Annotated in this window: 48 protein-coding genes and 1 other RNA gene (1 of these 49 only partly in view); 19 read left to right on the top strand and 30 right to left on the bottom strand. The window is 72.6% G+C overall.

Annotation, left to right across the window (positions count from 1 at the left end):
• A protein-coding gene (locus WME85_RS36075; protein ID WP_437827626.1) for an MBL fold metallo-hydrolase crosses the window boundary here: on the bottom strand, nucleotides 1-822 show its 5' portion. It extends 57 nt beyond the left edge of the window; only the first 822 of its 879 coding nucleotides appear in the window; the start codon lies at nucleotides 820-822; its stop codon lies beyond the left edge, outside the window.
• A 366-nt stretch (nucleotides 823-1188) separates the two neighbouring features.
• On the opposite strand from WME85_RS36075, the gene WME85_RS36070 reads away from it, so the two are divergent.
• The 5 genes from WME85_RS36070 (at nucleotide 1189) to WME85_RS36050 (ending at nucleotide 5179) form a co-directional block, all read left to right on the top strand.
• Nucleotides 1189-2037: a DUF3025 domain-containing protein gene (locus tag WME85_RS36070; protein WP_437827625.1), complete on the top strand. Its 849-nt coding sequence runs from the start codon at nucleotides 1189-1191 to the stop codon at nucleotides 2035-2037.
• Nucleotides 2038-2359: 322 nt separating this feature from the next.
• Nucleotides 2360-3340 carry a LysR family transcriptional regulator gene (locus WME85_RS36065; protein WP_437827624.1) on the top strand — a complete coding sequence of 327 codons (981 nt, stop codon included), beginning with the start codon at nucleotides 2360-2362 and terminating at the stop codon, nucleotides 3338-3340.
• Nucleotides 3337-4059: a glutathione S-transferase family protein gene (locus tag WME85_RS36060; RefSeq protein WP_437827623.1), complete on the top strand. Its 723-nt coding sequence runs from the start codon at nucleotides 3337-3339 to the stop codon at nucleotides 4057-4059. The genes WME85_RS36065 and WME85_RS36060 overlap by 4 nt, the downstream gene beginning before the upstream one ends.
• Nucleotides 4060-4112: 53 nt before the next feature.
• Nucleotides 4113-4817, top strand: a complete 705-nt coding sequence (locus tag WME85_RS36055) for a glutathione S-transferase family protein (RefSeq protein WP_437827622.1) — start codon at nucleotides 4113-4115, stop codon at nucleotides 4815-4817.
• The gene (locus tag WME85_RS36050; RefSeq protein WP_437827621.1) at nucleotides 4814-5179 is read left to right on the top strand and encodes a hypothetical protein; all 366 of its coding nucleotides are present in this window, start codon (nucleotides 4814-4816) and stop codon (nucleotides 5177-5179) included. Before WME85_RS36055 ends, WME85_RS36050 begins: the two co-directional genes overlap by 4 nt.
• 23 nt (nucleotides 5180-5202) lie before the next feature.
• Here WME85_RS36050 and WME85_RS36045 read toward each other — a convergent pair whose 3' ends face one another.
• The 12 genes from WME85_RS36045 to metH all read right to left on the bottom strand — a co-directional run bounded on the left by WME85_RS36045 (nucleotide 5203) and on the right by metH (nucleotide 19414).
• Entirely contained in the window at nucleotides 5203-5664 is a 462-nt protein-coding gene (locus tag WME85_RS36045; protein ID WP_437827620.1) for a hypothetical protein, read from the bottom strand.
• A gap of 101 nt (nucleotides 5665-5765) precedes the next feature.
• Nucleotides 5766-6575: a PAAR domain-containing protein gene (locus WME85_RS36040; protein ID WP_437827619.1), complete on the bottom strand. Its 810-nt coding sequence runs from the start codon at nucleotides 6573-6575 to the stop codon at nucleotides 5766-5768.
• 404 nt (nucleotides 6576-6979) lie between these two features.
• The gene (locus tag WME85_RS36035; RefSeq protein ID WP_437827618.1) at nucleotides 6980-7969 is read right to left on the bottom strand and encodes an ATP-dependent nuclease; all 990 of its coding nucleotides are present in this window, start codon (nucleotides 7967-7969) and stop codon (nucleotides 6980-6982) included.
• A 4-nt stretch (nucleotides 7970-7973) separates the two neighbouring features.
• Nucleotides 7974-9938 (bottom strand): type VI secretion system Vgr family protein, encoded by a 1965-nt coding sequence (locus WME85_RS36030; RefSeq protein WP_437827617.1) that lies wholly within the window; start codon nucleotides 9936-9938, stop codon nucleotides 7974-7976.
• Between the two features lie 47 nt (nucleotides 9939-9985).
• Nucleotides 9986-10426 carry a hypothetical protein gene (locus WME85_RS36025; RefSeq protein ID WP_437827616.1) on the bottom strand — a complete coding sequence of 147 codons (441 nt, stop codon included), beginning with the start codon at nucleotides 10424-10426 and terminating at the stop codon, nucleotides 9986-9988.
• Nucleotides 10427-10481: 55 nt separating this feature from the next.
• The gene (locus WME85_RS36020; RefSeq protein ID WP_437827615.1) at nucleotides 10482-10949 is read right to left on the bottom strand and encodes a hypothetical protein; all 468 of its coding nucleotides are present in this window, start codon (nucleotides 10947-10949) and stop codon (nucleotides 10482-10484) included.
• A gap of 29 nt (nucleotides 10950-10978) precedes the next feature.
• The gene (locus tag WME85_RS36015) at nucleotides 10979-11962 is read right to left on the bottom strand and encodes a hypothetical protein (protein ID WP_437827614.1); all 984 of its coding nucleotides are present in this window, start codon (nucleotides 11960-11962) and stop codon (nucleotides 10979-10981) included.
• Between the two features lie 117 nt (nucleotides 11963-12079).
• Nucleotides 12080-12886, bottom strand: a complete 807-nt coding sequence (locus WME85_RS36010) for a class I SAM-dependent methyltransferase (protein WP_437827613.1) — start codon at nucleotides 12884-12886, stop codon at nucleotides 12080-12082.
• A gap of 113 nt (nucleotides 12887-12999) precedes the next feature.
• Entirely contained in the window at nucleotides 13000-13632 is a 633-nt protein-coding gene (locus tag WME85_RS36005; protein ID WP_437842429.1) for a DUF2306 domain-containing protein, read from the bottom strand.
• 228 nt (nucleotides 13633-13860) lie between these two features.
• Nucleotides 13861-14517 carry a response regulator gene (locus tag WME85_RS36000; protein ID WP_437827612.1) on the bottom strand — a complete coding sequence of 219 codons (657 nt, stop codon included), beginning with the start codon at nucleotides 14515-14517 and terminating at the stop codon, nucleotides 13861-13863.
• Nucleotides 14514-15671 carry a sensor histidine kinase gene (locus WME85_RS35995; protein ID WP_437827611.1) on the bottom strand — a complete coding sequence of 386 codons (1158 nt, stop codon included), beginning with the start codon at nucleotides 15669-15671 and terminating at the stop codon, nucleotides 14514-14516. The genes WME85_RS36000 and WME85_RS35995 overlap by 4 nt, the downstream gene beginning before the upstream one ends.
• Nucleotides 15668-19414: a methionine synthase gene (gene metH / locus WME85_RS35990; RefSeq protein ID WP_437827610.1), complete on the bottom strand. Its 3747-nt coding sequence runs from the start codon at nucleotides 19412-19414 to the stop codon at nucleotides 15668-15670. Before metH ends, WME85_RS35995 begins: the two co-directional genes overlap by 4 nt.
• A 418-nt stretch (nucleotides 19415-19832) precedes the next feature.
• Here metH and erpA point away from each other — a divergent pair, with 418 nt between their 5' ends.
• Together erpA and WME85_RS35980 are read left to right on the top strand one after the other, a co-directional pair.
• Nucleotides 19833-20156 carry an iron-sulfur cluster insertion protein ErpA gene (erpA, locus tag WME85_RS35985; RefSeq protein WP_272094801.1) on the top strand — a complete coding sequence of 108 codons (324 nt, stop codon included), beginning with the start codon at nucleotides 19833-19835 and terminating at the stop codon, nucleotides 20154-20156.
• 446 nt (nucleotides 20157-20602) lie between these two features.
• The gene (locus WME85_RS35980) at nucleotides 20603-21454 is read left to right on the top strand and encodes a sigma-70 family RNA polymerase sigma factor (protein WP_061609350.1); all 852 of its coding nucleotides are present in this window, start codon (nucleotides 20603-20605) and stop codon (nucleotides 21452-21454) included.
• Between the two features lie 239 nt (nucleotides 21455-21693).
• Here WME85_RS35980 and rnpB read toward each other — a convergent pair.
• The 3 genes from rnpB to proC all read right to left on the bottom strand — a co-directional run bounded on the left by rnpB (nucleotide 21694) and on the right by proC (nucleotide 25085).
• An RNA gene (gene rnpB, locus WME85_RS35975) (RNase P RNA component class A) lies at nucleotides 21694-22158 on the bottom strand.
• A 546-nt stretch (nucleotides 22159-22704) separates the two neighbouring features.
• Complete coding sequence (locus WME85_RS35970; RefSeq protein WP_437827609.1) at nucleotides 22705-23367, bottom strand: hypothetical protein; 663 nt, start codon at nucleotides 23365-23367, stop codon at nucleotides 22705-22707.
• A gap of 860 nt (nucleotides 23368-24227) precedes the next feature.
• Nucleotides 24228-25085, bottom strand: coding sequence for a pyrroline-5-carboxylate reductase (gene proC / locus WME85_RS35965; protein WP_437827608.1), 858 nt, complete (start codon nucleotides 25083-25085; stop codon nucleotides 24228-24230).
• Nucleotides 25086-25388: 303 nt separating this feature from the next.
• Here proC and WME85_RS35960 point away from each other — a divergent pair, with 303 nt between their 5' ends.
• On the top strand, nucleotides 25389-26870 hold the full coding sequence (locus WME85_RS35960) for a Do family serine endopeptidase (RefSeq protein WP_437827607.1): 1482 nt from the start codon (nucleotides 25389-25391) through the stop codon (nucleotides 26868-26870).
• A gap of 60 nt (nucleotides 26871-26930) precedes the next feature.
• On the opposite strand, the gene WME85_RS35955 is transcribed toward WME85_RS35960, so the two are convergent.
• Entirely contained in the window at nucleotides 26931-28172 is a 1242-nt protein-coding gene (locus tag WME85_RS35955; protein WP_437827606.1) for a lysylphosphatidylglycerol synthase transmembrane domain-containing protein, read from the bottom strand.
• A 335-nt stretch (nucleotides 28173-28507) separates the two neighbouring features.
• Between WME85_RS35955 and WME85_RS35950 the strand changes: the two genes are divergently transcribed.
• Together WME85_RS35950 and WME85_RS35945 are read left to right on the top strand one after the other, a co-directional pair.
• Nucleotides 28508-29632 carry a 6-phosphofructokinase gene (locus WME85_RS35950; RefSeq protein ID WP_437827605.1) on the top strand — a complete coding sequence of 375 codons (1125 nt, stop codon included), beginning with the start codon at nucleotides 28508-28510 and terminating at the stop codon, nucleotides 29630-29632.
• Nucleotides 29633-29837: 205 nt separating this feature from the next.
• The gene (locus WME85_RS35945; RefSeq protein WP_437827604.1) at nucleotides 29838-33203 is read left to right on the top strand and encodes a response regulator; all 3366 of its coding nucleotides are present in this window, start codon (nucleotides 29838-29840) and stop codon (nucleotides 33201-33203) included.
• A 24-nt stretch (nucleotides 33204-33227) separates the two neighbouring features.
• On the opposite strand, the gene WME85_RS35940 is transcribed toward WME85_RS35945, so the two are convergent.
• Complete coding sequence (locus tag WME85_RS35940; protein WP_437827603.1) at nucleotides 33228-33689, bottom strand: cytidine deaminase; 462 nt, start codon at nucleotides 33687-33689, stop codon at nucleotides 33228-33230.
• On the bottom strand, nucleotides 33686-34537 hold the full coding sequence (locus WME85_RS35935) for a purine-nucleoside phosphorylase (protein ID WP_437660329.1): 852 nt from the start codon (nucleotides 34535-34537) through the stop codon (nucleotides 33686-33688). The genes WME85_RS35940 and WME85_RS35935 overlap by 4 nt, the downstream gene beginning before the upstream one ends.
• A 101-nt stretch (nucleotides 34538-34638) precedes the next feature.
• Between WME85_RS35935 and WME85_RS35930 the strand changes: the two genes are divergently transcribed.
• The 3 genes from WME85_RS35930 (at nucleotide 34639) to WME85_RS35920 (ending at nucleotide 37668) form a co-directional block, all read left to right on the top strand.
• Nucleotides 34639-35025 (top strand): hypothetical protein, encoded by a 387-nt coding sequence (locus WME85_RS35930; protein ID WP_437827602.1) that lies wholly within the window; start codon nucleotides 34639-34641, stop codon nucleotides 35023-35025.
• A gap of 367 nt (nucleotides 35026-35392) precedes the next feature.
• Nucleotides 35393-36334, top strand: a complete 942-nt coding sequence (locus tag WME85_RS35925) for an RNA polymerase sigma factor (RefSeq protein WP_437827601.1) — start codon at nucleotides 35393-35395, stop codon at nucleotides 36332-36334.
• Nucleotides 36331-37668, top strand: a complete 1338-nt coding sequence (locus WME85_RS35920) for a FecR family protein (RefSeq protein WP_437827600.1) — start codon at nucleotides 36331-36333, stop codon at nucleotides 37666-37668. Before WME85_RS35925 ends, WME85_RS35920 begins: the two co-directional genes overlap by 4 nt.
• A 64-nt stretch (nucleotides 37669-37732) precedes the next feature.
• On the opposite strand, the gene WME85_RS35915 is transcribed toward WME85_RS35920, so the two are convergent.
• On the bottom strand, nucleotides 37733-38038 hold the full coding sequence (locus WME85_RS35915; protein ID WP_437752839.1) for a PilZ domain-containing protein: 306 nt from the start codon (nucleotides 38036-38038) through the stop codon (nucleotides 37733-37735).
• Between the two features lie 301 nt (nucleotides 38039-38339).
• Between WME85_RS35915 and WME85_RS35910 the strand changes: the two genes are divergently transcribed.
• A complete protein-coding gene (locus WME85_RS35910; protein ID WP_437827599.1) occupies nucleotides 38340-39317 on the top strand; it encodes a hypothetical protein in 978 nt (325 codons plus the stop codon).
• Nucleotides 39318-39354: 37 nt separating this feature from the next.
• Here WME85_RS35910 and WME85_RS35905 read toward each other — a convergent pair whose 3' ends face one another.
• The 3 genes from WME85_RS35905 to WME85_RS35895 form a co-directional block, all read right to left on the bottom strand.
• Entirely contained in the window at nucleotides 39355-39918 is a 564-nt protein-coding gene (locus WME85_RS35905; RefSeq protein WP_437303571.1) for a hemerythrin domain-containing protein, read from the bottom strand.
• A gap of 134 nt (nucleotides 39919-40052) precedes the next feature.
• On the bottom strand, nucleotides 40053-42296 hold the full coding sequence (locus tag WME85_RS35900) for a hypothetical protein (RefSeq protein WP_437827598.1): 2244 nt from the start codon (nucleotides 42294-42296) through the stop codon (nucleotides 40053-40055).
• A 59-nt stretch (nucleotides 42297-42355) separates the two neighbouring features.
• A complete protein-coding gene (locus WME85_RS35895; RefSeq protein WP_437827597.1) occupies nucleotides 42356-42760 on the bottom strand; it encodes a PilZ domain-containing protein in 405 nt (134 codons plus the stop codon).
• Nucleotides 42761-42807: 47 nt separating this feature from the next.
• On the opposite strand from WME85_RS35895, the gene WME85_RS35890 reads away from it, so the two are divergent.
• The 3 genes from WME85_RS35890 to WME85_RS35880 all read left to right on the top strand — a co-directional run bounded on the left by WME85_RS35890 (nucleotide 42808) and on the right by WME85_RS35880 (nucleotide 46649).
• Nucleotides 42808-44547: a class I adenylate-forming enzyme family protein gene (locus WME85_RS35890; protein ID WP_437827596.1), complete on the top strand. Its 1740-nt coding sequence runs from the start codon at nucleotides 42808-42810 to the stop codon at nucleotides 44545-44547.
• A 54-nt stretch (nucleotides 44548-44601) separates the two neighbouring features.
• On the top strand, nucleotides 44602-45702 hold the full coding sequence (gene dnaJ / locus WME85_RS35885) for a molecular chaperone DnaJ (protein WP_437752834.1): 1101 nt from the start codon (nucleotides 44602-44604) through the stop codon (nucleotides 45700-45702).
• Between the two features lie 101 nt (nucleotides 45703-45803).
• A complete protein-coding gene (locus tag WME85_RS35880; protein ID WP_437303567.1) occupies nucleotides 45804-46649 on the top strand; it encodes a pyruvate, water dikinase regulatory protein in 846 nt (281 codons plus the stop codon).
• A 37-nt stretch (nucleotides 46650-46686) separates the two neighbouring features.
• Here WME85_RS35880 and WME85_RS35875 read toward each other — a convergent pair whose 3' ends face one another.
• Entirely contained in the window at nucleotides 46687-47619 is a 933-nt protein-coding gene (locus WME85_RS35875) for an MBL fold metallo-hydrolase (RefSeq protein WP_437827595.1), read from the bottom strand.
• A gap of 33 nt (nucleotides 47620-47652) precedes the next feature.
• Nucleotides 47653-48513, bottom strand: coding sequence for an ATP-dependent sacrificial sulfur transferase LarE (gene larE / locus WME85_RS35870; protein WP_437827594.1), 861 nt, complete (start codon nucleotides 48511-48513; stop codon nucleotides 47653-47655).
• 179 nt (nucleotides 48514-48692) lie between these two features.
• On the opposite strand from larE, the gene WME85_RS35865 reads away from it, so the two are divergent.
• Nucleotides 48693-49511: an OmpA family protein gene (locus WME85_RS35865; protein WP_437827593.1), complete on the top strand. Its 819-nt coding sequence runs from the start codon at nucleotides 48693-48695 to the stop codon at nucleotides 49509-49511.
• Between the two features lie 47 nt (nucleotides 49512-49558).
• On the opposite strand, the gene WME85_RS35860 is transcribed toward WME85_RS35865, so the two are convergent.
• From WME85_RS35860 to WME85_RS35850, 3 genes are all read right to left on the bottom strand, one after another.
• Nucleotides 49559-52012: a fused MFS/spermidine synthase gene (locus WME85_RS35860; protein ID WP_437827592.1), complete on the bottom strand. Its 2454-nt coding sequence runs from the start codon at nucleotides 52010-52012 to the stop codon at nucleotides 49559-49561.
• Between the two features lie 271 nt (nucleotides 52013-52283).
• On the bottom strand, nucleotides 52284-52880 hold the full coding sequence (locus WME85_RS35855) for a Uma2 family endonuclease (RefSeq protein ID WP_437827591.1): 597 nt from the start codon (nucleotides 52878-52880) through the stop codon (nucleotides 52284-52286).
• A 69-nt stretch (nucleotides 52881-52949) separates the two neighbouring features.
• Nucleotides 52950-53480, bottom strand: coding sequence for a hypothetical protein (locus WME85_RS35850; protein WP_437827590.1), 531 nt, complete (start codon nucleotides 53478-53480; stop codon nucleotides 52950-52952).
• A gap of 132 nt (nucleotides 53481-53612) precedes the next feature.
• On the opposite strand from WME85_RS35850, the gene WME85_RS35845 reads away from it, so the two are divergent.
• Complete coding sequence (locus WME85_RS35845; protein WP_437827589.1) at nucleotides 53613-54818, top strand: M14 family metallopeptidase; 1206 nt, start codon at nucleotides 53613-53615, stop codon at nucleotides 54816-54818.
• Between the two features lie 9 nt (nucleotides 54819-54827).
• On the opposite strand, the gene WME85_RS35840 is transcribed toward WME85_RS35845, so the two are convergent.
• A complete protein-coding gene (locus WME85_RS35840; RefSeq protein ID WP_437827588.1) occupies nucleotides 54828-56030 on the bottom strand; it encodes an MFS transporter in 1203 nt (400 codons plus the stop codon).
• 198 nt (nucleotides 56031-56228) lie between these two features.
• Nucleotides 56229-56831, bottom strand: coding sequence for an N-acetyltransferase family protein (locus WME85_RS35835; protein WP_437827587.1), 603 nt, complete (start codon nucleotides 56829-56831; stop codon nucleotides 56229-56231).
• Between the last annotated feature and the right edge of the window lie 23 nt (nucleotides 56832-56854).

Below are 56854 nucleotides of genomic sequence, written 5' to 3'. Positions count from 1 at the left end.
GGAGGCGGCGCTGTAGCGGCGGCCGTGCCCGGGGAGCACCCACGTGAACCGGTGCTCGAGGAGGCGCTCCATCGAGCGGACCTGCTCCGCCCACGAATACCAGCAGACGTCGCGCCCCGCGTGGAGGCGGCCGAGCTCGCCGGAGAACCAGAGGTGATCGCCGCTGAAGAGGTATCGGTCGCGCAGGAGGAGCGCGACGCTGCCGCGCGTGTGGCCGGGCACGGGGATCAACGTGAGGTCCGGGGCGAGGGCGATGGGGTCGCGCCCCCGGACCTTCACCTCGACGAGCGATGTTCCGCCGTCGACGTCGGCCTCGTGGATGACGCGATCGCAGCCGAACGTATCGCGGAAGATCTGGTGATCGGCCACGTCGTCACGGTGGGTGAGCACCATCGTCCGGACGCCGCCGAGCTCGCGGATGCGCTTGAGGAGCGGGCGCGCGGCGCGGGGCGAGTCGACGAGCACGTTGCCCTCGGGCCGCTGGATGAGGTAGCTCGCCGCGCCGTAGGAGGACGACGAGGTGTAGCCGCAGTAGTGAACGCCCTGGTCGAGCGGCTGGGGGAAGGCGGTGACGGCGGCGGTCATGCCCTCGCGGGCGGCGGTGCCGATGGAGGCGGTGGGGCACGAGACGAGCGCCATCGCCGCGCGCAGGTGCTCGTCCGGCGTGGCCGGCTGGCGGGCGACGATGGTCTGGTCCAGGGCGGCCGCGCGCTCGAACACGGAGGGGGCGATCTGGCGGCAGACATCGCAGTCGATACACGTCCTGTCGACGAAGTAATCGCCAGGGGCGTTCTCGGGCAGGCGGTCCTCGGGTCGAGCCATGTCGCTCCCTCAGGATGACACGCGGGCGGCGGGCGTGGGGGCTGATCCAGAGCGGGAGCGCCGCCGCGCTCCGCCGCTTCCCTGACGGCGGCAATCCTCCAGAGCCAGGAGAGCCGGAGTCCTCCGGACAGCGAACCTGTTGACTACGGAGTCTCGGGACACCGCTGCAGCGCCCTGCCGAGCGTCGGTGTCGCTCCGGGCGCGCGGTCGAACCTGCGCCGGTCCTCCGGTGCCCGGAGCTCGGGCGCGGGCGTCCCGCGGCGTCCGGCGGGCCTGCTGGGCGCGCCGGGCCCTGCTGGGCCAGGTCCGGGCGCCGTCCTGCGCGCGCTGCTTGAGCTCTCGCCGCCCAGCTCCTACCCTGCGCGCATGAGCGCCTCTGGCCCAGCTGCGCCGCGCCAGGGCGGCGCTCGGGCGAGCGGCGCGAGCGGCCCCGTCCCCTGGGACCCGCTCTTCCACGAGAAGAGCCGGCTTTACTGGCCCATCCGTCCCCGGGCCGAGGCGTTCGCGCGGAGCGCCGGCTGGCCGCCGGTCGAGGACTACAACCGTGCGCTCGGCGAGGGCTTCCCCGTGCGCTTCGCGGAGCAGGCGCCGAGGCCGCGGCGGCGCCGGCGGCGCGGGCCCCTCGATCCTGCGGCGCTCTACGACGCGCGCATCCACGTCGAGGGGCGCGTGCCCACGCGGCCGAGCAACTGGCACGACTTCCTCAACATGCTCGTATGGGCCGCCTTCCCGCGCGCGAAGGCGGAGCTCCACGCGCGCCAGCACCGGGCGATCGCCGCGCGCCTCGATCCGGGCGCGGCGTCGCTCCCTCCGGCGCGCACGCGCGAGCTGGACGGGCTCGCGCTCCTCGACGAGGGCGGGCTCCTGCTGCTCTACGACGAGCACGCGCACGCGCACGCGCGCCGCGCGCCCCTGCCGGGCGACGCCTCCGATCTGCGGCGCTGCGCCGACGAGGTGCGCGAGGCCGTGCAGCGGGGCGAGGCGGCGGCGCTCGTGTTCGGCCATGCGCTCTACGAGAGCCTCCTCCAGCGCGGTCCGACGGTCCACGCGATGGTGCAGCCCCTCCCGTGCGAGGGCCCGCTGCCCGCGGCGCCGGACGCGCTCGTCTCGCTGGCCGACGCGCGCCTCTGCGACGCGCTCCGAGCGCCGGGCAGCTTCACCGAGCCGGAGCGCAGCGCGCGTCTGCCCCTCGACGAGCGCGTCCTTCTGAGATGAAGAGGAACCGCCAAAAACGCCAAGAGCGCCAGGAGAAGAGATGAAGAGGAACCGCCAGGGACGCCAGAGGTGAAGAGCCGTCCTCCAGGAGCCACCAGATAAAAGACTCCGAGTCTCTCCTGGCGTCCTTGGCGTCCTTCGCGGTTTGTCTCCCTCCCTCTCCGCGTGAACGTGCGGCAGGCAGGGATAGGGCAGGCAGGTAGCGCGCCCGTGCGCAGCAGGCCTGTGCATTTTTGCACAACCTGCGCGCGCATTTGCCGGCTCCCCGGTACGCTGCGGGCAGCGCATGCTCGCGCGGCGTGGCCGGGAGAATCGCATCGTGATGAGCTGGGATGACCTGCGGTACCTCCTCGCCCTCTCCCGGGCGGGCTCTCTCGCCGGCGCTGGCCGCGCGCTCGGCGTGGACCACACCACGGTGGGCCGCCGGGTCGAGGCGCTCGAGGCGTCGCTCGGGGTCCGGCTGTTCGTGCGGTCTCCCTCGGGCTACGCGCTCACCAGCGAGGGGCTGACCCTGATCCCCGACGTGGCGCGCGTCGAGGAGGCGATCCTCGCCATCGAGCGCGGCAGCCTCGGGCGCGACAAGCGCCTCACGGGCTCCGTGCGCGTGACGGTCGCCGAGGCGTTCGGCAGCCGGTTCCTCGCGCCCCGGCTCGGCGCGCTCCACGCGGCGCACCCGGGGATCTCCGTCGAGCTCGTGACCGCGATCCGCGCGCTCGACCTCTCCCGGAGGGAAGCGGACATCGCGGTCCGGTTCTTCCGCTCCACCGAGGGCGGGCTCGTGGTCCGGAAGGCAGGCGTCGTCGGCTGGGCGGTCTACGGCGCGCGCAGCTACATCGAGCGCCGCGGCGCGCCCACCGCGGCCGACCTCCCGGCGCACGCGCGCATCGGCATCGAGGCGCCCGGCGCCATGCCGCCGGAGCACGTCTGGTTCGAGCGCATGGCGGCCGGCGGCCCCTGCGTCTTCCGCAGCAACAGCACGGCGTGCATGCTCGGCGCGGCGCGCGCCGGCCTCGGCGTCGCGCTCCTGCCGTGCTTCATCGGCGACCTCGAGCCGGACCTCGCGCGCATTCCCCTGCCGGACGAGCCCCGCCGCGCCATCTGGCTGACCGTGCACGGCGACCTCCAGCACACCCCCCGCGTCCGCGCGGTGCTCGACGCGATCGCGCGCATGCTGGACGAGGAGAGCGCCGTCCTCTGCGGCGACGCCCGCCCCCCGCCGCCGCCCCCGGAGGGCCCGGGCGAGGGCGCGAGCGCCGCCGCGGCGCCCCGCAAGATCCGACGACACAAGGAGACGAAACGATGACCACCACCGCCCCGCTTCACCTGTACATCGGCAGCAAGAACCTCTCGTCCTGGTCGCTCCGCCCGTGGCTCGCGATGTCCCACGGCGGCGTCCCGTTCGAGGAGCACGTGATCCCTTACGAGCTCCCGGACTGGGTCGACCGGGTGGCCCAGCACTCGCCGACGCGCAAGGTGCCTGTCCTGCGCCACGGCGGTGTCGTCGTGTGGGAGTCGCTCGCCATCTGCGAGTATGTGGCCGAGGCCTTCCCCGGAGCGCGCCTGTGGCCCGAGGGGCGGGAGGCCCGCGCCGTCGCGCGCGCGGTCAGCAGCGAGATGCACTCGGGCTTCGCCGACCTGCGCCGGGAGCTGCCGATGGACATCGCGCGGCGGCACCCGCGGCGCCAGGTCTCGGACGGCGCTGCCCGCGACATCGCCCGCGTCCTCGGGATCTTCCGCGACTGCCGCGCCCGGTTCGGTCAGGGCGGAGCGTTCCTGTTCGGCGCCTTCTCGATCGCGGATGCGATGTTCGCGCCCGTGGTGACGCGCTTGCTCTCGTACGACGTCGAGATCGATGAGGTCGCGCGCGCCTATGCGGGCGTCATCACGTCGCTCCCCGCGATGGCGCGCTGGTCCGCGGCGGCCGCGGAGGAGGTCGCCAGGAATCCGCACATCACGGCGCCGGCTGGCAGCTCGTACACGAAGGCGGGCGGCGGGGCGGCGGGGAGCGCGGCGGCGCCCTGAGCGTGCGCGAGGCTTGCGGCGGCGGGCGGGTTGCCTGGAACATGGCCGCCGCCATGACCCCTATCCGACTCTACGATCTCCAGGTGCGCGACGACCGCCGGCCGAGCCCCTTCTGCTGGCGTATCAAGTACGCGCTGGCCCACAAGGGCCTGCCGTTCGACGCCGTGCCCGTCGCGCTCACGGACATCCCCTCGATCGGGGGCGGCGCGCACAAGACCGTGCCGATCATCGAGGATGGCAGCAAGACCGTCGGCGACTCGTGGGCGATCGCGGAGTACCTCGACGAGGCCTATCCGGACCGGCCGCGCCTCTTCGGCTCGCCGGCCGAGCGCGAGCTCTGTCGCTTCGTCGAGCTCAGCCTGTTCTTGAGCGCCGGTAGGCCGCTCCTCATGGGGTACGTGAAGGACATCCACGACCACGCCCACGAGAGGGATCGCGCCTATTTCCGGCAGAGCCGCGAGAAGCTGTTCGGCTGCACGCTGGAGGAGCTCGCCAGCGGGCGCGCGGAGCGGATCGAGGCGGCGCGCGCCGGCTTCGACTCGGTCCGGTTGACGCTCAAGGGGGGCGCGCCGTTCCTCTCCGGGGCGCACCCCGGCTACGCGGACTACATCGTCGCGGGCTTCCTGCTCTGGATCGCGTCGGTCGCCACCGCCCCGCTCCTCCAGGGCGACGACCCGCTGCTCGAGTGGCTCGGCCGTGTCCAGGACCTCCACGGCGGCCTCGGGCGGAAGAGCCCGCTGAACGCGATCGCCGCATGAGCGGCCACCCCGCGTACGACGCGGCCGCTCCGTGCACCATACGGCCGCTCGCGCGGCAGCAGGATCCCCGGGCCGAGGTCAAGCGCGACGCGCCGGCCGACGAGGGAGCCCATGTCGAGCCCGGTGTAGGTCGACTGGACCAGGAGATCGATATCGGGCGTTCGACAATCCGCGCCGAGCTTCTGCGCTGCACGTTTGCGATCGATGTCCTCGAGTGCCCAGCCGAAAAAGCCAGGATGGAGCTCTTCGCCATGCTCACAGAGCCAAGGAGCATCGCCCGCTTCCTCTCCGCGCTCGGCGAGCCGACCGACGTTCCAGCGCGCTCACGCCGCGACCGCCGTAATGGAAGCGCACCGTGCTGACGACACGGTGCGCGTCGAGCCCCTCACCGCGCAAGCACGCCCTCCAGCGTATTCGATACGACGAGCCCCCTCCATGCCTTCACCCCGAACCGGCTTCCGTCATCGTCGTTCATATACACCGCGCGCACGCGGTAGCGCTGCCCCGCCTCGAACCCGAAATACCGTGCTAGATCGATGTCCTCTTCATGGCTCTGCCCTGCCTCGAACCGCTGGAAGTCCTCCGCCACGAGCGGCCGGCGCTTGATGTCGACCATGAATGGGAGCGCCTTGCCGTCCGTGCCCGTGATCACGAACGCGAGCTCATTGAGCTGACCCGCGCGCGGCGATGTCGGGAGCTGCCCGATCACCGGCGTCTCGTCGACCGCGTTCCTCACGTTCAACACGACCACGGCGGCGCTCGTGTTGGTGAGCTTGACCGTCAGCACTGCTCCACCCTTGGGCGACGCTTCGAGGTGGATGTCAACGGGTACCGTCGGGTTTCTCATGGGATCCTTCTGCGCTTCTGGACGCTGCGATTGGCAGTGGGCGATGGCCAAGAGCGCGAGCGAGGCCCCAAGCGGGCGAGCTCGAAGGAGGCCGCGCGCGATCATGGGCCGACCAAGCGGTCCTGCTCGGCTTGATACTTCGCCTGCTCTCCGGGCGAGAGGTTGCCGAAATGCGTTTTGGCATAGTCCCTGTTGTTATGTTGCATGTCGGTCCCCGTGCCGAAGTCGTTCTCGTGGCGGATCTCCTCGTGGTAGGCTTCTAGCTCGCGCGCGTCGCGGCCTTTGGCCTCGGCGGCGGCTGGATCCGACCACTGCTCGGCGTGCTTGCGCTCGTGGGCGACGGTGGTGACGAGCGTGGAAGCGTCCTTGAAGGCGGATTCGCCGACCGTAATGGTTGGATTCTTCTTGCGCGGCGTGCTGCCGTAGTTCTTGTCGCTAGGGTCGTACTTGAGGTCTCCGACGACACTCATGTTGAAGCCGGCGTCCTCGAGAACCTGAGCGGTCTTGTCGAGCGCCTCTTGCTTCTTGCCCGCGTCGATGAGCGCTTGGATGGCGGCGACGTCCGCGGCGGAGATCAGCTTGGTCGCCGGGCCGCCCACTAGGATGTCGGGGCTCCCGGTGAGGAGCTGGCCGAGGCCGCCACAGTGGCGAGAGAAGTCGCCGATACGGAAGGCGGGCTTGCCGTTGATGTACACCATGGCGGCGCCCGTGGCGGCCTTCCAGGTGTTGGGACCGCAGCATGCCAGGTGGACGCCGTCATCGTCGAGGCGTAGCGCCGGGAGGCTGTCGGCGAGGACGTCCGAGGAGCCGTGAACTGCGGGTCCGATCACCTCGGGGTGCGGGCACTTGGGGCACGCGTGGGAGTCCGCCGGGCACTGCGACAGGTCTCCCACTCGACCGAGCGACGGCATGATCCTCCCGAAGGGGCGTTCAATTCTCGTGTCTTAGAAGCGCGGCAACGCCCGGGAGCTAGGAAATCCAAATGCGATCCGAAAGTCAAGCTCCTCGTAGCGGCCGTCCCATCGTACAGTCACGCTGCATGCGCTGGTTGACATAGAAAACCTTCGCTCAGGCTCGACCCGCCGCAACTCCGCGAGCGCTTCCACGCCTCCCGGATGACGGGAGGGTCCTTGTCTCTGACAAGCGCCGCACCAGCGGCGCGAGCCCTCGGTCGCCCCGGCGCGCGGGCCCCTCCAGGGCAGCCCACCGAACATTGCTGTCGCCATGCTCGGCATGCGCGACGAGCATCTCTTCGCAGCCGAGGTCGTCTTTGCGGCTGTGGCGATCGAGGCGCTCGGCGTATGTCCTCTCGTGCTCAGCCGTGCTGCGATCTGCAGAGGAGCGTCTGATGTCGAGGCACGCTCCCGAGCAATTCATTCGACGCTGTCGCAGCGAGAATCTGGTTGCCTTCCCCGAGATTTGTGAGCGCATTGAGAAACCGGATCTGTTCGTTTGGATGGATGTGCGCCTCTGGCTCGTCGATGAGGACCAGCGCGTGGCGTAGCCCGAAGAGCACGTGAACCAGGGCGAACAGGATGGCCTGCTGCTCGCCGTGGGAGAGGCTGTACAGCTCGACTCGCGCGCCGTTGTCCCGCTCGAACCACACCGCCGTTACACCGCCCCGCGCCTCGACGCTTGATAGGCGCAGCCACGGGCACACCGTCTCCACGGCGGCCTTGTAAGGAGCGAGCGAGTCGCGTTGGTCCCCGCGGAGCAGGATCCCGCTCTCCTTGACTTGCGCCATGGCCTGGAGGCCGTCCTCCACGGCGAGCCGCGCCAGGGCCTGCTCCAGGCCGGCATATTTGTCCGGCCGGCGGGTGAGCCGCAGGCGCCCGCTGTCCTCGTCGCCCGGCGGCGCGAGCCCCACCCGTGGCTCCAGCCGGCGATCACACGGGAAGTATTCGGCCTTCCACGCCGCGGGATCACGGCTGTATCCACTGAACAGAGCCTCGATCGCTGGCTCCGGCGCGCGCACCGCGCCGCCGTCGAGCGCGACCGTCGCCGTAAAGGTGGGCTCTGCCAGTCCCGCCCTCGCCATCTCCTCGGGGCTGAGCAACCATCTTCCCCGGATGTTCCCGGACCGCCTCCCGGACCGAAGCAGGCGCGCTGGTTCAGGGAGAACATCGTAGCTCCCTACGCTCTCCTTTAGCACGATGATCGCTTCGAGGAGCGATGTTTTTCCGGAAGCGGCCCCCCCTCCGATGAGCACGAGCGGCAGCGGCGCGCCGGTCGTCGGATGGGTGAACACATACCGGCCGTCGGGAACACCCCGAAAATTCTCGGTCTCCAGATCCAGTAGTTTCATAGGCTCAGGAGTTCAGCTTGATCGGTTTGCCCTTGACGTCCACGACGTTGCCGTTGATCTCGATGGTGCCGCTGCTCGTGATCTTGATCCCGCCGTTCGAGATGCTGATCTTGGATCCGCCCGCTTCCAACGTGATGTCGCCGCCCTTGAGCGTAGCTTTGGCGCCGCCCGAGTCGAGCACGATATCCTCGGAGAACACCACGAACCGCGGCGTACTCAGCTGCATGACGGACTTGGCGTCGATCCAGAAGCCGCTGGTATCGACGAAATGGTTGAGGCTGCTGTCCCGCCGGATGTTGGCAGCGGCGGTCTCGATGTTCGTCTGCGATTTCTCGTCGATGGACCTCGCCGTTAACCTGTAAGGCCCGGTGGAGATGCTGGTGCTGCCCGCGCCGATCGACTGCGCGCCGCTGATCGTCGTCGACGAGTTGCCGCTGATCCGGCTCGTCTGGTTGCTCCCGACGAGCGTGACCGCGTTCCGTCCTGTCTCCGACTTGAAATCGAGCTGTGCATGGAACTCCAGCCGCTCGGCCCCAGCCTTGTCGTCCAGCAGGATCTGGTTGTACCCGCCACCGCCCGGCGACGATTTCGAGCGCCACACCGAGATGGTCCGTTCCGCCGCGGAGCGGAACGGCCTGACGTTCACCGCGTTGTGGACCCGGCCGATAATGATCGGCTGATCCGGGTCACCGTCGAGGAACTCGACGACGACCTCGTCGCCCACGCGCGGCAGGCAAATGAAACCGTAGTCCATCCCGGCCCACGCCTGCGAGACGCGGACGTAGCGCGATGTGTTCGCGCGCAGGTTCCGCCGGTCCCATCGGAACTGGATCTTGACCTGGCCGAGCTCATCGGCGTCGATCTCGTCATCGGGGTGGGTCGGCACGACGAACGCCGTTTGCGTCCCGATGATGCGCGGCCGGGGCAGCTTTCGCGGGCGGAAGGGCACGGAGGCGTCGATGCACTCCATGTGGTAGCTCGCGCCGAGCTCCTGCCCGACGACGATCGTGCGGACCACCAGCAGCGCGGCGTTCGCGTCGGCGCGCGCATGTCCCGCGAGGCGCACCCGGGTGCCAGGCCCGATGGCCACGTTGGCCGTCACCTCGAGTCGGCGCCCTGCCGCCCGCGCCGCCTCGAGCATCCGCTTTGCGCGGGCCTTCGTCTGATCCTCGTCGCGCGCTTCGCTGACCTCGAACGTGTACGCCTCGAGCTCGTTCTCCTCGACGAAGAGCTCGGCGCCCTCGGCCGTGGAGCGCGCCTGGAGGGTGAATGAAGGGTTCAGATGATCGTAACCCCGCACGGCGACCGCCGAGGTCTTGATCTTGGCCGTCACCACGACCGCGCTCACGGACGGCACAGGCGGCTCGTTGCCGAGCGAGGGCTCGACATAGGGGATGGGGGTCTCGTGCTTGGGCGTGAGACTATCCGTCTGATCGACGAGCTCCCAGGTGCTGCCGGCGGTGTGATCGAAGCGGGTTGCGATCCCCTCGTCGGCCAGGAGACGAAAAATGAAGTCGTGGTCGGTCTCTCCATACTGCGCGCAGTACGAGCGTTTGTGGTAGATCCCCCCTAGCTGCTTGAGCGGGGCCTCGATCCGGCCGCCGTAGTCGGCGAGCACGTCGTCCACGATCTCCACCGTGGTGCGGTCCTGGAAGATGCGGTGATTGGTGCGGCGCGTGGTCAGCCACAGCGGAGGAACGACGTAGAGGATATAGCGAGAGACGCCGGTCGTCTCGGTGGACACCACCTTGACCTCGCGCAGGAGCCCCGTCACGCGCCGGAGCAGGTTCCCGGGGCCGAGATCGAGCGCGACCCGGCGCCCCACGAGGGAGGCCATCTCGATTCCCGCGTCGGTCGCCTGGACCAGGAGATCCAGGCTGAACAGCTGGCTCATGTCGTCGCGGAGCTCGTACGACAGGAGATGGAAGCCGGGATCCGGCGCATCCAGGAAGGACAGGGTGACAGCCATATGCCTCGTTGAGGTTTGTCGAACGACCCGGGAAGCGCTCGATTAGGTCACGGGACCGGCTCGAGAGCGATGGGGGGCGTGACCGTGAGGTTGCCGCTGAATAACCCCCTGTCCGCGACGAGGATCGGCGCCGGACCCAGAGAGCCCACGCCATCCCCGGCGCCTATCTTGCCATCCCCATCGGTATCGTACCAGCCTGTCAAGTTGACGTAAACGCTCCTCTCGCGGAACTTCAGCTCTACGTCGAAGCCGGAACCAACCGGCGTGACATCCACCTCGGCCAGGAGCTTCTGCTCCGGCGGCTCGAGCCCGGGGGGCGGAGCGGCGAGCGGTCCCGCCGCGGCCTGCGCTGCGAAGGTGACGTGCAGCTTCTGGCGCTCGGGGCTGCGGACCGACGCCGGCAACTCCAGGTGCGAGCGTAGGCGCGAGAGGGGCGAGCAGGAGGCGAGGGCCGAGCAGAGGAGCGCGACGCCGACCGCCGCAGCCATGGCGTCTCTCCTCCGGCATGCTGGATCGGTGCGTATCCCCATCACGCCACCCTCGTCAGAAGAACCAGAGCAGGCTGCGGATATCGTCCCGTATATAGCGATAGAGAGGGTCGTCTGTGCGCTCCCCCTGCTTGAACCAGTCCTCGACGATGCTCGCCTGCTGCTCGACGTTGTAGCTCGACCAGCTATGCCCGGGCTCATAGCGATAAGGATCGGTGCTCGTGAGCCAGCCGATGGCCTGGTGAGTGATAGACTCCCACATGTACTGAGAGGCGATGAACCGATGCGCGCCTTGCCAGACGTGCGTGAGCTCGTGGATGAGCGTTGCCGGTGCGACCGTGTCCATGCCATGACGGAACCCGTTCCAGCCTATGTTGACCGTGTAAGCGATGGGGAGGATGTACAGGTCGAGGAGCGGAGGGACGGTCGACGTGAAAGGCCGGGACTGTAACCCGATAATGGGGGTGATGAAGATCTTGTGATACGGCAACGTGGCCTTGAAGACACGAGTCGCGATGGCCATCTCCCCTGGAAGCATCGGTCGGCCGACCATCAGCGCTTCTTCTCCTCGTCACCGTCCGGTGGCACGTCGACCCAGACCGGGAACGGCAGCGGGTTGCCCGTCTGCGGATCGAAGCGCATCAGGCGCTTGCGCGGGGGCACGCTCGCGCTCAGCAGGGGGACGGTGGCGTCCACGTGCTCCGGAGCGGCGACCTGCGGCGGGATCGAGCGCTCCGCCTCCCCCGGGCTGCTGGGCTGGAATGGGAGCCCCGCGAGAGAGGAGCGCGCTGGAGGCGCCGGGCTCGTCCGGGACGCTAACCCCGTGAAAAAGGGCAGGGCCGGCCTGCCGGGCTCGGACGAGGAGACGGGGAGGGTCCCCGTCTCCCATGCCTCGCTCGTGCTGCTCGGAGTCATCATCGTTGCGGTCTCCCATGGCTCGTCGTTGCTGCTCGGAGCGATCTCCTCGACATCCGGCACCAACGGCGGCACCTCGGCGAGCGGTGCCTGAGCCGGCAGCGGCGCGGCCCGTGGCGCCACCCAACCTGGCGTCGCAGGCCACGCGTTGGCAACGACCAGATTGGGACCGCCGGACTGTCCCCAGTTCGCGATGGCCGCGGGGTTGTCGCGCGTCGCGGCCGCTCCGGCGACCGGAGCGGCCTGCGCTGACCCCGCAGCGCCACCCAGCTGCGATGACGTGCTGTTGGGGAGGAGCGCGACCTGCGCCGCTTCAGCGCGCCACGGCTGGGCGTCGCGGTTCAGGAACCGCGCGTCCTCCTGGCGCACCGCGTCCTCTTTTCCGGCGCGCGCCCGGCGCGCCGTCGACGCCTTTCGGTAGGCCATGGCAAAGCGCCTGCCGAGATCGCTGTCAGTCTCGCACTCGCGCGCGAGCCGCGCGCGCCACGCGGCGGTGAGCGCCACATACGACGGCTCGTCGAGCCCTGCACGCGCAAGGGACGCCGCCGCGTCTGCAAAAGGGTCGTCCAGCAACGCGCGCAGCGCCGCGAAATCCTCCACTGACGTGCGAAAATCAGGCATGCACCCCCCGCAACAGCGCCGCCGTCGTTCCGGGCGTGCCACGCAAGCATCCCTGCAGGCCCACCCGCAGGAAAGCTAGCATGGATGCGGTGAGGCTTACAAGCTGGCCAGCCCCGCTCAGGCCCGCCGCCGCGCCGCGAGCGCGTACACGAGCGGGATGCGGCGCCCGAACTTCTTCATGCGGAACTGCCCAGCTGGCCCTTCCTCCATGTCCGGGAAGATGTCGTAGGGCGACCAGTCGAGCTCGCGGAGCCGCTCCAGCGTGAGCCCCGCGTCGAGCAGCGCTGTCACCACCGTCCCGATCCCATGGTTGAAGCCGACCTCCTGGAGCTTCACGGGCGCGCCCCGATCGGCGTACGTGCCCGTCTGCTCGGTCATGATCGGCTCCCCCCGCCCGTCGTACGCATAGGCGATGTGCTCGAACGCGTCGTCGAAGGTCCACACGACGGGGTGGAACTCGACGAGGTGCAGGACGCCCCCGGGCTTCAGGCATGCGGCCGCCGCGCGCGCCCAGCGCCCCATGTCCGGGAGCCATCCGAGCACGCCATACGAGGTGAAGACGATGTCGAAGGTCTCGCCGCCGAGGGCCGCGGGCGCGTCGTACGTGTTCGCCTCGACGAACCGCGCGTCGAGCGACAGCTCCTCGGCGAGCGTGCGCGCGGCCTTGATGGCCTCGTCGGAGAGGTCGAGCCCGGTGACGCGCGCCCCCTGCCGCGCCCAGGACAGCGTGTCCTGTCCGAAGTGGCATTGCAGGTGGAGGAGCGTCTTGCCGCGCACGTCGCCGACCTGCTCGAGCTCTATCGGCTTGAGGGAGCTCGCGCCGGCCCGGAACGACGCCAGATCGTAGAACTTGGACGCCACGTGCACTCGGGTGCGCTCGTTCCAGGCAGCGCGGTTCATGTCAAACCATTCGGCCTCGGTCATGGGCGCCTGTCTATCACGGCGCCTGCCGCGCCGCATCGCGCCGCGGCCGCCCGCGGAGGACGCCGCGATCGCGCGTGCGCCAGGTCGCCCGACGTCGCCGGTCGGGCGCACCTTCATGATGGAGTTCCGAGCGCGCGGGACCGCGCCGGAAGGGCGGGTCGCTTGCGGAGGATCCATTCGGCCACGGCGAGGTTGATCGCCCAGCCAGCCCCCATCGCGAGCGCCCTGCTAAGCTCGTCCCGGATGCCTCCGAACAGCAGCCAGGGCACGTGGGTCAGCACCTGCGTGCCGGCCCCGAGGCCGAGCGCATAGCCACGCACCATCCAGGCGCGGTGCCCGGCGATGTCGCGGCGGCGGACGGCGACGACCCCGAGGCTGATGAACAGGACCATCGCCGAGCCCACCACCAGCCGGATGGCATGGAGGAGCGGGCCGTCGTGGTCGACAGGGGGGTAGGTCCAGGTCAGCCACAGACCCGAGAGCGCGGCGGCGAGCCCGAGAGGCACCAGCACCCGTCCAGCAGCGCGGTGCCAGCCGGGGTTCCGGCGGCGCAGGCCGGATGAGAACTGGAAAGCACCCAGGACGCACCACACGCTGACGCTGACGATGTGCAGCGCCGCGGGCAGGGGGGCCGCGAAGAACCGGGCGTTTTCCGGCGTGATCTCGGCGCCGCCGGCCAGCCCGACCACGCGAACGACGCCGGCGATGACCGGGACCGCGCTGAGCGCGATCAGCAGCGCGGGCACTCGCCCCACCCCCTTCTCCGAGGGGATCGTCGTGCTCGACCGCTCTTGTCGTCGGCCCTCGAGGCGCCGGCCGCTCAGCGGCGACACGGAGGGCGAAGGACAGGACACCGCAGCGCTCTCATCCATCATGCGCTCGAGCGTAATGATGGCTCCTGTCGCGGGACATTGGCAGAGCGGCCAGATCCGAGCCGGCCGAGAGTTCGACCGTGGGATCGTACTTTCGGCCGATCAGCTCCGGACGCGGTGGGTCTCGTACGCCCAGATGGCGATCTCGACCCGGTTGCGCGCGCCGAGCTTGGTCATGAGGCTGGCGATGTGGCTCTTGACGGTGCTGAGGCTGATGTGGAGCTCGTCGGCGATCTCGGCGTTGGTTCGCCCGCGGGCCACGGTGAGGAGGACCTCTTCCTCGCGGTCGGTGAGGGCCTCCCTCGGCTGCGCTCGCGGCAGCTCGCGCCGGGAGTCGGCGAACGCGGCGAGCAGCCGTGCGGTGATGCTCGGAGCGATCAGGGCGTCGCCGCTCGCGGCGGCGCGGATGGCCTGGGCGAGCAGGTCAGGGCCGGCGTCCTTCAGCAGGAAGCCGCGGGCGCCGGCCTTGAGGGCGCCATACACGTAGTCGTCGTGGTCGAAGGTGGTGATCACGACGACCGCGACGGGCCGGTCGACATCCGGGCCGGCGAGCCGCTGTGTGGCCTCGATGCCGTCGATGCCGGGCATGCGGATGTCGAACAGGCACACGTCGGGACGAAGGTCGAGCGCCAGCCGCACGGCCTGGAGTCCGTCGGCGGCGACGCCCACGACCTCGATGTCGGGCTGGGCGTTGAGGATCATCGTGAGCCCGGTGCGGACGATCTCCTGATCGTCGGCGATGATGACTCGAATGCTCATGGGGTCGGTCCTCTTCGTGGCAGCACGGCGGCCACCGTCCAGCCGCGCTCCGGGTTGGGCCCCGCGTGGCACGTGCCGCCGAGCAGCTCCGCTCGCTCCATCATACCGAGGAGCCCGTAGCCCGCCGATGCGGGCTGGCGAGCGTGCGTGGGGTCGCCGTCGTCGCTGACACGCAGGTGCACCGAGGCGTCGTCGACGGTGACTCCGACGTCGATCCGCGTCGCGTGCCGCGCGTGTCGACGAGCGTTGGTGATCGACTCCTGCGCGAGGCGGTAGATGGCGGCGGAAACCGACGGGGAGAGGTCGTCGAGGTCCCCGGAGATATGGACATGGATCTCGGGGCCCTCGGCGGGCCGCTGGATCAGGCGCTCGAGGTCCGCGATGCGCGGGCTGGGGGCGAGATCGGCGGACTCGTCTCGCCGCAGGAGCCGGACCATCGCGCGCATCTCGGCGAGGGTGCGCGACGCCTCGGTCGCGATGACGCGGAGCGCGTCGATCGCGGCCTCCGGGTTCGTGGGCGCCGTGGCCAGGCCGGCCTGCGCGCGGATGGCGATGGCCGACACGTGGTGGGCGACCGTGTCGTGGAGGTCGCGGGCGAGCTGCTCGCGCTCACGCATCTTCACCTGCTCGATCTCGTGAGAGCGCGCGCGAGCCCGATAGCGGGCCGCCGCGCCGAGCGCCATGGCGGAGAGCAGGACGGCGAAGCCCCCGATGACGTCGCTCACCTTCGCCTGTCTCGAGAGGAGACCCAGCGACGCCGAGGCCAGCATGAGGGTCGATCCCATGATGATCTCGCGCCCTGCACCCCACCGGAACAGGGAGTAGGGGAGCAACAACACGAAGACGCCCGTGTTCAGCGTGGGGAGGTCGCCGCCGGTCCAGAGCCGGGCCAGCGCGATGGCTGCGGTCGCGCCGAACGCGATCGAGATCATCAAGAGCGGCCGCGAACGCCGCCACACTACCGTGGGCAGGAGCGCGACGCCGACCGCCAGAGAAGCGGACGTCCACGACCGCTCCAGCCTCGCGGCGACCTCGAGCAGCCCGATCGCGACGAGCACGCCGAGCAGCACCCAGTCTCGCTTGCCCGGACCCGGCGGATCCGGCGCGATCGGCTCGAATCCCGCGAGGCGAGGAAGACCGCGCGCCTGCCTCATGCGCTCACAGCCGCCTTCGGGTCGTACCCGAGGCTCGGCGACAGCCACCTCTCGGCCGCCTCGACCGCGATCCCCTTGCGCTTCGCGTAGTCCGCGACCTGGTCCCTGCCGAGGCGCCCCGCCATGAAATACCGAGCCTCGGGGTGCGCCAGGTAGATGCCGCTGACGCTCGCCGCCGGCGTCATCGCGAAGGTCTCGGTCAGCTCGATGCCGATCGCGGGCGCGTCGAGCAGCGCGAACAGCTTGCTCTTCTCGGTGTGATCCGGGCACGCCGGGTACCCGAACGCCGGCCGGATCCCGCGGTACTTCTCCTCGATCAGCTCCTCGTTGGTCAGCGCCTCCCCCGCGCCGTACCCCCAGTCCCTCCGCGCCCGCGCGTGGAGCAGCTCCGCGAACGCCTCCGCGAGCCGGTCGGCGAGCGCCTTCGCGATGATCGCGCTGTAGTCGTCCTTGTCCTTCTCGTACGCGCGCACGACCTCATCGAGCCCGAGCCCCGCCGTCACCGCGAAAGCGCCCACGTGATCGGCGAGCCCGCTCGCCCGCGGCGCCACGAAGTCGGCGAGCGACAGGTACGGCCGCTCTCCCCCCACGGCCTTCTCGCCCTCCTCGTCGGCGGCGCCCCCGCCCGCGGCCTTCACCTGCTGCTGGCGGAGCATGTTGAGCCGGACGAGCTCGCGCGCGCGCGCCTCGTCCTCGTACAGCACGATGTCCCGCTGCTCCCCGCTCGCCGGCCAGAACCCGTAGACGCCCCGCGCCGTGAGCAGCGCGCCGTCGATGATCCGCCGCAGCACCTTCTGCGCGTGCTCGAACAGCTCGCGCGCCGCCTCGCCGTACTGCGGGTGCTCCAGGATCTGCGGGAACGGCCCCCTGAGCTCCCAGGCGGTGAAGAAGAACGTCCAGTCGATGTACTTCGCGATCTCGGAGAGCGACACGTCGTCCACCACGCGCCGCCCCGTGAACGACGGCCTCGCGATGTCCTCGGGCCGCCACGCGATCTTGAGCCGCCCCTCGTCCGCCGCGGCGAGCGTCACGAGCGGCTTCGCCCGCTTCCTCGCGAAGAGCTCGCGCAGCTTGGCCTGCTCCTCCCGGTTCTGCGCGTCGAACGCCGGCCGGTTCGCCTGGTCCAGCAGGCTCGACACGACGCCGACCGCCCGCGACGCGTCGAGCACGTGCACCACGGTCCCGCTGAACTCGGGCGCGATCTTCACCGCCGTGTGCTGCCGGCTCGTCGTCGCCCCGCCGATGAGCAGCGGCAGCCGGAGGCCCCGCCGCTCCATCTCGCGCGCCACGCTGACCATCTCGTCGAGCGAGGGCGTGATCAGGCCGCTCAGCCCGATCATGTCGGCCTTCTCGTTCAGCGCGGCCTCCAGGATCCTGTCCTGGTGCACCATCACGCCGAGGTCGACGACCTCGTAGTTGTTGCACCCGAGCACCACGCCCACGATGTTCTTGCCGATGTCGTGGACGTCGCCCTTCACGGTCGCCATCACGACCTTCCCCTGCGACGACGAGGCGCCCGCCGCCTTCTCGGCCTCCATGAACGGCATGAGGTAGGCGACGGCGCGCTTCATCACGCGGGCGCTCTTCACCACCTGCGGGAGGAACATCTTCCCGGCGCCGAACAGCTCGCCGACGATCTTCATCCCGTCCATCAACGGCCCCTCGATGATGGAGAGCGGCTTCTCGTACCTGTTCCGCGCCTCCTCGACGTCCGCCTCGATGAAGTCGACGAGCCCCTTCACGAGCGCGTGCGACAGCCGCTCCTCGACCGGGCCCTCGCGCCAGGCGAGGTCGAACTCCTTCTTCTTCCCCTTGCCCTTCACCTGCTCGGCGAACTCGACGAGCCGCTCGGTCGCGTCCGGGCGCCGGTTGAAGATGACGTCCTCCACCCGCTCGAGCAGGTCCTTCGGGATGTCCTCGTAGACCGCGAGCTGCCCCGCGTTCACGATGCCCATGTCCATGCCGGCCCGGATCGCGTGGTACAGGAAGGCCGAGTGCATCGCCTCGCGGACCACGTTGTTCCCGCGGAACGAGAACGACAGGTTCGACACGCCGCCGCTGACGCGCGCCCCCGGGCAGGTCGCCTTGATGATCCGCGTCGCCTCGATGAAGTTCCTGGCGAACTCGCTGTGCTCCTCGATGCCGGTCGCGATCGCGAGGATGTTCGGATCGAAGAGGATGTCCTGCGGATCGAAGCCGACCTCCTCGGTGAGGAGCTCGTAGGCGCGCTGGCAGATCGCGACCTTCCGCTCCACCGTCTCGGCCTGGCCCACCTCGTCGAACGCCATCACCACGACGCCCGCCCCGTAGCGTCGGACGGTGCGCGCCTTCCTGAGGAAGTCCTCCGGCCCCTCCTTGAGGCTGATCGAGTTGACGATCCCCTTGCCCTGGATGCACTTGAGCCCCGCCTCGATGACCGACCACTTCGAGCTGTCGATCATGACCGGGATGCGGGCGATCTCGGGCTCGGTGGCGATGAGGTTGAGGAACGTCGTCATCGCCTGCTCGGAGTCGAGCATGCCCTCGTCCATGTTGACGTCGAGGATGTTCGCCCCGCCGCGCACCTGATCGAGCGCCACCTCCAGCGCGGTCGTGAAGTCGCCCTTCTTGATGAGCTCCATGAACCGGGCGGAGCCCGTCACGTTGGTCCGCTCGCCGATCATCAGGAAGTTCGTGTCGGGCCGGATGACGAGCGTCTCCAGGCCGCTGAAGCGCCCGAAGCCGTCGCGCTCCGCGGGCGCCGGCCGCGGCCTGAGCTTCGCCGTCGCCTGGGCGATCGCGCGGATGTGGTCGGGCGTCGTCCCGCAGCAGCCGCCGACGATGTTCACGAGCCCGCTGTCCGCGAGCTCCGCGAGCAGCCGCGACGTCGTCTCCGGGAGCTCGTCGTACTCGCCGAACGCGTTCGGCAGGCCCGCGTTCGGGTAGCAGCTCACCCGCGCCCGCGCGAGCTTCGCGAGGTCCACGAGGTAGGGCCGCATGTCGGCCGCGCCGAGGGCGCAGTTGAGGCCGACGCTGAGCGGTCTCGCGTGCTCGACGCTCGTCCAGAACGCGTCGATCGTCTGGCCGGCGAGCGTCCTGCCGCTCCGGTCGGTGATCGTCACGCTGAGCATGATCGGGAGGCGCCGCCCCTTGTCCGCGAAGACCTCCTCCATCGCGACGAGGCACGCCTTCATGTTCAGCGTGTCGAGGAACGTCTCCGCGAGGAGCGCGTCGGCCCCCCCGTCGACGAGCCCGCGCACCTGCTCGGCGAACGACCGCCGCAGCTCGTCGAAGGTGACCGCGCGGAACGACGGGTCGTTCACGCTCGGCGAGATCGACAGCGTCTTCGGCGTCGGCCCCATGGAGCCCGCGACGAAGCGCGGCTTGTCGGGCGTGCGCGCCGTCCACGCGTCGGCCGCCTTCCGCGCGATGCGGGCCGCGGTCAGGTTGATCTCGTACGCGAGCGACTCCAGCCGGTAGTCGGCCTGGGCGATCGAGGTCCCCGTGAAGGTGTTCGTCTCGATGATGTCGGCGCCGGCCTCGAGGTAGGCGCCGTGGATCTCCGCGATGACATCCGGCCGCGTCAGAACGAGGAGGTCGCTGTTGCCCTTGAGATCGATCGCGTGGTCGCGGAAGCGCTCGCCCCGGTAGTCGGCCTCGCCCAGGCGGTAGCGCTGGATCATCGTGCCCATCGCCCCGTCGAGGCACAGGATCTGGGTATCGAGGATCTCTTCGAGGCGCGCGGAGCGTTCGCTTCCGTTCATGGCTCTGCTCTTCTCCTGGGTATTATCCACCAATCCGGATTAACAGATTGCAGCCTGGCGGCCTCGCCCGCTGACGTCAAGCGGCAGCTCGAGGCCGGGCGCCGGCTGCCGTCATGGGAGGCGAGCGGGCGCGGCCCAGCGGCGCTCTCGGCGCCTGCCTTACGGCTGGCCTCGCCGCGCCGGATGGGGAAGCGTCGACCACGCCGGACGGGCGATCCGGGCCCTGCCGTATCCCGCTGCGGCTGAGGCACTGGCGGATATCCCTGGAGGTGCGTATCTTTGGCTAGCCCTGAGCACCCCACCCCAGGGCACGGCCGGCCGGGCTCGTGCTGGGTTGCCCTTACCACCGGCAGGGCGAGCACCCCCGGGAAACACCCACCGCCCCCCGCCGGAGAAAGTACGCAGAGGAGATTCCAGGATGATCACGATCACGCAGAAGGCAGCCGAGAAGGTGATGGAGATCGCGACCGCGGAGGAACTGCTGGGGCAGGGACTGCGCCTGCGCGTCGTGGGCGGCGGATGCGCGGGCTTCTCCTACGACCTCTACTTCGAGGACAAGCCCACGGAGTTCGACGAGGAGTTCGAGGACCGTGGCGTCAAGCTCTACATCGACCCGCTGAGCTTCCAGTATCTCGACGGCACCGAGATCGATTACGTGGAAGGCCTCCACGGCTCGGGGTTCAAGTTCAGCAACCCGTCGGTGAAGAGCACCTGCGGTTGCGGCTCCTCGTTCTCGGTCTGATCCGGCGTTCGGTTCTCTCCCGACCGGACCTCCCCCCCGCTGGATCCCGCTTCCGTCCTGGCTCGCTCCGCCCGTCGCTGGAGCGGCCGACGTGAGATGCACACGGGCAGCGTGAGCGCGTCTGCCCGGAGCATCCGGCGCTTCCCGGCTTTCTAGCGCATCCTTTTTGCCTGGCTGCTCACGCAGGCGCGCCTGAGCCGTCGTGCGCCATGGGGTCGCGCGATGGTGCACAACCTGCCCGCCCGGGGCGGCATGCCAACTGCATCGCAGTCTTGGTGGGCTGCTCCCTTCGGAATCTCGAACCAACCACTTCGGCGGCAAGTGCCGGCGAAGCGATCAACGCGATCGGGGTCCGGCGCATGCCGGCCTCGACAGCAGGAGCCGAGGTCCGGCGCAGGCCGGCCTCATCAACCGAACCGGGGTCTTCGGACCTCGAAGGAAACCCTGTGCAAACGTCCCGAGATCAGGCCAGCGCAGTTTCGCGCTACATCACGCATGTTCGGCAGATCCCGGAGCTGTCGCGCGAGGAAGAGGTCGAGCTCGCTCGACGGTGGCGGGACCACGGCGACGAGCAGGCCGCGGCCGCGCTCGCGCTCGCGAACCTGAGGCATGTTGTCTCGATTGCGATCAGCTACCGGCGTTACGGAATCCCTCTGTCCGACCTCATCGCCGAGGGGAACTTCGGGATCGTCCATGCGATCCGCAAGTACGACCCCGATCGCGGAAATCGCTTCGTGACCTACGCAGCCTACTGGATCCGGGCGTACATCCTGAACCACGTCATCCACTCCTGGAGCCTGGTCGGCGTGGGCTCGGGCCCGCTGCGCTCCAAGATGTTCTTCCGGCTGCGGCGGGAGCGGGCGCGCATCGCGGGCCTCGTGGGCGAGGGGGAGGAGGGCGACCGGCTGCTGGCCGAGAAGTTCGGCGCGCCCGCGGAGAAGGTGCTGGAGATGGCCCACCGGCTGGAGGCCCGGGACGTCTCGCTCGACACCAAGGTGTTCGAGGACGGCGCCCGCTCGCTGGTCGACACGCTGCCGGCCGACGACCAGGACCAGGAGGAGCGCTTCTCGCGCGCGGAGGAGGGGGCGCTGCTCCGCGAGCGGCTCACGCAGGCGGTGGAGAACCTGGATCCGCGCGAGCGGTACATCGTCGAGACGCGGATGATGGCGGATCCCGAGGAGGAGCTGTCGCTCGCCGAGATCGGGCGTCGCCTGGGGGTGTCGCGCGAGCGGGCTCGGCAGCTCGAGGCGCGGGCCAAGAAGAAGCTGCGCGACCGCCTCCAGCCGCTGGCGGCGTAGCGCCGCGTGGCGCCGCGCCTGCCGCGTGGCGCCGCGCCCGCCGCGTGGCGCTGCGCCTGCCGCGCCTGCCGCGTGGCGCCGCGCCTGCCGCGTGGCGCCGCGCCTGCCGCGTGGCGCCGCGCCTGCCGCGTGGCGCCGCGCCTGCCACGTGGCGCCGCGCCTGCCGCGTGGCGCCTTGCCACACGTGGGCGGTGGTCGATCACAAAAGCGCGAGGCCCCGCCGGGGGGCGAGGCCTCGTGGTCACAGGGGACGTAAGCCGAGTTCTGTTGCGCGGGGGGTCGCCCCCCTCGCGCTGGCGATCATTCCTCTAGGACGCGCGTCGCCGCGCGTCTCAAGCAGCCAACCCGGAGGCCTGGGGCGGGCAGCCCTTGCCGTGACGGCTTTCGCCGCCGCGGACGCCTCCCTACGCGGCCTTGCTCCAGGTGGGGTTTGCCGTGCCGCCCTTGTTGCCAAGGGCGCGGTGGGCTCTTACCCCGCCGTTTCACCCTTGCCGCGCGGCGAGCCAGCGGAGGCTCGGAGCGCTGCCCGTCCGGGCAGGAGGCTCCTCGCCCTTGCGAGGCGCGCGGCGCGGCGGTCTGTTCTCTGTGGCACTTTCCTCGAGATCGCTCTCACCGGGCGTTACCCGGCACCCTGCCCTGCGGAGCTCGGACTTTCCTCCCGCGCCCGGGTTTCCCCGGCCGCCGGCGATCGCCTGTCCCGCTGCGACGCGGCGAACATAGTCAAGAGACGGCCGGTCGCCAACACCTCCGCGCGGCGCTGCGCGGCGCGGGCGCGCTGCGGGCACGGCGCGCGGCGCGACCCACGCGCCGCTTCCCGGGACGGGCGCGTGGCCTCGGCTTCACGAGCGCGCCGGCCGGGCGCGTGGCCTCGGCTTCACGAGCGCGCCGGCCGGGCGCGTGGCCTCGGCTTCACGAGCGCGCCGGTCGGGCGCGTGGCCTCGGCTTCACGAGCGCGCCGGCCGGGCGCGTGGCCTCGGCTTCACGAGCCGCGGCTGCCGTCCCCATTGGGACGTCGGCACCGGAGGCGACGCGTGGTGGCCCGCGGCCATTCCGTCCGGCGGCGTCATCGTTCAAGATGGCTTTACCGCGCTGGGTCGGTATCTCGCGTGGCGAAGTGTGACAGCTGTGGCAATTCGCCCGTCGGCGCGTCGCGCGCCAGGGAGCTTGGAGAGGCCGGAGCACAGGCCGTCTTCGCCGCCGGCGATACAGCGGGGAGGCGCGGCACGGGAGCCGCGCCTCCCCGGGCGCGATCAAGGGGCGGCGCAAACAGGGGAGTCGGCCCCGATGTGCGGACAGTGCGTCGTCGGATCGACCGTGGCCTCCGTGAGGTGGTACAGGCGGCAGGCGAGCGTGTCGCCCATGCTGTCAGGGCCCGTGTAGGGCTCTTCTGCATCGAAGTCGGCGGCCGCGGTGTCGCAAGCAGCCGTGTCTGCGAAGACGTCGGGGCACGCCGCGGGCGCGACCGAGCAGAACGCCTCGACCGCCGTGCCGCAGCCCCCGGCGCCCGCCGGGCCCGCGTGGACGCAGTGCGTGTCTGGGTCCGTCGCGGCCGCGGTGGCGTGGTAGGCGCGGCACGCGAGCGAATTGCCCGAGGTATCCCCTGCGGCTCCTTCGGGGAGATCGGCGCAGAAGGCTTCACAGGAAGCCTCGTTCTTGTACTGCGCAGCATCGCCGGTACAGTTCGCCATGAGCGCCGCGCAGTAGGTGGTACAGCTGACGTCCGGCGCGCTGCCGCCGCCACCGTCGCCGCCCCCTTGACCGCTGCCTCCTTCGCCGGTGCCACCGTCACCGCCGGTGCCACCGCCCGCGCCGCCGGTGCCAGAGGCCGTGGTGGTCGCGGTGGTGCCGTTCCCTCCACTACCGTCGTCGTCGCCACAGCCAGGGAGCGCGACGAGGGCGCCAACAACCGTCAATATGCCTGTAAAGAGGAATCGTGATGTATGCATGCGATGGAGTGTCATGCGTTCTGCTCTCGAGGTCAAGCTTCGTGGTGACGAACCAGGTTGGGATGTCCCGAGCAACATTCGACAAACCCGGACGCGCATGGAATGACGAAGTCTCCCCTCCACGAGCGCGACAGCGGTGTTCGGCGTGAACCCACTGGACGAGCAAGATCAGTCTCCCAAGTCCGCCTGCCGCGATCGCCGCGCCGCCGGAACCATGCGCTCGAGCTCCGCCGTGCGTGGCCAATGCTGCACGCGACGCGCTTGAACGGAAGTGAGGATGATCCAGAGAGCAAAATCTCGACGCTCGGGCCGGCGAGCTCATGGAGGCTATCGAGCCAGGTGACTTCAACCGTGCTTCGACATCTCGGCTCGTGTGCTCGATGGCGCCGCGGATTCGTACGAAGCACTCTCGGTGGCTCGTGCGCGCTCCGCATGCCATGTCGTCACACCTCTCCTTGTAGGCGGTGCGACAGAGCGCCATCGCTCGTTACATCTGCCCTGCTCCCCAGGAACACCCTTGCTCCTGTTGACTCCGCCTGCGTACGCGCGAGCGACGCCTGATGGAAGGCGCGGGCGGAAGCGCGTTCCGTCCTCCGCGTCAGGCGCTTGCCGAGCCGGAGCGGGACAGCGGCGGTGCTCCGGGAGATCTCCATGAGATCGGAGGGAGACTCCGCCTTACCGCTTCAGAGCTCAGAGGCGATGTCGTGGCACACGCTTGATGGTGCATGCCACCTGGCGGGCGTGTCGACTGCCGACTGCCGACTGCCGCGCTAACTCCGCCGGCGCGGCGCCCGATGCGCCGCCGGCCTCCTGCGGCTTGCTTCGCGTCAGCTGCGGCGGAGCTTCTTCGCCATCTGGGCGCCCAGCTCGGCAGAGCGGTTGGACGCGGCCTCGACCGCGTCGATCAACGTGCGCCGGAGGCCGCCTGCCTCCAGCGTGTGGAGGCCGGCGATGGCGGTGCCGCCGGGGCTCGTCACCATGTCCTTCAGCCGCCCGGGGTGCTCGCCTGTCTCGAGCTGGAGCTTGGCGGCGCCATACACCGTCTGCGCGGCGAGCAGCAGCGCCGCGTCCCGGCCGAGGCCGACCTTGACGCCGCCGTCGGCGAGCGCCTCGATCATCAGCATGACGTAGGCGGGGCCGCTGCCGGACAGGCCGGTCACCGCGTCGAGCAGCGACTCGTCGAGCACGACCACGCGACCGACCGCCTGGAACAGGGTCCGCGCGATCTCGACATCGTCGCTCGTCGCGTGGCTGCCGGCGGAGATCGCCGTGGCGCCGGCGAGCGCGATCGCGGCGGTGTTCGGCATGCTGCGGATGACGCGCGCGCCCTCCGGCAGGCGGGCCTCGATGGCGTCGATGGGCACGCCGGCCGCGACCGAGATCACCACGTCGGTGCCGCCGAGCCCCGCCGAGATCGGGGCGAGGACGCGATCGACGATCTGCGGCTTGACGGCGATGACCAGGACGTCAGCCCACCGGCAGAGCGCGTCGTTGTCCTCGGTGGTCTCGATGCCGTAGCGCTCGCGCAGGAACTTGAGGCGCTCGCCCTTCAGATCGCTCGCCCGGACCTGCGCCGCGCCCACGGCGCCTCCCTGGAGCAGGCCTCGGATGAGCGCCTCTGCCATGTTCCCGCCGCCAAGAAACCCGATCTTGCGCCCTCGCAGTAGGCCCTCGTCGCTCTGCATCGCTCGCCTCCAGGAGCGCGCACCCTAGCAGCCCTGCCGAGCTCGCGGCTCAAATCTCGACATGCCCCGCCGCCGGCGCGGCGGACGCGCGGCGCCGCCATGGACGGCGGACCGGCCGGCGGCCAGCGCGCTCCGCTGACAAGGGCGAGCGCCGATGCCCTGAGCGCGCGCCGCGCGCCGGTGCCCCGGCGCCCGCCCTTGTCAGCGGAGCGCGGGGCGTTATTTCTGCGCCGGAATGAACGCAGTGCGTCCCCTGTTCGCCGATCGCAGGACGGGACCCCTCGACTGCCCGACGGAGATTCCATGATTCAAGCGGTTTCCCATCGCTCCCGCGCTTCGGTCCTCGCGCTGCTCTCGCTGGCGGCGCTCTCGCTGGGCGGGTGCGGTCAACAGGCTCACGCCACGCCCCCTTCCACCCAGGCCGCGGCCGTCGCGCCGGCGGACGCAGCGCCGCCCGTGTCGACGGTGACGCTCCCGCCCGCGCCGGTGCCGGCCACCTTCGACGTCGCCGCGCTGTCCGACCGGGTGCGGCCGATGGTCGTCAACATCACGACGACCCATGAATCCGTGGGTCGCGAGGGGCTCGATCCCTTCGACTTCTTCTTCGGCCCCCAGGGCGGCGGCCGCGGCGCCCCGCGCGGCCCGCGGCCCACGCAGACGGCGCTCGGCACCGGCTTCATCATCGACCCGAGCGGCTACGTGGTGACGAACGAGCACGTCATCCACGACGCGTCCGGCGTCCGCGTCCGGCTCGCCGACGAGCGGGAGTTCGAGGCCGAGGTCGTCGGCCGCGATCCCAAGCTCGACCTCGCGCTCCTGCACCTGAAGGGCGCGAACGGCTTGCCCGTGGCGCCGCTCGGGTCGAGCGAGCAGCTGCGGGTCGGAGAGCACGTGCTCGCGGTCGGCAACCCGTTCGGCCTCGGCCACACGGTCACGCTCGGCATCGTGAGCGCGAAGGCGCGCGCGATCGGCGCGGGGCCCTACGACGACTTCATCCAGACCGACGCCTCCATCAACCCGGGCAACAGCGGCGGGCCGCTGTTCAACTGGCGGGGCGAGGTCGTGGGCATCAACACCGCCATCCGGGCGGGCGCCAACGGCATCGGCTTCGCGATCCCGATCGACGCGCTGAAGGACGTGCTCCCGCAGCTCCGCGAGAAGGGGTTCGTCGAGCGCGGCAAGCTCGGCCTCCTGTTCCAGCCCGTCACGCGCGATCTCGCCGCGGCGCTCAAGCTGGACGGGCCGAAGGGCGCGCTCGTCGCCGAGGTCGAGCCGGGCGGCGCCGCCGCGCGCGCCGGCATCAAGCCGGGCGACGTCATCGTGGACGTCAACGGCGTCCCGATCCTCCACGCCGAGGAGCTGCGGCGCAACGTGGCGCGCAACGCCCCCGGCTCCGAGATCAAGGTGACCGTGGTGCGCGCCGAGAAGCGGCAGGAGCTCGTGGCCAAGCTGGACGCGCTCCAGGACGAGGAGGGCGAGGCCGGAAATCGCCCGCGGCCGACCCAGGGCGCCCGCCCCGAGCGGCAGCAGAGTGCCGAGAAGCTCGGAATCCAGATCTCCGACGCCGCCGGCGGCGGGGTGCGGGTCGACGGGTTCGCGTCGGGCAGCGACCAGCAGGAGATCCAGGTGGGCGACGTGATCCTCGAGGTGAACGGCGCGCCGGTCAAGGATGTGGCCGGGCTCCGCGCGGCCATCGGGAAGGTCAAGGACGGGTCGATCGCGCTCCTCAAGGTGCGGCGCGGGAAGGTCGTCCAGTTCGCGGCCGTGCCCATCCCCGCGCGCTGATCCCGCCCCGCGCCTGGCGGCGCGGCCGGCGCGAGCCGTCCCGCGCCGCCCCGCCCCGCGTCACCCCAGGCCTCGCCGCCGGCCGGCGGTCTCGTCTTGCGCCTCGGCGGCGCGCGCCGCCTCCTCGGCCGCGCGCGCTGCCTCCTCGAGCGCGCGCTTCTCCGCCTCCGTCTGCTTCACGCGCTCCTCGAGCACGTCGGTGCCGAGGTAGCGGAAGACGTAGATGCCCCCCACGAACATGCACAGGAACAGCGTGAGCACCCGCCAGAGGACGACGTACGGCACCACGAACGCGCCCCGCACCCAGGGTGACATCAGCGCGTTCGATCCGAGCTCGGCGACGCCGCTCGCGCCGGGCGTCGGGCTCATGTAGAGCGCGAAGTTGAGCAGCGTCTGGGTCAGGATGACCTGGAAGATCGGCGGGCCCACCGAGACGAAGGTCGAGGGCGAGGTCGGGATGCCGAGCCCGAGCAGGATGAAGTAGGCGACGGCGAACCGCGAGCAGAAGAAGCCGAACGTGAGCAGCAGGGCGGCGGCGTAGGCGCGCTTGCCGCGGCGCATGTAGATGCGGAAGCCCTGGTGGAACTCGTCGACGCTCCGCAGCAGGCGCGCGGTCGTGCTGCCGGGCGCGGCGAGCGCTGCCTCGGCGCGGGCCCGCAGCCGGGGCACGCGCCGGGCGCCCAGCAGGACGGCGCGCAGGAGCTTCCCGAGCGGCACCGACAGCGCGCGGACGACCGCCTTGAGGAGCGGCGGGTACGCCGCCGCGGCGATGAGCGCCACGAGCCCGGAGCCGAACATGGCGACGGTGAACAGGAGCAGCCACTCGATCTGCTGGCCCCCCTGCAGGACGAGCATCCCGTGGTACCGGAGCGTGAAGATGGCGACGGCGGACAGCAGGAAGAACGAGACCGTGCACGAGGCGGTGAGCAGCGCGGCCGTGGCGACGTCGACGAGGCGCATGCCGCCGTGCACGAGGACGGCGGCCTGCGAGGGCGCCGCGCCGGCCTGCCCGGGGGTCACCCCGGCGCAGAACATCAGCACGAACTCCGACGTCACCGCCGTGCGCAGGCGGAGCCCGGGCCAGAGCACGCGCCCGAGGACCCAGATCCTGAGGCCCCCGAACACGCCCTCCTGCAGCGCCAGCACGGCGCCGACGAGCAGCCAGCCCGGCCGCACGTGCGCGAGCCCGGCGGCGAGGCTCTCCTGCTTGTCGTGGATCTCGCTGTAGAGCACGTACGCGAACGACGCGAGCGTCAGCGTGACGATGAGCTGGATGCCTCGGATCAGGGTGGCGCGGTTCATACGGGGGCGCGCGTCCGGGGTGACCGCATGCGCATGCCTATACCCTGTCGGCGGCGCTCGCGACCGTCATGCCGTCGCTCCGCCGGCTCGAGGCGCCTCCCGCGGCGGCCCCGACCGCGAGCGACACGCCTGGTCGCGCGGCCGGCAGCGAGGTGCGAAGATCGGTTCGCGGCGGGTTCGCCCTGCGCTCGTCGCAGCACGCCCGCGGGGTCGCGGCTCGTCGTGGCGCAGCGACGGCCTGGAGGCGCGCGCTTCCAAGCCGCCGCGCCGCGCGAGGGCGCGACGCGGAGATGTCTGTTGCGTCGCCGAGGAGAGCTCGCAATGCTGCGCCCCTCATGGCGGCACGCAAGATCGCTATCAGCACCGGCGGAGGCGACGCGCCCGGGCTCAACGCTGTCATTCGCGCGGCCACGCTCGCCGCGCTCGAGCGCGGCTGGGAGGTCTGGGGGATCCGGCAGGGCTACCGCGGGTTGCTCGACGACACTCCGGACGGCCTCTTCCGGCTCGATCGCGAGCGCGTTCGGGGCATCGCACACCTCGGCGGCACCATCCTGGGCACCGCGAACCGCGGCGATCCGTTCCATTACCCGACGCCAGGCGAGCACGGGCTCGTGCCGCGGGACCGGTCCGACGACCTCGTGCGGAGGTTCCGCGCGCATGGGTTCGACGCGCTCATCGCGGTGGGCGGGGACGGCTCGATGCGGATCGCGCACCAGCTCCTCGAGCGCGGGCTGCCCCTCGTGATCGGCGTGCCGAAGACGATCGACAACGACGTCTGCTGCACGGACATCACGTTCGGCTTCGACACGGCGGTCTCCATCGCGACCGAGGCGCTCGATCGGCTCCACTCCACGACCGAGGCGCACGAGCGGATCATGGTCGTGGAGGTGATGGGGCGTCACGCGGGCTGGATCGCCCTCAACGCCGGCATCGCCGGGGGCGCCGACGCCATCCTGATGCCGGAGATCCCGTTCCGGTACGAGGCGATCGCCGAGAAGATCCGCCTCCGGGAGTCGCGCGGGCGCCGCTTCTCCATCGTGGTGGCGGCGGAGGGGGCGTACTCGCAGGGCGGGGAGCTGACCATCAAGGACGCGGGCGACGCGTTTCGCCGCACCGCCGTCCTCGGGGGCGTGGCCGAGCGCGTGGCGAAGGAGCTCGCGGCCCGCACCGGCAAGGAGGCGCGCTCCATGGTGCTCGGTCACCTGCAGCGCGGCGGCGGGCCCACGACGGCGGACCGCTTGCTCGCGCTCCGCTTCGGCGCGGCCGCGGCGCGCTGCCTCGTCGAGGACTGCGGGAGCGGGATGGTCGCGCTGCGCGCGAACCGGATCGAGCTCGTCCCCCTCGCCGACGTCGCCGGCAAGACGAAGACGGTGCCGCTCGACTCGGACACGGTCGTCACGGCCCGCGAGATGGGCCTGTGCTTCGGCGACGAGCCGCCCGGCCACTTCGTCGACAGGTGAGCCGCGAGCGAGTCTACCGCTGTCTGCCCTCGTCCCGGCAATAAGAACCCCGGATCGTCCGGTATCGCACCCTGGACCGGTCGGCTCATCGCTCCTCACGTTGTCGGCCGGACGGCCAGAACGGCGTGTCCAGCCTCGTGTTTGACACTCGTCGAAGGGGGCCGATATCTTGGGTTCCCCTCCGAACCCGCGCACACCCCGGAACATGACGAAAGTCCTCGTATTTGAGAGCGATCCGGCGTTCGCCGGGGAGCTCCGCACCGAACTGGGCCGCCTCGGCTGCACCGTCCAGGTGGTCGATGACGGCAATGTCGGCCTGCAGGTCGCCGCGGCCGATCGCCCCGATCTCATCCTGCTGTCGATCGAGCTGCCGCGCATGAACGGCTTCTCGGTCTGCAACAAGCTCAAGAAGGACGCCCAGCTCAAGGATGTCCCGCTCGTCATCATGTCGAGCGAGTCGAGCGAGGAGACGTTCGAGCAGCACCGGAAGCTCAGGACCCGCGCGGAGGACTACATCCACAAGCCGATCGCGTTCGGCGAGCTCCTCGAGCACATCCGCACCTACGTCCCGCTCGACGGAGAGGACGCGGAGGCCGATCCGATCATGATCGATGAGGCCGAGGTGCTCGAGGCCGACATCGACGAGGACTCGGGGGATCCCACGATCATCACGGCGACGGTGATCGCGAACGGCGCGCGCGCGAGCGCCCCGCCGCCCGCCGCGTCGCCCTCCGCCCCGCCGCCCGCGCCGCGCTCCGCCCCGCCGCCCGCGCCGCGCTCTGCCGCGCCGCCTGCGCCGCGCTCTGCCGCGCCTCCCGCGCCTCCTGCCGCCGCGGCGGATCCGCGCGTCGTCCAGGTGCCGGGCCCGCCGAGGCCGCCGCAGGGGACGGGGGCGAGATCGGGGCCCGGCAAGCCGGACGAGGACATCGAGGAGTTCATCGGCGGCGCCTTCACCCGGCTGATCCGCGACGAGGAGGAGGAGCCGATCGACGATCGGACCATCCCCAGGCCGTCGGTCGCGCCGTCGACGCGGGCGCCGGCGTCCACCACGCCGTCGACGCGGGCGCCGGCGTCCACCAGGACGCCCGTACCCGCGTCGGCGCCCCCGCCCGTGAGCTCGTCGCCGATCGCCGCCTACCGCGCGCCGGTCTCCGAGCGCGGGGCCGCCGCTTACCGCGCGCCGATCTCCGAGCGCGGGGCCGCCGCTTACCGCGCGCCGATCTCCGAGCGCGGGCGGATGACCCCTGCGCCGCCGGCGCCGCCTCGCTCCGAGGTGGACTCGGGCGAGATCGAGCGCCTGCGCGCCGAGCTGGATCGGTCCAAGGGCGAGATCGTCCGCCTCACCAAGGAGGTGGCCGCCGCGCGCGCGACCTCGCTCCGCCTCGAGGGCGAGCTCTCCACGGCGAACGACGGCACCCAGGAGGCGTCCCGCCTCCGGCGCGAGCTCGACGAGGTCAAGGCGAAGCTCGCGGCCGGCGGCAGCGGCTCCCGGCCCGGCGGCGTGTCGAGCCGCGAGTTCCTCGACCTGCGCGAGGCGCTGAACAAGAAGGACAAGGAGATCCTCGCGCTGCGCGACCAGATGTCGCGCAAGGACAAGGAGCTCCTGGAGCTCCGGGATCAGACGCTGTCGCTCGAGCGAGAGAAGGCCGATCAGGTCGACAGGCTCCTCGAGCTCGAGCGCTCGAGCGAGGATCTCGGCGCGCAGCTCGCGTCGCTCCGCGCCGACAAGGAGCTCGCCGCGAAGCGCGCCGACGACTTCAAGGCGCGCACCGACAAGCTTCAGGCGCAGGTCGCCGCGCGCGACGCGGAGCTCTCGGCGGCGCGGCAGGCGCTGATGGATGCGGAGGCGGCGCACACGGAGGCGCTCCGCTCCGCGGCGGACGAGAAATCCCAGGCGATCGAGGCCGCGGAGGCGTCGGCGCAGCGCGAGATCGAGGAGCGCACGCAGGCCGAGCGGGAGCGCTTCGAGCAGGCGCTCGCGGGCCACCGGGCGGAGACCGATCGGCTGAACGCCGAGCACGCCGCGCGGATCGAGCAGCAGGCCACCGAGCACCGCGCGGCCGTCGACAGGCTCGCCGGCGAGCACGCTGCGGTGCTCGAGCGGGCGAGGGCCGAGTCTGCCGCGACGGCGGACGGGCTGCGGGCGGAGCACGCCGCGGTCGTGGAAGGGCTGAGGGCGGAGCACGCCGCGGCGGTGGACGGGCTGAAGGCCGAGCACGCCGCGGCACTGGAAGGGCTGAGGGCGGAGCACGCCGCGGCGGTGGACGGGCTGAAGGCCGAGCACGCCGCGGCCATGGATGGGCTGAGGGCCGAGCACGCCGCGGCCATGGATGGGCTGAGGGCCGAGCACGCCGCGGCGCTGGACCGGCTGAGGGCCGAGGCCGAAGCGGCGCAGCGCGAGCAGGAGGCCGCGGTCGAGGCGCTGCGGCGCGAGCACACGGGCGAGATCGAGCGGCGCGATCGCGAGCACGCCGCAGCGCTGGACGGGGCACGCTCCGAGCACGCCGCCGATGTCGAGCGGATCAACGCGGAGCACGCGGCCGCGCTGCAAGGGGTGCGCGCCGAGCAGGTCGCCGCGAGCGAGCGGCAACAGGCCGAGCACGCCGCGGCGATCGAGGCGCTGCGGGGCGAGCACGCCGCGGCGATCGAGGCGCTCCGCGGCGGGCACGCGACCGCCGTCGAGGAGCTCCGGCGCGAGCACGCGGGCGAGATCGAGCGGCGCGACAGCGAGCGCGCGGCCGCGCTGCTCGGCCTCCGGACCGAGCACGCGCGGGCGCTCGAGCGCCAGGCCGAGGAGCACGCGCGCGCCGTCGAGCGCCAGGCCGAGGAGCACGCGCGCGCCGTCGAGCGCCAGGCCGAGGATCACGCGCTGGCGCTCGAAGCCACGCGCGCGGACTTCGCGGCGCAGCTCGCGGCGCGAGAGCGCGAGCTCATGGAGGAGCGCGAGCAGGCCGTGCGCGCCGCAGAGCAGGCCCACGCGGACCGCGTGGCCGAGCTCGAGGCGCGCGCCGCCGATCGGCAGGCCCAGGCCGAGGCGGCGCACGCGCAGGCGCTCGCCGACGCCCGCGGGGCGCACCAGGCCGAGATCGCCGAGCGGGACGCCGCCTGGGCGGCGCAGCGGCACGAGCTGGACGAGATCGCCCGCGGGCTCTCGACCGAGCTCGGGCAGGCGCGCAACCAGGTCGCGCACCTCCAGGCCCGCACGGAGGAGCTCGAGCAGCAGCTGGAGCAGCGCGCGGGAGAGCTCTCCGCGCGCAGCGAGGAGCGCGACCGCCTGCTGGGGGAGCTCGCCGAGCGCGCGCGCGGGATCGAGGAGATGCAGGGCCGGCTCACCGCGGCCGAGCAGCGGGAGAGCGAGCTCGGCGCCCAGCTCTCGCACCGGACCGAGGAGCGCGACACCCTGAGGACGCACGGCGAGCAGCTCGCCGAGCAGCTCGCCGTGGAGCGCGCCCGCCTGCAGAAGGCGCGCTCGAAGTGGGGCGACGACCGCGTCTCGCTGGAGCGCGCGCGCGAGGCGCTCGCCGCCGCGCTGTCTCAGATCGAGCAGGCCGAAGCGGTGTCGGTCGAGTGACCCGGCGGCGGGCGCGGGGGGCGATCAGCGCGAGAGCGCTGCCGCCCCGAACGCCTCCGGGAGGAGCGCTGACAGGGAGGTGAGCCGAGGCGGCGCGCCGCCTCCGGCGGCGATGAGCCGGATCGGAAGATCCACGGCGAACTCGGCGAGCGTCTGCCGGCACATGCCGCACGGGCTGCCGAGGACGGGCCCGCTGGTGGCGACGGTGATCGCGACCGGATCGCGCTCGCCGGCCGCCACCATCTGCACGATGGCCGAGCGCTCCGCGCAGATGGTGAGCCCGTACGAGGCGTTCTCGACGTTGCAGCCGACGAACACGCGGCCGGAGCGCACGAGGATCGCCGCGCCCACCCAGTAGCCCGAGTACGGCGCGTGCGCCCGCTCCCGGACGGCGAGGGCCGCCCGGTCGAGAGCCTCCCAGTCGATCGCCGGCGCGGGCTCGGCAGCGGCGGGCGCCTCGCCGGCCTCCTGCGGGGCGCGGCTCACGAAGCGGCGCTCCCTTCGGCGGCGCCTTCGCCCGCGCGGCGGACCCACGCCGAGAGCAGCGCCGTGAACCGCGAGCGCGCCTGCCTGGCGGTCTCCTCGACCTCGCGGTGGTTGAGCTCGCGCCGCGTCAGCCCCGCGGCGAGGTTCGTGATGCACGAGATGGCCGCGGCCGGCACGCCCATGTGCCTGAGCGCGATGATCTCCGGCACCGTGCTCATCCCGACCGCGTCGGCGCCGAGCGTGCGCAGCATCCGGATCTCCGCGGGCGTCTCGTACGTCGGCCCGAGCAACCCGGCGTAGACCCCCTCGCGCAGGGAGACGCCCGTGTCGCGCGCCGCCGCCCTCGCGAGCTCGAGCAACCTGGGGTCGTGCGCGTAGGTCATGTCGGGGAAGCGCGTGCCGAGCGCCTCGTCGTTCGGCCCCACGAGCGGGTTCACCCCCATCAGGTTGAGGTGGTCGATGAGCAGCATGAGGTCGCCGGCGGCGAAGCCGTGGTGGATGCCGCCGGCCGCGTTGGTCAGGAGCACGGCGCGGCAGCCGAGCCGCGCGAGCACGCGCACGCCGAACACGACCTTCGCGAGCGGGTGCCCCTCGTAGAGGTGCGCGCGCCCCTGCAGGCAGGCGACCGGCACGTCGCCCACGCGGCCGGCGCACAGGAAGCCCGCGTGCCCCTCCACGGCGGGCCGGGGCATGCCGGGGATCGCCGCGTAGGGCACTTTGACGAGGTCGGAGAGCTCGTCGCCCCAGCCCCCGAGCCCCGACCCCAGCACCACCCCGACGGTCGGAGGTGCTGGAATTTGTTGACGAATAACGCGGGCGGCCTCGTCGAGCTCGGGCAGGATGGTCACCGCGACAAGCTACCGCAGGGCGACGCGAAGGGTAAACGTCGCAGATGCACAGCGACAAAGCCCGTGATAGGGTCGCCGCCCTTTCGGGGCAAGTGACGACGATGGGCACCAAGATCGAAGATTTCTTGAAGGATAAGAAGATCGACCCCCGCCGCATTCTCGCGACGTCGGTCAAGATCGAGCGGCTGCAGCCGGAGGACCGGGCGATCCGCCTGACCAAGCGGCTGGCGCGTGGCAGCGAGGACGCCGCGAAGAAGAAGGACGCCGCCGGCGCCAAGAAGCCGCGCAGCGGCCGACCGGTGACCGACCGCACGCTGAACGCCGCGCTTCAGGGCAAGCCGATCAGCGGCCCCGCGAAGACGCGCGTCCTGCGCGCGGTCAACCGCATCCTGGAGCAGAAGAAGCAGGAGAAGGTCGAGCTGTCGGCGCTCTTCGACCTGCCGAAGAAGGGCGGCGCAGCGGCCGAGGGGGCCGAGGCCGCGGGCTGAGCCGACCGGACGAGCCGGACAGCACCCTCGCGCCCTGATCCCGGCGTGAGCACGCTTCGGCCGAGGCCGGAGCGGGTTCTCGCCGGGATCTCTTTTTGTCTCTCGCTGTCTCTCGTTGTCTCTCGTCAGAGGCCGAGGCCGGTCGCTACACGCGATCGCGGCGGCGGGAGCCCAGCTCGAAAAGATCGGCAGCGACCAGGGCCACGGTCAGCGACACGGCGATGAAGATCATGCGCCGGAAGGTCGCGCCAATGTGCCTCAAGGAACAACTTTTGTGCGCTCCCTGGCGCGACCCGGCTCCGGGCCGGCGCTCGATCGCGACGTGCCGGCGTGAATGATCCGGCAGCCCGGCGCATCAGAAGCCTCTGTGCATACCGCGGCGATCGAGACGGGGGCGTTCTGGGCGCACCTCTCGCGGTCGTTCCTCCCCCCTGGCTGGGGTGCGCCGAACGGCCGCGGGGACGACCTGCCCGAGCGAGCCGCCGCGGCCGCCCGGGCGGCGCTCGACGCCGTGCTCGCGGGCGACGACCTCTTGCGCCGCCCGGCGCTGGTCGCCTTGCCATCGTGCTCCATGAGCGCCGAGCGGGCGAGTAGGCTTCCGCCCGTGACCGAGCCCGACGACGTGGGCGAGTGGATCCGCCGGTTCCAGAGCGGCGATCCGACGGCCTTTGCCGAGATATTCCGCCGTTACCGCCGTGACGTCGCGCGGCTCGTCTTCAGGATGCTCGGACCGACCGCCGACGCCGAGGACGTGATCCAGGAGGTGTTCATCCAGGTACACCGGAGCCTGGGCGACTTCCGGGGGCAGTCGAAGTTCACGACGTGGCTCCACCGGGTGACGGTCAACGCCGTGTTGATGGCGCGGCGCGCGGCGCGCAGCCGCCCTGTCTTCGCTGGCGAGCCGAGCGCCGATCTGGAGGTCGACCGCGGCATGCTCCCGGACGAGGACGCCGCTCGCGCTCGCAGGATCGACGCCTTCCGGAGGGTGCTGCAGCGCCTCCCGGAGAAGAAGCGGGTCGTCTACGTCCTGCACGAGCTCGAGGGCATCGCCCCGACCGAGATCGCCGAGATCGTCGGCGCGCCGGTGCTCACCGTCCGGACGCGGCTGTTCTATGCGCGGCGCGAGATCGAGGAGATGATGCGCGGTGAGCCCGCGCTCGCCCAGCTCGCCGCCGAGCTGGCCGAAGGGGGCGCGGAGAAGGCGGACGGCGCGGCGGCGGCGACGACGCGCGAGCGGGTATCTGTGGGGAACGCGGCCGGGGGATACCCCGCGGCGGACGGAGCGGCTGTCGACACGGAGGACATGTGAGCGGCGCAAAGCAGTACGAGCGGGCACGCGAGCACATGGAGCAGCTGCTCCGCGCCGAGGAGCCTCCGGAGCCACGCTGGGACGCGATCGAGCGCGAGCTGTTCGCGCGCATCGAGAAGCCCGCTCCCATCCGTCGCGCCGCGCCGGCGCCGCGCTCGCCGCTCGGGCGCGCGCTCGGGTTCGCGGCGGCCGCGGCCGCCATCGCGTTCGCGATCCTCGCGGCCGGTCGCTCCGCCCCGCCCGTCGTGGCGACCTCGACGCCGTCGCGCGCGCGCGACGTCGCGGACATCCCCAGGGCAGCCGGTGGCGCCGGCATGGCCGGCGATCTGGACTTCCGCGCCCTCCGACCGGGCGACTCCGTCGAGACGGCGGCGCACAGCGTCTCCTTCAACGACGTCGGCTCGGTACGCTGGACGCTGCTGCCGAACAGCCGCGCCGTGGTGCGCGCCGTCGGGACGGCGGGGGTCGGCCACGTGATCGCGCTCGAGCGGGGCTCGGTGCGCGCCGACGTCGTCACGCGCGCGCCCGAGGAGGGGCTCGTCGAGGCGTTCGCCGTCGAGGTGGACGGCACCCGCGTCGCGGTGCACGGCACGCTGTTCACCGTGACCCGCCTGGACGGGCGCGTGGAGGTCGACGTGGAGCACGGCACCGTCGCGGTAGGTCCGGCGGCGTACCGCGGCGCGACCACCGCGCGGCTGCTCGTCGGCCCGTCGCGGGGCACCTTCTCGCTCGACGGTGGCCGCGATGCCCGCCTGCTGCAGCGGCCCGCGCAGCCGGACAGCGCCCCCTCGGTCGCGCCGCCGGAGCCTTCGCCCCCGCCGGCTCTGCCCCGGCCGACGACCGCCAGCGCGCATCCGCCGAACGGGGCTGCTGCGGTCGCGGCGGTCGGCGCCGCCTCGGACGAGCCGGCAGCGGCCACCGCCTCCGCGGTCGCCGAGCCGCTCCCGGCGCCGCCCGCCGAGCTGGCATCTGCCGAGCCGGCGTCGGCCGAGCCGGCGTCGACCGCTTCGGCGCTGACCGCTTCGGCGCCGGTCGCCGCGGCGCCTGCCCCCGAGCCGCAGGTGGCGTCCGCTCCGCCCGCGCTCACGCCCGCCTCCGTGCAGGCCATGCTGTCGAGCTGTTTCGCGCGCGAGACCGCGGGCAGCTCGTCCTCGGTCCGCAAATCGGTCGTGTCGACGCTGCGCATCTCCGTGCGTCCCGACGGCAGCGTCGCCAGCATGCGCTTCAACCCGCCGCTACGGCCGGCGCTGCAGGCGTGCGCGGAGGGGCTCTACCGAGGGCGCTTCGCGGAGGGCCCGCGGCAGCTCGACATCCCGCTGACCATCGAGGACTGAGCGCGACCGACCGCGCGGCGCGACGCAGCGCGGCCGTCGCGCGGCCCGCGCCGTCGCGCGGAGATCAGAGCGAGCCGAGGAGCTCGGTGAGCGCGTAAGTCTCCCGCGCGCCCATGGATCCGAACTGCACCCCCATCCCTTCGGCGGTGGTCCATCGCACGATGGAGGGGATCGCGGCGGCTTGCTTCAGGCCCGAGAGGGACAGCAGCACCTCGACGCTGGCCCCGAAGGGAGCCGGCGAGGTGGTCTCGATGAACATCCCGCCGAGGCTGATGTCGCGGCATATCGCATCGATGCGCGGGCCATCGCCGATCCGGAATGCGATCGAGAGCTCGATGGGCTTGCGCGGGTGCTTGCGGTGATCTCGCACGTTCCTCCTTGGCCAGCTGCGCGGCGCTGAAAGTAGCGCGCGTGGGGTATCCTGAAGCGCAGAGGAACGATCAATGTCGCGAGCGGAGAGCGTCGCTGTCAAGCGCCGGGAGCCGCGCTCGGCTCCGTTGAGCCGCGCCGATGCCGGCGCGTCGGGGAGCCGCGCCGATGCCGGCGCGTTGGCGGGCCGCGCCGATGCCGGCGCGTTGGCGGGCCGCGCCGATGTCGGAGCGGCTGGGCGCGGCGGCGCGGGCGCGCGCCCCGGCTGGAAGCGGCACCTCGAGGGCTGGCAGCCAGGGCTCGTGGCCGTCCTCATCGCGGGCTCTGCGGCGGTCCTCGCGGTGCCACGGCCGGTCGAGCCCGCCGAGCTGCCGCTGCCGCTCGCCGACGCGCGAGCCCTCGAGCGCGCGCGGGAGGCGGACGTCGCCCGCGCCCGCCAGGCCGAGCAGATCGGGCTCGACGCCGAGGTGCGCGAGCTCGGCTCCGCCATCCGCGCGTTCGGGCTCGTGGACGCCGACGCGGACCACACCGAGGCCGAGCTCCTCGCCGCGCGCAAGCGCGTGCTCGACGCCGTGGGTCCCGCGCTCGCCCAGGGAGACGAGGCGGTGCTCCGGCTGAGGGCCTACCAGCTGAGCTCGTTCATCCGCGAGGTGCGCCGCTTCGAGTCGACCGGCGAGGAGTCCGGCGAGCTCCGCGAGCTCGGCGGCGACTTCCTCGGGCTGCTCCGCCGGAGCGGCTGGCTGAAGCGAGGGGACGCGAGGTCGCGCGGCGGCGGCGAGGCGCGCCGCGTCGCCATGGATGGCGCCGTGCTCGGGGTGCTCTTCAAGAAGCGCTGGGACGCCATCGTCGGCATCCAGCGAGAGCCCTTCGGCCTGGCGCTCGACGAGGAGCGCGCGCTGTTCAAGTTCCTGCTCTCGCACCCCGTCAGCGTCGCGCGGGGCGGGGACCTCGCGGCGCCTCCCGCCGACGAGGCGGCGGCGCGCCCCACGCAGGCCAGCGAGCCGGGGCCGCGCTCGCCCGCGGCGTCGCTCCGCGACGCGGAGGCGTGGCGCGCCGCGGAGCAGTATCGCCTGAAGAAGATCGACGAGCTCGCCGCGCTCGACCCGTCGTACCCGAGGCACCTCGCCCGCGGCGTCGCGCTCTACCGGCTAGGGAAGTTCGTACAGTCGGCAGACGCGTTCCGCAGCCACCTGGACGAGCACCCGGACGGGGCGTACACGCTGCGGGCGCAGAACTACCTGCGCGCGGCCCTGGAGCGCGCGCGCGAGGAGCAGCTCTAGCGCGGCGAGGGCCGCGCTCGTCGAGCGCGCCCTGCCGCTACGGGCCCCTGCGCATCCCGCCGGGGCGGTAGGGTCGGCCGCTGATCCCCTTGGCGGGGTTGCCTTGCGCGCCGCGCCCGCGGCGTGTCTCCATCTCGTGCCAGATCCCCTGCACGGCCGAGGCCTGCAGGAACCGGCGCGCGGCCGGGAATACCTCCTGCTCCTCGCAGGCCACGTGGCGCTGGTGCGCCGCGCGCAGCTCGTCGATGAGCTGGGGGATCGCCTCGATCGCCTCGGGCTCGCCGTCGCGCGCGATCGCCGCGCGCAGAGCGTTGATGGCGCGCTGATGCGCCTTGTGCTCCTGCCGGAGCCGATCGAGCGTCGGCGCGATGGCCTCCAGCACCGCGAGCCGCGGGAAGAGCGAGCGCTCCTCGTCCTCGTGGTGCCGGCTCAGCGACCGCTCGAAGTAGGCGAAGACGCTGGAGAGCCCCTCGAGCGCGCCGGCGCGCCCCCGAGCCTCGCCGAGCGCGCGCGCGGCGCGCGCGAGATCGTTCAGGTTCTCTTCCAGGCTCCGGTGAGCGGCGGCGAGCTTCTCGAGCGGATCGTTCCGGTCATCGGGCATCAGGCGATGATCGAACAAGAACGCGCGGGCGTGGGAAGTTTTTCTCTCCGCGACAGGCCTCGCGGCGCCGACCACCGGCGCTGGTCATCCGACCATCTCGCCACCTGCCCAGCGCAGGAGGCGACATCGCACCTTCAGGGGAGGCTCGCGTTGCGCGGCACGTCGAGGCGCAGCTCGGGGGCCAGCATCTCGCGCGCGAGCTGCACCTCGAGCAGGTCGATGACGGGGCTCTTCGACACCGCCCGGAGCCGCTCGTCCGCGGTCGCGTCGCCGGCCGCCTTCCTTGCCATGGCGGTGTAGAATTGCGCCTCTACGCGCTGCGCCGCGCTCTGGGCGAGCTTGCCGAGATCCGCGTCGCTGATCCTGCCGTTCGCCCACGCCGCGAGCCGCCCGGTCCACGAGGTGCGGCCCGTCGAGCCCTCGAGCGCGCGGCCCGCGGTGCCGTCGGTCGCGACGCCGAGGCTCCGCTCCAGCAGCAGGACCCACAGCCCGCCGTAGGCGAGATCGTCCTCGTCGACGTTCGCCTCGAGGCCGCGCTTCAGCGCCCGGCGCGCGGCGGGGAGGTCGCGCTGCACGAGCGCGCGCCCCACGGCGTCGAGCATCGTGGCGCCGAGCTGCGGCGGCTCGGCGGCCACCAGGGCGAACGCCCGCTCGTAAGCCCGCGCCGCGCCCTTGTCATCGCCGTAGCCGTCGAGGATGCGGCCGAGCAGCCGCTCCGTCCGCGCCTTGGCGCCCGGATCGCGCGCGCGCTGCCGGGCGTCGAGCGCGGCGGCGAGCGCCGCGTCGAGCGACTCCTTGGCCCGGTCCTGCGTGCCCGCCTCGCGGTGGAGCTCGAAGGCGAGCAGGTGCGCCTGGATGATCTCGAGCGGCGAGGTGCGCGCGTCCGGCGCGCCCAGCGCCCGCCGCACGTCCTCCAGCGCGGCCTGGGGCTCGCCCGCCTGACGCTCGGCCATCGCGAGCACCGTGAGGCCGTTGATCGTCGGCTCGGCCGCGGTCGCCGCGCGGAGCAGCGGCAGCGCGGCGGCGAGGTTGCCGGCGCGCAGCTCGAGCGACGCCATGAGGGAGCGCACGCGCGCGCCCGACGGGTCCAGGGCGGCGCCGCCGCGCGCCGCCTGGTCGGCGAGCACGAGCAGCGGCCCCGCGGCGTTGTAGGTGCGCCGCGCGGCGTCGAAATCGTCGTTCGACGCCTCCTCCGAGAGCGCGCTCAGCACGAGCCCCAGCGCCGCCCCGAGCGCGCCGGGGCTCGGCCGATCGCCGAGCGCGCTGCCCATCACGAGCGGCGTCGCCTCGGACATGCCGATGCGGATCATCACCTGCGAGAGGAGCGAGGCGCTGTCGTAGCTCAGCGGATCGCGGCGGTATGCCTCGAGGGCCGTGCCCCACACCGCCCCGTCGAGCAGCTCCTGCGCGATCCCGGTCTCGGCGTCGCGCTCCTGCGTCTCGTGGTGCGCGAAGGCCGCGGCGAGCGCCTGCCACGACGCCGCGTCGTCGTCGGACGCGGCGGCCTTGGTCCGCTCGTAGAGGCCGGGCGGGATCACCCGGCGCGCGCTCGTGCGGTCGATCTGCTCGATCGCGCCCTTCGCGTCTCCGAAGCGGAGGAACAGCGCGGCCATGCTCGCGCCGCCGGACTCCAGCGCGCGCGCCGCCTCGACCGCCTCGTCGCGCTCCGGCCGCTTCCCGCCCTGCCGGTACTCGATGTTGAACTCGATCGCCCTGTCGATCCACGCCGCGGTCGCGGCGGCGGCGCGCTGGATCGTCTCCGGGCGGCCGTCGACGAGGGCGCGCGCGACGGACGCGCGCTGCTCCATGCCGAGCTGCTCGAGCGGCCCGCCGGTGCGCGTGTCCTTCATCCAGCGGTCGAGCGCGGCGAGGTGCTCGTCGACCTCGGCGCGGGCGCGGCTGCCGCTCGGCAGCGCGGCGGCGCGGAGCTCCAGCAGGGCGCGCACCCGCCCCTCGTCGCCGCGCGGGCTCAGCCGCTCGATCGCGCCGGCGAGGGCGCGCTCGCCCACGGGGTCGATCATCTCGGCGCGGCCCTCGCCGGGGCGGACGAGGTAGAGCGCGCCGATCACGCTCTCGATGCCCCGGTCCTGGTGCCCGGCGTTGAAGCGCGCGGCGGCGTGCGCGAGCTGCCTGCGGATCACGCCGATGAGCAGGCCCGTGCGCTGCGGGCTCGCCTTGCCGTCGCGCACGATGGTGTAGAGGCTGCCGGAGAAATCGGCGTCGCGGACCTCGACCACCGCGGCGCGGCCCTCGGCGCCGGGCGGTCCCTTGGCCCCCGGCGAGCCAGAGGCTCCGCAGGCGAGGGGAGACAGCGCGAGGGCGAGCGCGGCGAGGCCCCGGGCGAGACGGCGCCGGGGGGGCAGGGTCGGCAGCGACATTGCGGGGCAGTGTACACGGGGGACGCGTGCGCGCACCCCCCGGCGCTCTGGCTCCGGCGCTACCGCGAGCCGTCGCCGAGCCTGCGACCGAGCAGCTTGGAGGCGAGCGTCTCGCCGAGCTCGCTCATCATCAGCTGCTCGACCACCGACTCGGTCGCGGCCCGCTCCGCGTCGTTCGTGTACTGGAACTCGATGCCCATCCCCGCCGGAGCCGTCTCCGTCGCCTCGGCGGGCATCACGATCCACTTCACCCGGCCGCGCAGGCGGAGCGGCTCGGCCAGGTTGCGGATCGAGAGGGCGAACACGAACTCGGTGCCGATGGCGAGCGGGCGATCCGTGCGGATGAACGTCCCGCCCTTCGAGATGTTGCGCGTGTAATCGGCGAAGAACGTGTTGAGTCGTTTGTACTCAACGCTCAGCTCGATCGCGGCGCGCTGGGCTGAGCGGCGGTCACTCTCCGTCACCAGGCCACCCTACCACGGCGCGCCCGGGCCAGAGTAAAGTCGCCGGCATGGACGTCGGTGGTGCCAGGGCCGCGCTCGAGAGGGGGCGGCGCAGGGTCGGCGCGCTCAAGGACGAGGCGCTCGTCGTGCGGCGGGCGGTGACGCAGACGGGGCTCCTCGCCGCGCTGCGTTGGCCGGGGCTGAAGGTGCTCGCGCGCGAGCTCGCGAAGGGCAGGGCGAACCCGTCGCTCCTCTTCCGGTACTACGCCGAGAACAGCCCGAGCCGGATCGCGGTGGTCGACCCGCGGAGCCTCGCGCCCGGCGCGGCCGGGGGAGGCGCGGAGGGCCCGGCCGAGGACCGAGTGTACTCCTTCTTCGCGCTGAACGAGGTCATCGACCGGCTGGGCTACGCCCTCGACCGGCGCGGCGTCGGCCCGGGCGCGACCGTGCTGCTCGTGCTCAAGAACCGCCCCGAGTTCGTGATGAGCCAGATCGCGCTCGCCCGCGTGGGCGCGTCCGTCGTGACGGCGTCGTGGCGCTCGACCCCCGCGGAGCTCTCCTACCTCGCCGGCCACTCGGGGGCGCGCCTGCTCGTGTTCGACGCCGACATCGCCGACATGATCCGCGAGGCAGCGCCGCTCCTCGCGGGGATCCCGCGCGAGGGCATGATCGCGGTCGGCGCGCGCGCCGCGGGCTTCTCGCACTTCGACGAGCTCCTCGCGGAGCGCGGCGACGCCCCGGATCGGAGCGAGCAGGCCGCCGTGGTGATGTACACGTCCGGCACCACCGGCAAGCCGAAGGGCGCGGTGCGCGGCTTCGGCCGCGGGGTCGTCCTGTCGGCGCTCGGGGCGATCGGCGCGACCCCGATGCGCGTCGGCGACGTGCACCTCGCCGTGTGCCCGCTCTACCACCTCACGGCGTTCGGCTTCGTGAGCCTGTCGCTCGTCCTCGGCGCGACGATCGTGATCCTCCCGGAGTTCAAGCCCGAGCTCTTCCTCGAGGCCATCCAGCGGTACCGCGTCACCACCACCGCGGTCGTCCCGACGATGCTCCACCGCGTGCTCGAGCTCGGCGAGGCGCGCATCCGCGCGTACGACACGTCGTCGCTCACCGCGATCTTCGCGGGCGGCGCGCCGCTGCCGCCCGCGCTCGCGGCGGAGGCGATGAGGGTGTTCGGCGACAGGCTCTTCAACTTCTACGGCGCGACCGAGACGGGCATCGTGACGGTCGCGAGCCCCGAGGATCTGCGCGCCTCGCCGGGCACCATCGGGCGCCCCGTCGCCGGCAGCGAGCTCCTGCTCGTGGGCGAGGACGGGCGGCCGTGCCGGGACGGCGAGGTGGGCGAGCTCTACGTGCGGAGCCCCCTGCTCGTCTCCGGCTACCACAGGGATGCCGACGCCACGCGCGAGTCGACGCTGGACGGCTTCTTCTCGGTCGGCGACCTCGCGCGCCGCGACGCGCGCGGCTGCTACCACATCGAAGGCCGCAAGCGAGACCTGATCATCTCGGGGGGCGAGAACGTGTACCCCGCCGAGGTGGAGTCGGTCCTCCACGACCACCCGGCGATCGCCGAGGCCGCCGTGGTGGGCGTCCCGGATCGCGCCTGGGGGGAGCGCGTGCGCGCGTTCGTCGCCCTGCGCCCCGGGGCGTCCGCGAGCGAGGACGACATCAAGGCGCACTGCCGCGCGCAGCTCGCGGGCCCGAAGATCCCGCGCGAGATCGTCTTCGTCGACGCGCTCCCGCGCAACCCGACGGGCAAGGTGATGAAGCGCGAGCTCGTCGGACCCGAGGAGAAACCAGCGGGATGAGCGCTCCTCGACGCGCGCTGTCCCGGGAGCGCGATCGATGCTATTTCGCACCTCGTGCGCGATCCGTACGAGGTACTGGGCGTCGAGCGCTCCTCGACGCAGGATGAAATCAAGAGCGCTTTCCGGCGGCTCGCCGCGCAGCACCACCCCGACAAGAACCCGGGTGACCAGGGGGCGCACGTCCGCTTCAAGGAGCTGAACGCGGCCTACCAGATCCTGAGCGATCCGCAGAAGCGCGCGGCGTTCGATCGGTTCGGCCCCGCCGCCGTCGGCGCCCCCGCCGGCTCGGGCTTCCAGGGCGTGCCCTTCGACATGCAGGATCTGAACCTCGACGCCATCTTCGGCGATCTCCTCGGCGCGCTTGGCATCCGGGTGGGCGACCGCGGGACGCTGCAGAAGGAGGTGCGGATCACCTTCGAGGAGGCGGCGTTCGGCTGCACGAAGCAGATCACCTACGATCGGGTCGAGCCGTGCGGCGACTGCGCCGGCTCGGGCTCCGCGCCCGGGGCGTCGACCGAGCGCTGCGCGGCGTGCGCCGGCCGCGGCCGCGTGCGGATGCAGCAGGGGATGTTCCCGATCGCGATCGAGCGCCCCTGCGGGCGTTGCCGCGGCACGGGCCGGATCGTGACCGACCCGTGCAAGACGTGCCGCGGCGCCGGCCTCGCGGCGAAGCAGAAGACGATCGAGGTGACCATCCCCGCGGGCGTGGAGAACGGCGCGACCCGGCTCGTCGAGCGCGGCGGCAACGCCGTGCGCGCCGACCGCGGGCCGGGCGACCTCGAGCTCACCATCCGCGTCTCGCCGCACGAGTTCTTCCGCCGCGTCGGCGACGACGTCGTGTGCGCCGTGCCGATCTCGTTCGCGCGCGCCGCGCTCGGCGGCGACCTCGAGCTCCCGACGCTCGACGGCAAGGGCCGGCTGCGGATCCCCCCGGGCACGCAGCCCGGCTCGGTGCTCCGCATCAAGGGCAAGGGCATACCGCGCCGCGTCGTCGGCGGGCGCGGCGACCAGCTCGTCGAGGTGAGCGTCGAGGTGCCGACGCAGCTCACCGCGACGCAGAAGGAGCTCATCTCCCAGCTGGCGAAGGAGCTCGGGGAGAACGTGCAGCCTCAGCAGGCCACCTTCATGGACAAGCTGAAGGGGCTGTTTGGTTGACCTGCCGCGCGGCGGAGAGCGATCCTCCATGCCCCGCTGAGCGCCGAGGCACGAGCCCTGCCTCGAGCGCCTGAGCCGAGATGGCGACGGAGGCATCGGACATGGACAAGCCGAAGTTCATCGACGTCCTGAGCGACTCCACGGGAGAGACGGCGGAGAAGGCCGTGCGCGCCGCGCTGCTCCAGTACCCGGACGCTGGGGTGCAGATCCGCCTGCACACCCGGGTGCGCACGCCGGAGGTCGCGCGTCCGGTGCTCGAGCGCGCGGCCCGAGAGGGCGCGCTCGTCGTGTTCACCGTGGTGAGCCCCGAGCTGCGCGAGTTCGTCCACGTCGCCACGGCCGAGCTGAACATCGAGGCGATCGATCTGATCGGCTCGCTGATCGTCCGGCTGGGCACCTTCCTCGACCGGGAGCCGATCAACCTGCCGAGCGCGATGCTCCCGCTGAGCGAGGAGTACTTCCGCCGCATCGAGGCGGTCGAGTTCGCGGTCAAGAGCGACGACGGCAAGGAGCCGCGGAACTTCAAGAAGGCGGACATCCTCCTCGTCGGCGTCTCCCGCACGTCGAAGACGCCGCTGTCGACGCTGCTCGCGCAGCGCGGCCTCAAGGTCGCGAACTACCCGCTGGTGCTCGGCGTCCCGCCCCCGCCCGAGCTGCTCGAGGCCCCCCAGGACCGGATCGTCGGCCTCACCATCGGGCTCGACCAGCTCTGCGCGATCCGGCAGGCGCGCCTGCGCCAGCTCGGGATGCCCGCGGAGACGAACTACGCGATGCGCGAGCACGTGCGGCAGGAGCTGGACTACGCGCGCAAGCTCTTCGACGCGCACCCGGAGTGGCCGGTGGTCGACGTCACCGGGCGCGCGATCGAGGAGACGGCGGTGATCATCCTCGAGCACCTGAAGGAGCGGGACGAGCGCGCGAAGGCGGCGCGCGTGACCCTGATGTGAGGCCGCGCGGGGGCCGGGCTCTCGGCGGGGCAGCGCGTCAGCGGGCGAGCGCCCGGGTCTCTCCCACGTCGAGGATCCAGAGCGCGTCGCCGGGGAGCCCGCGCTCCTGCCAGCCGGCGCGCGCCCGCGCCGGAGGCTCGCCAGGCGGCTCGTCCGTGAGGCGGTAGGTGCCCCAGTGCATCGCCACGAGGTGGCGCGCGCCGAGCAGGAGGCTCGCCTCGATCGCCTCCTCCGGGCACATGTGCTGGGGCTGCATGAACCAGCGCGGGTCGTAGGCGCCGATCGGCAGCATGGCCCAGTCGATCGCGCCGGCGCGCCGGCCGATCTCCGCGAAGCCGTCGAAGAACGCGGTGTCGCCCGAGTGGTACGCCGTGCCCTCGGCGGCGCGCATCAGGTACCCGCCCCAGAGCGCCTCGTTCCGGTCCCAGGGGAAGCGCATCGACCAGTGGCGCGCGGGGACCAGCGTGATCTCGACCCCTCCGACCGAGGTCGCGCCCCACCACTCGAGCTCGACCACCCGCTGCGCGCCGGCCTTGCGGAGGAGCGCCTCGTGGCCGACGGGCGCGATGTAGAGCGGCGCGCCGCCCAGCTGGGACAGCGTCCACGTGTCGAGGTGGTCGCGGTGGTTGTGGGTGATCAGCACCGCGTCGATGGGCGGCAGCTCGTCGAGCGGGATGCCCGGCGGCGCGAGGCGGCGCAGCGGCCCGGGCCCGTCGCGGTAGATGGGGTCGATGAGCAGCCGCGCCCCGCCGAGCGTGACGAGGAACGAGGCGTGGCCGATCCAGGTGAGCGACGGCGCGGCGCCCGCGACGAGCGCGCGGTCGTACGGCCGCACTGGCGTCGAGAAGCCCCCGGGATCCTTGCGGTTTCGGCCGGCGACCGCGTCGATGACCGCGTCGACGACCTTCCAGCGGAGGATGTCGGCCGGGCCGCGGCGGGGCTGCGTCGCGAGGTGATCGAAGCGTCCCATGATCGGCGATCCTCCCGGCGGGCGCGCCGCCGGTCAGCTCACGATCTTGAGGGCGCGGCCGACGAGGACCTCGTTGTGGCTGCCGGTCCTGTAGCCGCCGAGATCGAGCGTCACGTACCGGAAGCCGTGCCGCTTGCCGGCGGCGACGATCTCGGCGCGGATCGCCGGCTCGGCGGCGCGCGCGAGCTCGCCCGCGTCGAGCTCGATGCGCGCGAGGTCGTCGTGGTAGCGGACGCGGAGCTGACGGAAGCCGAGGCCGCGCAGCGCGGCCTCGAAGCCGCCGATCTGCGCGAGCCGCTCGCGCGTGACGCTGGTCCCGTAGGGGATGCGGCTGGAGAGGCAGGCGGCGGCCGGCTTGTCCCAGATGGGCAGACCGACGCGCGCCGCGCCGGCGCGCACGTCGGCCTTGCTGAAGCCGAGCTCGACGAGGGGGCTCAGGACGCCGGCCTCGCGCGCCGCCTCGAGCCCGGGGCGGTAGTCGCCGAGGTCGTCCGTGTTGGTGCCGTTCAGGATCGCCGCGAGCCCCCACTCGGCGCGCTTCCGCGCGGCGATGCGGTAGAGCTCGCTCTTGCAGTGGAAGCAGCGGTCGGGGTTGTTCGCCACGTAGCGCGGGTCGTCGATCTCCGACGACTCGACGAGCCGGTGGTCGGCGCCGATCAGGCGGGCGATCGACGCGGCCTCTTCCTTCTCGGCCGGCGCGAGGCTCGGCGAGACGGCGGTCATGCCGACGGCGCTCGGGCCGAGCTCCTGGTGGGCGACGGCGAGGACGAAGGCGCTGTCGACCCCGCCGGAGTAGCAGACGAGGACGGAGCCGAGCTCGCGGAAGCGGTCGCGAAGCCGGGCGAGCTTGTTGTCGATGGGCGAGCCCTCGGGCGTGAGCGACAGCGCGGACATGGCGGTCGTTCCTTTACCACATGCGGCCCGGCGCGCCGGCCAGCCCTGCCAGGAGCGGCCCGGCGCGCCGCGCCCGCGGGCTGCCCGCCGCTCGGCTCCGCTCGGTTCCGCACGGTTCCGCTCGGTTCCGCCAGGTTACTTGCGGTTCGAGCGCCGGTTCTGACACGCTAAAGGACCAGATGGACTCGAAGAGGAAGCAGGCAGGGCGCACCGCCTTGCCGTTCGCGGTCGCGGCGGCGCTCGCGGTCGCCGCGCACGCCGGCCAGGGGTGCGGAGACAACCGGCTGCCGCCGCGGGATCTGCCGCGCGCCGACGAGCAGCGCCCACTCCCGCGCTGGTACCCGGAGAAGTCCTGGTCAGAGAAGGGCGGGGAGACCCAGGTCTACATCGAGGGCAAGATCGTCTTCGACACGAACAAGGCGGTCGTCCGGCCGGGCAGCGAGAAGACGCTGGAGACGCTGCTCCAGTTCCTCAAGGAGCACCCCGAGGTGACGCGGCTGCGGATCGAGGGGCACACGGACGCGCAGTCGAGCGAGGAGCACAACCAGGAGCTCAGCGCGCGGCGCGCCCTCGCGGTCGCCGACTGGCTGGTCGACCACGGGGTCGAGAACCTCCGGCTCATCGCGGTCGGCTTCGGCGAGGCGCGCCCGCTCGGGCCGAACGAGATCGCGGCGGGGCGCAGCGAGAACCGCCGGGTCGAGTTCCACGTGGCCGAGGTGAACGGGCGCCCCTTCATGGGGCAGGACCCGTACATGGGCGGCCTCGCGCTGGAGGTGCTGAGCCTCGAGGAGCGCAAGCTGCGCGCCGAGAAGGCCGCGCAGCTGAAGGCGCCGCCGGTCCGGAAGGGCTTCGTCGCGACGGGCGACGAGATCAGGCCGGTGCCGGTCAGGCCGCGGGGCGCGGCGGAGACGCCCGAGGGCGAGGCCCCCGCGCCGAGCGCGCCGGCCCCGGGAGGCGCGCCCGCGAAGGGCGGCGCGTCGCCGGCAGGCGGCAGCTAGCGCCCGCGAAGGGCGGCGCGTTGCCGGCAGGGAGCAGCTGGCGCCCCTCAGGGCGCGAGGTGGCGCGCGCGCGGCGACGGCGTCCGGTACCGCTCCAGCAGGGCGAGCGTCGCGTCGAGCGACGCGCCGTACGGGAGCACGTTGCCCTTCGGCGTGGCGTACTCGAGGTAGAGGTTGTCGTCCGTGGACAGGATCGGACCGCCGTCCTCGGCCGCTTCGGCGATGAACCGGTCGAGGTCCTCGTCGGAGGCCATGAGATCGCCGAGGAGGTCCGCGAGCCGCGCGCCGGCGAGCGTCGCCTGGACCGCCGGGCGCGCGTCGAGCCCGGCGAGGTGCGCCTCGGAGGCGACGAGCGGCGCGGCGCTCGCGACAAGGATGCCCTGCGCGCCGCCCACGAACAGCGCCACGTGCGGGAAGGCGCTGCGCATCGTCCGCACCACGACGGCGAGCTCGCGACGCCGGATGTGGTGGAGCTGCACCCATTGCTGCAGGACGCCGCCGTCGGCGAGGCGCGACCGGGCGAGCTCGTAGAACTCGCGGCTGTAGAGGCTCGCGGCGCCCGCGAACCAGACGCTGGTGAGCTCGATCGCGATGAGGTCGTAGCGGTCCTGGGCGACGAGCAGCTCGTTCCTGCCGTCGTTGAGCGAGAGGCGCACGCGGGGGTCGTCGAGCGCGCGGAGGCTCGGGCCCGCGAAGAAGCGGCGCGAGGCCTCGACGATGGCGGGCGAGATCTCGGCGACGTCGATGCGCTCGAACGGATAGGCCGCGATGGTGCCCGTCGTCGTGCCGGTGCCGAGGCCGATGACGAGCGCGGCGCGCGGGTCGCGGACGAAGAGCGAGGGGAAGTGCGCGAACCGCCGCTGCGCCGTCATCTCGGGGCCGTCGTCGCCCTGGAACTTGCCGTTCGTGTACATGGTCGTGACGCCGGCGCGGTGCGCGACGGTGGTGACGCCGCCGTGCACGTCCTCGCGCACGAAATCGATGCGCTCGGGGCGCGGCCCCATGGCGAAGTAGACGTTGGCGCCGCTCGTGAGGCGGGCCATGTCCCAGCGGGGCGAGAGCGCGGCGAGGGCGGCCGCGGCGGCGGCCAGCGCGAGGGCGCGGGGGAGCTCGGCGCGGGCGCGCGTGGCGGCGAGGACGGCGGTGAGGGCGAAGGCGAGCGCGATCGCGAGGAGGGCGCGCTCGGAGCCGAGCGCCGGCAGGATGAGGTAGCCGGTGACGATGGAGCCGGCGATCGTGCCGAGGGTGTTCGCCGAGGTCAGCCTGCCGACGCGCGCGGCGACGTCGGCGTGCGCGGCGGCGCGCGCGAGGAGCAGGGGGAAGGTGGTGCCCATGCAGAGCGTGGGCAGCGCGAGGATCGCGAGCGCGGCGAGCGCGCGGCACGCCTCGCGGCCAGCCCACCCGTGGACGTGGTTGCCCGCGAAGGCGAAGATCCGCGGGAGCTGGTCCCATAGCGGGATGGTGGCCGCGAGCGAGAGGGCCGTCGCGACGAGCCCGCGCCAGAGCGCGCCCTCGCCGTGGCGGCGCGCGAGGGCAGGCGAGCGCGCGGCGCCGGCCGCGAGGCAGACGAGGAAGACGGCGAGCATCAGCCCGAAGGCGTAGGCGCTGTTGCCGATGAGCAACGCGAGCAGGTGGGTCTGGACCACCTCGGCGGCGAAGACCAGGAAGCCCGAGGCGAACGCGAGCGGGAGCAGGAACGGCGGCTCGGCGCGCCGGACGCCGGCGGGGAGAGGGCCGCTGGGGGAGCGCGCGCCGGGGGAGCGAGCCTCTGCTGCATCGGGTATCGCGTCGGGCGAGGCGGCGGCGGCGCGAGCCTCGGGCGCGTCGGCCGAGGCGGAGGGGCCGGGCTCGGGGCCGCGGAGCCCGGCGAAGATCGCGACGGCGCCGAGGGCGAGGTTGGCGATCGCCGCCGACCACAGCGTGCCGCGGATCCCGAGGTGCGGGAGGACCACGTAGGCGCCGGAGAGCGCGCCCGCCGCGCCGCCGGCCGTGTTGATGGCGTAGAGCGACGCGAGGCGGCGCGCAGGGTCGTGCTCGGAGGCGAGCGAATCGCCGTCCGGCGCGGCGCCGGCGCGGAGGATGCGCGAGAGGACGGGGAGCGTGGCGCCCATCGCGACGGTGGGGACGACGACCACGAGGGCGGTCAGCGCGGCGCGCGCCGCGGTGAGCAGCGCCAGCGAGTCGGGCGCGGCGCGGGCCACGGCGACGTAGGCAGACGTCAGCGCTTCGAAGAGGAACGGCGAGACGGCGCAGATGGCGCCGACGATCGCCTCGAGCGCGCCGTACACGACGAGCGGGCGGCGAGCGGCCGCGGCGTGGCGACCACCGAGGTGCGCGCCGAGGGCGAGGCCGCCCATGAAGGCGGCGAGGACCGTGCTCACGGCGTAGGCGGTGGCGCCGAAGACGTAGGCGAGTAGCTTGGAGAAGGCGACCTCGTAAAGGAGGCCGGTCGCGCCAGAGACGAAGAACAGGGCGGCCACGAGCGGGAAGCGGGAGCGCACGGGCGCGCAAGCTAGTACAGGCGCTCGGGGAGCAGGCACCTTAGCGGCACGCGAGGCGCAGACGGCTCGCCGTCCGCGGCGGCGCTCCTCGGGCAGCTCCGGACCTCCTAGGAGCACCGGCGCGACTGGCCCCACGCCAGCGCGGGCCGCTTGATCCCCGGCGTGGTCGCCCAGCGTCGCCCGCCTGCCCCGCCCGCCTCGGCCCGCCTGAGCCCCGGCGAGCTCCGGCCGCGCCGGTGAGCGGCGCCGCGCGGCCCGCGACGCCCTCACCTCAGGGGTCCGGGATCTTCTCCGGCTCGAGCCCGTCCCACCACGCGGCGAGATCGATCTCGATCGCGTCGAACGGCGCGGCGCGCACCTTCTCGTCCGCGCCGTGAAGGCCGAGCTCCATCCACCTGCCCTCGACGTGCTGGGCGACGAGGAGCGTGCGGTCGCGCGGGTCGACGTACCAGATGTGCCGGACGCCGATCTTGTTGTAGAAGCGGCGCTTGACGATCTGGTCGTAGCTCGCGGTGCTGGGCGAGAGGATCTCGCAGACCCAGTCCGGCACGAGGGTGATGGGGCCCTTGCCGGGGAGCGCCGGGAGACGCTCTCGACGAAAGCCCGCGAGGTCGGGCGATATCTCCGGCGCGCGGGGCAGCTGGATGCTCGGCTCGGGGAGGATCCACCAGCCGCCCGGGCCGCCGCGGCCTCGCTGGAACGGGTTCGTCAGGTCGGTCGTGATCAGCCCCTCGACGCTCGCGTGCGGCGCCCGCGGGCGAGGGAAGGCGTAGAGCGTGTCGTCGAGGATCTCGCCGCGCCAGGTCGGCGGCAGCGCTTCCAGGTCGGCGAGCGTGGCCGGGCGGACGAGACGAGGTGCGAGGTCCATGGGGTTCGCACCATCGTACCGCAGGAAGGAGGCAGGCGCTCCGCGGCCGAGCCCGTCTCCCGCCGCCCGTCACCAGCCGAGCCGATCGAGCCGCTCCCGCGCCCCCTTCACCCCGAAGATCGTCTCCTCTCCCGGCGGCACCACGGGCGCGAGCAGCACCGCCGCGAGGACCGCGGTCACGACGAGCGGCGCGCGCGCGTCGTCGCCCGCGACCTGCGGCTCTCGCACCTGCCAGGCCCGCCGCGCCCGCCCGAGCAGCGCGTCGAACCCGCGCCCGCCGATCGCCCGCACGCCCGCCGCGGCCGCCGCCCGCACCAGGGGCGCGCGATCCAGCGGCGCCGTCAGCACGAGCACCCGCGTCGGCGCGCCGCCGGCGCGCGCGACGTCGACCTCCACGGCGTCGACCATCGGCGTGGTCCCCGACGGATACGCCTTCTTCTGCGCAAGCGTGAGCTCCGCCCGGAAGAAGACGCGCGCCTGGTGCGCCCACCGGTGCTCGTCGATCCGCGCCTCGGCCTCCGGCGACAGCAGCGACCAGCCCTCGCTCGGCGGCAGCAGCTCGATCCGTCCTTCCGCCCACCCGTTGCTATCGAATTCCATAGTTGCGCCCGCCGCCACGGTAATCCGAGGCTGGCCTGGTCCGGAACCGCGCCGGCCGGCCCGCGCCAGATCGTGCGAACGCGCGACCGGCGCTCCGTGATCCATGTCATCTAGGGTAAAGGTTAGCCCTGCATGCCGAAGTCCGATCAGGGGTCGGAGGAGCAAGGCCGGGCCGCCCTGAGGGCTGCCCTGTTCGTCCATCGCCGCGCGCCCCTCTCGCGCCTGCTCGGCCGCCGCGGGCTCGGCCCTTACCGCGGGTACGGGGAGCTGCTGGAGGCGCTCGACCGGCTCGCCGACCGCGGCGCGCAGCTCTCCCTGATCGGCCGCTCGGTCCGCGGCGAGCCGTTGCTGGCGGTCCAGCTCGGCGCCGCCGGCCCGGCCCGCGCGGGCGGCTACCGGGAGGGCGCGGGCCGCGCCGCGCTGCCCGCCCAGGGTGCGGGCAGCTCGATGAACGGCGCCCCGCACGCCGGCGCGCACCACGGCCGCGGCGCGCCGGACAGCCCGGACGAGCCAGCGCCGGACGACGCCGCCGTGCCGCATTCAGCCGAGCGCTCCGGCCCGCCCGCCCGGCGTGGCGCGTCCGTGGTGCGCGCCGCGCCGCGCGAGCGGACCACCGTGATCCTGTCCGGGATCCACCCGCTCGAGTGGATCGGCGTCGAGACCCACCTCGCGCTGCTCGAGCGGCTCGCGACCGAGGACCTCGGCGGCCGGTCGATCTTCGCCGTCCCGATCGTGAACCCCGACGGGCTCCTCCGCGTCGAGATGAACCTCCGCGCCGGGCGCCGCCGGTACGTGCGCGGCAACGCCCGCGGCGTCGATCTCAACCGGAACTTCGACGCGGGGTGGTACGAGCGCGGCCTCGTGCAGCGCCTCATCGGGCTCATCTCCTCGCCCGGGAGCCGCCCCGGGAGCGAGCCGGAGGTCGAGGCGATCGCGCACGCGCTGTCCCCGCGCCGGATCGACCGCGCCCTGTCGCTGCACAGCGCCGGCGGCGCCGTGCTGTACCCGCCGGCGCACAGCCTCTGGCCGGTCGCCGACGGCGCCGAGCACCGCGCCTTCGCCCAGCGCATCGCTCGCGCCGCGGCCCGGAAGCCGTACCGCGCCATGTCCTACGTCCGCTTCGCCTGGGGCATCCGCAAGGCGGGCCTGGAGATCGACTGGCTCCACGATCGCCACGGGGCGCTGTCGCTCCTCGTCGAGTGCTCGCGCGGCGAGCTCGGCCTGCGCCCGTCGCGGCTCATCGAGCCGTTCGCCTGGTACAACCCCCGGAAGCTCGACGACGCCGCGTCGCAGCTCGTCGAGGCGGTCCTGCCCTTCGTGAGGGGCGCGCGCGCCTGAGCGCGCCCCTCAGAGCTCGACCGGCTCGCCGACGGGGATCTTCTGCAGGCCGAGGACGAAGCCGAGGGCGGCGAAGCTCGCCGCCATGAGGCCGTACGCCGCGAGCGCCCGGTGCTCGATCAGCCAGCCGGCGCCGATGGGGCCGACGATCTGCGAGATGCTCGCCAGCGACTGGCTCACGCCGAGCGCCGCGCCCTGCTCGTCGCGGCCGACGCTCTTCGTGAGCAGCGTGGTGACGCTCGGCCGCACCACCGCCGCGCCGAACGCCGCGATCGCCACGAGCACCAGCAGCGTGGGCAGCGTGTACGCCGCGCCGAGCAGGCCGTAGCCGATCACCATCGTCGCGAACCCGACCAGCGCGAGCCGCTCCTCGCCGTACCGCCTCGCCAGCCGGCCGATCAGGCCGCCCTGGATGCTCCCGCCGATGAGGCCGGAGAAGGCGTAGAGGTAGCCCGTCTCCTTGACGCCGAACGAGAAGCGCCGCTCGAGGAAGAGCGCGAGGCCGCCGATGAGCGTCGAGAACGAGAGGGAGAAGGCGAAGAACTCGAGCAGCCGGCGCCGCGGGAGCGGCCTGTCGAAGTACCGCCGGAAGGCGTCCCCGCGGCCGATCGCCGCCGGCCGGGGAGCCGCGGTCGCCGCCGCCTCGGGCGAGGCCGCCGGCACGACCGGCTTCGCGGGCAGCAGCGTGGCCGTCAGGAGGATCGACGTCAGCGACAGCACCGCCGCGCCGTAGGCCGGGGCGCCGTAGCCGAACCGGCTCGCGAGCTCCCCGGTGATCGCCGGGCCGAGCAGGAACCCCGAGCCGAAGGCGATGCCGATCAGGCCGAACGCCCTGGTGCGCTCCTCCGGCCGGGTCACGTCGCTGATGTACGCCTGCGCGATCGTCAGGTTCCCGGCCGTGAGGCCGTCGATGATCCGCCCCAGGAACAGCATCCAGAGCGAGCTCGCCGAGCCGAGCACCAGGAACCCGATGAACGTGCCGGTCTGGCTGGCGAGCAGCGTCGGCTTGCGGCCGGCGCGGTCGGAGATCCGCCCGAGGATCGGCCCGGAGACGAGCTGGCAGACCGCGTAGCTCGCCGCGAGCACGCCGACCACGAGCTCGCTGGCGCCGAAGTGCTCGGCGTAGAACGGGAGCAGCGGCAGGACGAGCGTGAGGCCGAGGACGTCGACGAAGACGGTCAGGAAGATCGGCAGGAGCGGCGAGCGGCGCATGGTGGCTCTCGGGGTCGATGGACGGCGGTGAGGACCGCGGGCGAGCCGCCGGCGATGGCCGGAGCGGAAGACGGGCGCCCGGACGGCGGTGTCCTCATGACCCATCTGCGGGGCGGTGGGTACCCTACAACGCGCCAGCGCGCTCGCGGAGCCCTGCCCGGCCCCGCGGGCCGGCGTCGGGGGCCCCGGCGCCCCGGCTCAACGCTCTCCTGGCTCAGGCGCGCGCTCCGGCGCGCGCGGCTCGGGGGGCTGGAGCGCGAGCGTCATCTGGATGTCGTCCAGGATGGTGCCGTCGACGCGGAACGCGTCCTCGCGGGTGCCGATCGGGACGAAGCCCATGCGCGTGTAGAGCCGCAGGGCGCGCTCGTTGTTGGAGAAGACGCCGAGGTCGAGGTACGAGAGGCGCGCCCTGTCGCGGGCCCAGGCGATCGCCGTCTCGAGCAGGCGCCGGCCGTGCCCCTGCCCGGTGTACGGGCCGAGGATGCCCATCGCGACCACGGCGCGGTGGTTCTCGGACCGGACGCGGCCGCCGCGCAGCTCGATGTGCCCGATGACGCGCGCCCGCGGCTCGCTCGCCCGGAGCAGCCAGGCCCGGCCCCACAGCGGCTCGTCGAGCGACCTGCTCCAGCGGTCGCGCGCGGCGTGCTCGACCTCGTCGGGCGCCAGCGATGTAGCGACGGCGAAATGGGGCGCGCCGCGCCGGCCGGACTCGGCCACGTGCTCCATGAGGTAGGTCATGAAGGCCCGCGCGTCCGAGCGCTGCGCTGGAACGATGGCGGGGAGGGCGGGGGAGATGTCCATGCCGTGGCGCGCGCCGCGCCGCG

This window comes from Sorangium sp. So ce1153 (genome assembly GCF_051521595.1).
GTDB lineage: Bacteria > Myxococcota_A > Polyangia > Polyangiales > Polyangiaceae > Sorangium.
Note: the sequence above shows the minus strand (reverse complement) of the source record. Positions and strands in the feature narration are given on the sequence as shown.

Coding starts and splice junctions, on each gene's coding strand:
- WME85_RS35850 (WP_437827590.1), bottom strand. CDS start 53,480: ATGGAATTCGATAGCAACGGGTGGGCGGAAGGACGGATCGAGCTGCTG.
- WME85_RS35880 (WP_437303567.1), top strand. CDS start 45,804: ATGGACAAGCCGAAGTTCATCGACGTCCTGAGCGACTCCACGGGAGAG.
- WME85_RS35900 (WP_437827598.1), bottom strand. CDS start 42,296: ATGTCGCTGCCGACCCTGCCCCCCCGGCGCCGTCTCGCCCGGGGCCTC.
- WME85_RS35855 (WP_437827591.1), bottom strand. CDS start 52,880: ATGGACCTCGCACCTCGTCTCGTCCGCCCGGCCACGCTCGCCGACCTG.
- WME85_RS36055 (WP_437827622.1), top strand. CDS start 4,113: ATGACCCCTATCCGACTCTACGATCTCCAGGTGCGCGACGACCGCCGG.
- WME85_RS35995 (WP_437827611.1), bottom strand. CDS start 15,671: ATGAGGCAGGCGCGCGGTCTTCCTCGCCTCGCGGGATTCGAGCCGATC.
- WME85_RS36025 (WP_437827616.1), bottom strand. CDS start 10,426: ATGGCTGCGGCGGTCGGCGTCGCGCTCCTCTGCTCGGCCCTCGCCTCC.
- WME85_RS35840 (WP_437827588.1), bottom strand. CDS start 56,030: ATGCGCCGCTCGCCGCTCCTGCCGATCTTCCTGACCGTCTTCGTCGAC.
- WME85_RS36040 (WP_437827619.1), bottom strand. CDS start 6,575: ATGCCGTCGCTCGGTCGAGTGGGAGACCTGTCGCAGTGCCCGGCGGAC.
- WME85_RS35960 (WP_437827607.1), top strand. CDS start 25,389: ATGATTCAAGCGGTTTCCCATCGCTCCCGCGCTTCGGTCCTCGCGCTG.
- proC (WP_437827608.1), bottom strand. CDS start 25,085: ATGCAGAGCGACGAGGGCCTACTGCGAGGGCGCAAGATCGGGTTTCTT.
- WME85_RS35905 (WP_437303571.1), bottom strand. CDS start 39,918: ATGCCCGATGACCGGAACGATCCGCTCGAGAAGCTCGCCGCCGCTCAC.
- WME85_RS35875 (WP_437827595.1), bottom strand. CDS start 47,619: ATGGGACGCTTCGATCACCTCGCGACGCAGCCCCGCCGCGGCCCGGCC.
- WME85_RS36020 (WP_437827615.1), bottom strand. CDS start 10,949: ATGGCCATCGCGACTCGTGTCTTCAAGGCCACGTTGCCGTATCACAAG.
- WME85_RS35950 (WP_437827605.1), top strand. CDS start 28,508: ATGGCGGCACGCAAGATCGCTATCAGCACCGGCGGAGGCGACGCGCCC.
- WME85_RS36000 (WP_437827612.1), bottom strand. CDS start 14,517: ATGAGCATTCGAGTCATCATCGCCGACGATCAGGAGATCGTCCGCACC.
- WME85_RS35930 (WP_437827602.1), top strand. CDS start 34,639: ATGGGCACCAAGATCGAAGATTTCTTGAAGGATAAGAAGATCGACCCC.
- WME85_RS35835 (WP_437827587.1), bottom strand. CDS start 56,831: ATGGACATCTCCCCCGCCCTCCCCGCCATCGTTCCAGCGCAGCGCTCG.
- WME85_RS36070 (WP_437827625.1), top strand. CDS start 1,189: ATGAGCGCCTCTGGCCCAGCTGCGCCGCGCCAGGGCGGCGCTCGGGCG.
- WME85_RS36065 (WP_437827624.1), top strand. CDS start 2,360: ATGAGCTGGGATGACCTGCGGTACCTCCTCGCCCTCTCCCGGGCGGGC.
- WME85_RS35845 (WP_437827589.1), top strand. CDS start 53,613: ATGCCGAAGTCCGATCAGGGGTCGGAGGAGCAAGGCCGGGCCGCCCTG.
- WME85_RS36010 (WP_437827613.1), bottom strand. CDS start 12,886: ATGACCGAGGCCGAATGGTTTGACATGAACCGCGCTGCCTGGAACGAG.
- metH (WP_437827610.1), bottom strand. CDS start 19,414: ATGAACGGAAGCGAACGCTCCGCGCGCCTCGAAGAGATCCTCGATACC.
- WME85_RS35955 (WP_437827606.1), bottom strand. CDS start 28,172: ATGAACCGCGCCACCCTGATCCGAGGCATCCAGCTCATCGTCACGCTG.
- larE (WP_437827594.1), bottom strand. CDS start 48,513: ATGTCCGCGCTGTCGCTCACGCCCGAGGGCTCGCCCATCGACAACAAG.
- WME85_RS35865 (WP_437827593.1), top strand. CDS start 48,693: ATGGACTCGAAGAGGAAGCAGGCAGGGCGCACCGCCTTGCCGTTCGCG.
- WME85_RS36050 (WP_437827621.1), top strand. CDS start 4,814: ATGAGCGGCCACCCCGCGTACGACGCGGCCGCTCCGTGCACCATACGG.
- WME85_RS36015 (WP_437827614.1), bottom strand. CDS start 11,962: ATGCCTGATTTTCGCACGTCAGTGGAGGATTTCGCGGCGCTGCGCGCG.
- WME85_RS36035 (WP_437827618.1), bottom strand. CDS start 7,969: ATGAAACTACTGGATCTGGAGACCGAGAATTTTCGGGGTGTTCCCGAC.
- erpA (WP_272094801.1), top strand. CDS start 19,833: ATGATCACGATCACGCAGAAGGCAGCCGAGAAGGTGATGGAGATCGCG.
- WME85_RS36030 (WP_437827617.1), bottom strand. CDS start 9,938: ATGGCTGTCACCCTGTCCTTCCTGGATGCGCCGGATCCCGGCTTCCAT.
- WME85_RS35890 (WP_437827596.1), top strand. CDS start 42,808: ATGGACGTCGGTGGTGCCAGGGCCGCGCTCGAGAGGGGGCGGCGCAGG.
- WME85_RS35945 (WP_437827604.1), top strand. CDS start 29,838: ATGACGAAAGTCCTCGTATTTGAGAGCGATCCGGCGTTCGCCGGGGAG.
- WME85_RS36060 (WP_437827623.1), top strand. CDS start 3,337: ATGACCACCACCGCCCCGCTTCACCTGTACATCGGCAGCAAGAACCTC.
- WME85_RS36045 (WP_437827620.1), bottom strand. CDS start 5,664: ATGAGAAACCCGACGGTACCCGTTGACATCCACCTCGAAGCGTCGCCC.